This window comes from Paraburkholderia dinghuensis, from assembly GCF_003837865.1.
In the GTDB taxonomy this organism is placed as follows: Bacteria; Pseudomonadota; Gammaproteobacteria; order Burkholderiales; family Burkholderiaceae; genus Paraburkholderia; species Paraburkholderia dinghuensis.
Genome location: NZ_RQIS01000002.1, coordinates 230,687 through 288,357, shown reverse-complemented (window position 1 = coordinate 288,357; position 57,671 = coordinate 230,687). Strand labels below are relative to the sequence as shown.

Here is a 57,671-nt window from a genome sequence, read left to right as displayed (position 1 = left end):
CATCCTGAGCATAGACTTGAAGCGACGCAGCCACCAGCATCGTGCCGGCGGCCAGTTTAAATGCCTGAATTGCCTTCATGCGGTTTCTCCTGTTGTCACGAGTCGTCACGATCTTCTTGCCTTGATGGCCCACAAAGGACCGCCGCGCACCACACTCGCCACTGCCGGAAGATCGCGCGTACGGCTGGTACACCCCGCTAACAGGCCAGTCGGACGCGAACGGCGTAAGGGAAGCTACGGCTTTACCTGCGTTTTCGGATCGCCATTACTGCATGGCGGATTAACAATACTCCAATTATCTGAACGGCGATGTCAAACGTGCCACATCAACTTTTACTCGCCCGGCACACCGCTCATTTCGCGAGATGGTTCAGGAAACATAAAACGTTGGCAGCATTCGGGGCGATTGAACGAGATTCGCCTGGACGGGCATGTGCCGCCGCTCGAATCCCGAATTAGTCAGATGTATGCAATTACGCTGCCTGTCGCCCTGCTGATACGACGTTGGTAATTCGTGCAAGCGAACGAGTCTTGTCCATCCAGACGCCATTTAAAACCACCGGCCGTAGCCATAACGTACTTGAAGTGCAACATTGAATTACCTGATGAGCCTCCCTCTTTGGCACATGCCGGTCGACTAATCGTTCTTTTCCCGGCCATTCAAACACTATTCAACGGCAATATTTCCATGCAACGGATAGCGCTCAGAACACGTTGACACTGACGACACAGGTCTTACCCGAATAAGTTTCGGCCATGCCCCATAGCCACAGAACCTGGTCAGTTCGAGAGTTGCGACTTGACCCACCGATAGAACTGCAGAATCGCCGCCTCGCGTGGGTGGCCCGCGCGCCAGGTGAAATAGTAGTCGAGCGATGCGGGAATACGCACGTGCCCCAGTTGCACCAGTTCACCCCGCTCGATAAAGCCACGCGCAAGCTGCAGCCGGGCTGTCGCCGCGCCCTGTCCCGCGACCGTAGCCTGCAGCAGCAAGCCAGCATCGTCGAATACGGGGCCGCGCTCGGGCTCGTCGGCCAACACGCCCGCCGCTTCGAAAAAGTCGCGCCACGAACGGCGCGAAAAGCGCAACAATGGCATCTTCGCGAGATCCTCGACGCGAAAACCCGGATAGCGTGCGAGCAGCACCGGGCTGCACACCGCTACGACCTGATCGTCGAGCAGTTTCCGGATCTGGAATCCCGGCTCATCCACTCGGCGATGCCAGATACCGATGTCGAACGGATACGGATCGGGCGGCGTTACATCGGCGTGCATGCGCAGCGATAAATCGACATTGGGATGCTGGTCATAAAAGTCACCCAGCCGGGGAATCAGCCACACCGATGCAAAATCGGACATCACGCTCAGTTCGAGACGCGTGACGCCGCTTACACCCGGGCGCGTGGCATCGAGTGCGTCACGCAGTTCGTCGAGGCTGCGCCGCACGCGTTCGGCGAGTTGCGCGCCAGCAGCCGTGGGGATCATGCGGCTGCCCGCACGGCGAAACAACTCGACGCCCAGCTCCGTTTCGAGCGCGCGCAAATGGTGACTTACAGCGCTGTGCGTCAAATGCAATTCTTCCGCCGCGCGGCTGAAACTGCGCCGCCGCGCCGCGGCCTCTAATGCGCGCAGGGCCTGGAGAGGTGGAAGCGTTCGGGACATGACGTCAAATTCTACTCACAATCCCGTTTGAAATCTCTCGCTGGCTTATGCTCCGGCGATCGCCAATAATCGTCACCCATGCATTCAATCCGCGTTCGGGTCTTACCCGCATCATGACTTCACTCAGATTGCGCGTTTTCGCCGTTTTTGCGCTCGGTTACTTCGTCTCCTATCTCTTTCGCGGCGTGAATCTCGGCTTTGCACCGTTTCTGTCGCATCAAATGGGCTTGACCGCCACCGATCTCGGCACCCTTACGAGCCTGTATTTCCTCGGTTTCGCCGGTGCGCAAATTCCGGGCGGCGTGTTGCTCGACCATTTCGGGCCTCGCCGCGTGACGTCGTGCATGATGCTGATCGCAGCCGCGGGCGCACTGATCTTCGGTCTCTCTCACAGCATCGGCATGATGATGCTGGGGCGGCTCTTGATTGGCGTCGGTGTCTCCGTCTGCCTCGGCGGAGCATTCAAGGCCACTGCCCAGCATTTCCCCGTAGCGCACCTCACGCTCGTCAACGGACTCGTGATGGCCGTGGGAGGGCTCGGCGGCGTCGCCGTGGGTACGCCGCTCTCGTGGCTGCTTTCGGTCGCGCCGTGGCGTGCGGTGAGCGTCGGCCTCGCCATGCTCACCGTCGCCGTGGCGTTTATCATCTGGATTGGCGGACCGCGCACGCGTAACACGCATCATCAGGCCAGCGTCCTCGAACAGTTCAAAGGCACCGCCCATATCCTCCGAAGCCACATCTTCTGGAAGACCGCGACGTTCTCTGCACTGACCCAGACCGTCTTCTACGCGATGCAGTCGCTCTGGGTCGGCGCCTTCCTGCGTGACGTCATCCCGGCCGGCACCACGGACGCGACTGCACGCGCTGCGTCGCTCGTATCGGTGCTGGGCGGCGCGTTCATTGTGGGCAACATTGGCTTCGGCGCGCTCGCGCGCGCATTTGAGCGGCGCGGCGTCAGCGTGCAATTGTTCTCGGGCGTGACGATGACATTGTTCGTGCTCGTTCAGGCACTGCTCGCCGGGCGCGTGTCGCTCCCCGCGCCGATGCTGTGGGCGGCGTACGGCGCACTCGGCAGCACCGGCATTCTCACCTATGCTGTTCTCGCGGAATACTTTCCGCCACGCATGATCGGCCGGGTGAACACGACTTTCACACTCGTCATCTTCGTCGGTATCTTCGTTACGCAGATCGCGATTGGCGCCGCGCTCGCACACTGGCCCGCGCTCGACGGCCACTATCCGGCCATTGCGCATCAAACGGTGTGGGCGGGGCTGATCGCGCTGCAACTGCCAGGTGGCGTTTGGTACTTCATGCCTGCCCGGCGCGCGAGCACCGAACCGCGTACAGTCGAACCCTGACTTGCACGTGCAGTAGCGGTGCAATCGACGCGATGGCGCAGCCCTAGAAGCCGCTACGCTAAATTCGCTCGCGGCGAGCGACGAACGTGCACCGACGAAAGCAAGAAGCGGCGCTTCCGCAATGTCCGCCAGCGCATACTGCCAATGGTCCATCTGCGCCATTGACGAATTCAATCATTCGTAATACTGATTAATATGCCGACAAGCATGTCTGAGCGACCGGCGCTGCTGGCGAAGGTGGACCGTTCGTGGCGCGATGGCGCGCGCCGAGGCTGCATGCTACACGGCGCAATTCATCGCCTTGATCGTCCTCCCCTCGCGGCGCGTCTCGTCGCGATACCTCGCGGTCAAACAGATCAGCGGTCAATACCAGTGACTGCTGCAATCTGCTACGAGGAAGACATCTCCATCGGATTGAAGCGGCGAATCGCCACGCCAACGCGCGCGCACCAAAGCACGAGTTCCATCGACTGACTGACCGGCTGGTCGGTCCTCTGGCATGGCGCTCCGCCGCGATGCACGTACTCACCGCAAACTTCACGCACGTGTAGATCGCAACTCGCCGGCGACGTGAGAAAATGCGCCCCCGAGCGCAACCGTCAAAGTCTGCGGAAGGGATTCCATGATGTTCGACCTTCAGTTCGTCGGAATCGACTATCCCGCCGGGGACCGGAAGTGACGATCGGAAAACGGGAAAACGAACGTGCTACTGGGGTATTTCCAATCCGCAAACCGTCGTGGCAACCTAAACTTCCACTGTTGCGATTCGACTGTGTCGATTCATTTTCACGAGAGAAACATCCATGCCAGAAAACACCCACTCGCACGACGACCACTCCGAATCGTGCGGCTGCGATCTGCAGCACCTGCTCGATGGCGTGGACGAGTTCACTCATCACGTGTTTCCGGGCAACAAGGAACTCTTCCGCAGCCTCGCCCACAACCAGGCGCCGCACACGTTGTTCATCGCCTGCGCCGATTCACGCGTTTCACCGGAGCTGATCACGCAGACACGCCCGGGCGAGCTGTTCGTGTGCCGCAACATCGGCAATATCGTGCCGGCATACGGCGAAATGCTTGGCGGTGTCTCCGCCGTGGTGGAATTCGCCGTGCTCGCGCTTAACGTGCGCCAGATTGTCCTGTGCGGCCATACCGACTGTGGCGCGATGAAGGGCCTGGCCTCCGGCGCCGAGGCCACCGCAGACATGCCCACTGTGCAGGCATGGCTGCGCAATGCCGAGGCTGCGCGCAGTGTCGTGCAGACGCTCGAGTTGAATGAGGATCAGGTCGTGCAGGCGCTTGTCGAGGAAAACGTGCGTCTGCAGCTGACGCATCTGCGCACTCACCCGGCGGTAGCCGCGCGAGTCGCGCAGGGCCGCCTGGCGTTGCAGGGCTGGGTGTACGACATCGGTCACGGCAAAGTTTCGGTCTTCGACGACGCACAAGGACATTTCCAGACACTCGGCGAGGCGCGCGCCCGCCTGCGCAAACGCGCGGCTGGTTAAGGCCGCGTTGAGGCATTGCGCCGCGGCGTCCTGCGTGACGCCGCGCGCTCTTTCTCCCAAGCCAGCGGTACGTCCGCGTTACCGCGCCGCTCCACGGCGATCACGCCTCTTGATGCAACATTTTGCAGCAATGCGTCGCGGGGTAGGTATTTACCCTAGGACCGTTCACGGCTATACTTCGCTCCGTGCTGAATTCGGTGCCCGATCGCAGCAGAAGAAAAACGGGCGCCGGCCCGTCGTACCTCTTGCCCTACCCGAGTTTCAAGCGCAATACCGTTGCAGTAATGCGCGCGAGCACGTAAAACGCGTTCGCGGCACTTGAGGCCCGTCGTCGCCTTCATGCTGGCGATGCCAGGCATAACAGGCCCACTCCACGTCTTAGCCGTTTTCGAAGCCGCAGACAACACCGCGGCGAACGGCCCGCGCCTTACTGTGCGCCGGCGACCGGTAATGGGCACCGCCCCACGAGGGCAATAAACCCAGTAACCGAGGACAACGCCTGTGGATTACCTGCCGAAGCCGCCAGCCAAGATCGAGGTCAAGCTGTTGCTGCACCCGAACGACCATCACCGTGCACTCGACATCGCCAAGGCAGCCAATCTCGCGGAACGCGACTTCTTCGCGCTCGCGATCCACCTCGGTGCAGAGCAGATCCTCCAGGCAGCGGATGCGAGCTGAGCGCGGCGGCGCACAACCAGGCAATCGGCGGCGCGCCGCGAGGCCCGCGCCGTATCACACCGGCGACGGATTGCGCTCGGTAAACCCCTCCTGATGCCAGTACGGATACGCGGGCCGCACCGCGCTCGCGGCGTCCAGCTTCGCGACCTGCGCGGGCGTGAGGTTCCAGCCCACGGCTCCCAGGTTCTGACGCAGTTGCGCTTCGTCGCGCGCCCCGATCAGGACGGTAGCGACACTCGGCCGCTGCAGCAGCCAGTTCAGTGCGATCTGCGGCACGGTCTTGCCGGTTTCCTGCGCAACTTCGTCGATGGCGTCGATCACGCGATACAGATACTCGTCGGGCACCGGCGGCCCCTGATCCGAAGTCTTGTGCAGACGGCTCGTTTCGGGCAGCGGTTGTCCGCGCCGGATCTTGCCGGTCAGGCGCCCCCAGCCTAGCGGACTCCACACAACCGCGCCAACGCCCTGGTCGAGTCCGAGCGGCATCAGCTCCCATTCGTAGTCGCGGCCGATCAGCGAGTAGTAGGTCTGGTTCGCGACGTAGCGCGGATAACCATAGCGGTCGGCGACATCGAGCGACTTCATCAGGTGCCAGCCCGAAAAATTCGACACGCCCGTGTAAAGGATTTTGCCCGCGCGCACGAGATCGTCCAGCGTGGAAAGAACTTCTTCGGCGGGCGTTTTCGCGTCGAAGCCGTGGAGTTGAAAGAGATCGATGTAGTCGGTTTGCAGGCGCTTGAGTGCGGCATCGACGGCACGTTTCAGATGAATGCGCGATGAACCGACGCCGTTCGGATCGTCGTTGAACCGGAAAGTCGCTTTCGTCGAAATGATCGCCTTGTCACGGCGACCCTTGAGCGCCTCGCCGAGCACCGACTCCGATGCTCCGCTCGAATAAATGTCGGCGCTGTCGAACATCGAAACGCCCACGTCGAGACAGATGTCGATCAGGCGGCGCGCCTCGGCGACGTCGGTCGCGCCCCAGGCTTCGAAAAACTCGCCCTTGCCGCCGAACGTGCCGGTACCGAAACTCAGCACAGGCACCTTGAAGCCGGATGCCCCCAGAAAGCGGTGTTCCATTACGTATCCTCCGCAGATCGGTGGTTAACGAACAGCGAATCGAGTCTACGCGCATCGCGACACCCTTGTCGGAAACGAGACCCTGCCAAACGCTGTATAGTTGCGTTTTCGTATTGGAAACTATTGCATTCTCCTGACCCGGCGTGCACAGCGCATTGCGGTCGGTGATTTTCCAGTCAGCAATCCACGCGCAATCCGACCATGCTTTGCCCCCTCGCCGCTTCCGGAACGTCTGCATCGCCCAGCTCCATGAAGTCCACTCCACACCGGGAGGCCCAATGAAAGGCAATCCGGCGCGCACCCCTACAGTAGGCTGGTTGCCCTACGTTGTGGCCGCAACCTTCTTCATGGAATACCTCGATACGACGGTCATCGCCACGGCGCTGCCGCAGATGGCACACTCATTCGGCATCGGCCCGAACAGCCTGAGCCTCGGCATGACCTCGTACATGCTCACACTCGCCATCTTCATCCCCGCGAGCGGCTGGGTCGCCGACCGGTGTGGCTCGCGCACCGTGTTCTTCAGCGCGGTCGTCACGTTCACGGTCGCCTCGGTAATGTGCGGACTATCCCAAAGCGTCGGCGAGTTCGTCGCCGCGCGTGTGCTGCAGGGTGTCGGCGGCGCGATGATGGTGCCGGTCGGGCGAATGATCGTCGTGCGCAGCACCGACAAAAGTCGGCTCATGAAGGCGATCTCCACGATCACCTGGCCCGCGATCGCGGCACCCGTCGTCGGTCCGCCCGTGGGCGGCTTCATCACCACCTACGCGTCGTGGCGCTGGATTTTTCTGCTTAACGTGCCGTTCGGCATCGCAGTACTCGCCGCCGTCGTCGCGCTGATGCCGAACCTGCGCGGGGAACAGCGCCGGCCGCTCGATGTCGTCGGCCTCGTGCTGAGCGGCGCTACGCTCACGGCGATTCTCTACGGCGCGGAACTCGCCAGCCAGCCCGGTGAGAATCCCTGGGTGGCTGGCGCGATCGTCGCCGCGGGCCTCGTGCTGGGCGCCCTTACGGTTGTGCACGCGAAGCGCCATCCGCATCCATTGATCGATGTTTCCACTTTGAAAATTCCGACGTTCTCGGTGACGGTCATCACCGGTTCGTTCACCCGCATCGGTATCGAGGCCGTGCCGTATCTAATGCCACTGCTGTTCCAGATCGGCTTCGGCCTCTCGGCATTTCGATCTGGCCTGCTGCTGCTCGCGAGCGCAATCGGCAATCTCGGCATGAAAGCATTCACTACGCGCGTCCTCGAGCGCTGGGGCTTCCGCCAGGTTTCCATCGTGAACGCCGCAATCGTGAGCGGCTCCATGATCGTGTGCGGAATGCTCACGCCCGAGATCCCGCGCGCCGTCGTGCTGACCGTCGCTTTTGTCTATGGCGTCACGCGTTCAATGCAGTTCACGACGCTCGCAACCCTCGCCTACGCCGATGTTCCGCAGCCGCAAACGAGCGCGGCCAGCACACTCTGGAGTGCCGCACAACAGATGACGATAGGTCTTGGCATTGCGTTCGGCGCGGTCGCGCTGCGCACGGCAGCCACCTTCAACGGCGAGACGACTGGTCACGTATTCACGCTCGACGACTTCCGGATCGCGTTTCTTCTCGCAGGCATCGTGACGATGCTTTCGATTTGGGGATACGCGCGTCTCGCGCACGACGCGGGACAAAACATGGGTGGCGGCTCGCGACGTCAGCGTGCCTGACACCCACTGCGCGGGACCGCCCCAACGGGCGCCGCGCTACTTCGACGGGTCTGCGCACACTCCGATTGCCTCATCGGCGCCCGCCTCGGGCGTTTCACCGCCGCGCGCACGCGTGCCGTAAAAGTCCGCTGACAACGGTTCGACCGGATAGCCGCTGCGCACCCAGGCATCGAGACCGCCCTTGAGCGCCTGTACTTTATAAATGCGCTTGCTGCGCAGCTGGTCGACGACATGCTTTGCGCTCGCCTCATTCGGGCAGACGCAATACACGACGATCGGCCGGGCGAGCGGTTCAGGTGCGAGCGCCTCACGCGAATCGAGGTTTAGCGCTCGCGCGCCGGGAACACGATACGCCTCCCTTTCGCGCACGTCCTGGGGCCGCACGTCCAGCACAAGCGGCGGCGCGGACGATCTCATCATCTCGTCGAGCTGGCCGGGCGTGATGCGATGGTCTGCCAGCCAGCGCCGGAACTGGACCCGGCAAATCCATCGGTACGCGATAAACAGCAGGCCCATCGTGGCGAGCACGTCGAAAATCGTGCCGCCATTGGTGTGCACGAACAGCAAGAAGCGCGCGATCTCCGCGTTGAGGGCTGCTCCGCCGAGGAGCCACGTGCCAGCCCATAACGCCGCCCCTACTGCATCCCACAGCAGAAAAACGCGCACATCGATCGAGGTCGTACCGAACAATGGAGCGGAAATCAGCCCGAACCCGGGCAGGAATTTGGTCACGGACAGTATCGGCGCACCATGGCGCTCAAACACGTTGCGCGCGACACGAACGGACGTGTCGAGTGACAGCGAGAAGCGCACGAGCCGATTCAGAAGCCGTCGGCCGTGCATGCGGCCTGCTGCGAACCAGAGTGAGTCCGCGAGCAACGTGGCGATCACTGCCGCCATCAACAGATGCAGCCAGGACACCTCACCATCAGCCGCCATCGTCCCCGCCAGCGCGAGAACCGGCGCCGCCGGCACCGGCACGCCGAGTTGCGTCACGAGCACACTGAGAAAAACCACCCAAGCGCCGAAATCGGGCGGGATAGCGCTCGAAAAAGTCCACATTTCAGATGTTTCCTGCGTTTGACCGGACTGAGTAAGAAACGAAACGGCGCGCCTGTGCGCGCCGACATCGGAGATTAACCCAAACACATGAATGCCGTTGCGCCCGTGATTGTGCGAATGGTTTCCCACTCGCATCGGGGCCAAGCGTGGCTGTACACAATTTTCACGCACGCACCCTCGCTGTTTGCTCCCTGCAACCGCACATACGCGTAGGCGGCAAAGATGCTAACCTCACGACCGCAGCGTTCTTGCTGCGGCTTTCCGCTACGAAACATGCGTTACTGGCATCTCGACCGACCGAGGCAGACGGGTCAATTCGACCTTTCACGCATCACAAGCCTCGTCTCGGCCATCGGCCGCGACGACGCCAACGCACTTGCCACCGAAGTGCTGAACCTGCTCGGACCCGCGACGGCAGTGTCGCAATGCACGGTCTTCGCCTACGAGTTCGGCAACCGGCCACGGACGGTATCGGTGGCGGATCATCGCGGCGGACGCTTCCTGCGAGACGTGGCCGACACTTACGCGCGCCTCTTCTACGCACTCGACGGCAACCAGGAGATCGTCGGCAGCAATGCCGCCGGGAATCCCGAGTCGTCGCTCGTCCTGCACCTGCAATCGAGCGACGACATTGCACACGAGGCCTATCGTACAGTCTGCTACGCGAACCCCAACGTGTCCGACCGACTCTCGTTGCTGTTGCAACCTTCCGCCGACATCTGGCTCTCCGTGAATCTCTATCGGGAACGTGACGCGGGTAATTTCAGCGCGGCCGGGGTCGAACTCGTCGAATCCCTAGCGCCGCTGATCGGTGAAGCGACCCGACATCACTACGCGTTGCGCGGCCAGAGCCAGATGGGCATTCCGCAGATGATGTTTGCGCGGTTGCGCAGCCTTTGTCCTGCGCTGTCCAAACGCGAACTCGATGTGTTGCACGGTGTGCTCGAAGGCCATAGCGCCGTCGAGATCGCTGAACGCATGGGCATCAAAGCCACCAGCGTCGTGACTTATCAGAAACGCGCGTACCAGCGGCTGGGGATTTCTAGTCAGAGGCAGTTATTTGCGCTGTGCATGAAGCGCTGAAAGCCTTGTCTGACAACGAATCGCGTGCGTTTGGCGATCTTGATTCCGGTGTCATCGCGTCGGATGATCTGGACTGCTCCAAAGACTATCCGAACATCGAGCACTCAAAGCGTGCTTCGCAACGTCTAACGCCAAAAGAGCGTTTCGGGAGTTGCCCATACGGAACACCGTGTCCGCTTAGATTTACAGGTAACGTCAGCCGCGTGACCACCGTGCACCTGAAACCTGGTCCGCCGCAAACGCGATGGCAAACCCTGATGGAATCAGGTTGAGAACCGCTGTCCGGAAATGCCCTCGCAAAAATCTGCGACCCGTTCCGCAAAATCCGTCGACAGCGAAACCCGGCGAATCGTCCACAGACCTGGTCAGCGTTCATCAGAGGGTCACCGGTGAACTAATTGCGCTTGCTTTTCCGAAGTAAAGAGCGCACTCTCGTGGCATTCGGTGTGTTCATAGCCACCGCCTCTGCATCGCCGTAGTGCGAATCCTTCGGCCAACACGGCTCTCCAAAGAGCGCATTCTGACGATCCCGACCGCCGAATAGCGGCGGCAAATTTCGTTCGCCATATGATTGGCGTTCGCCCTGCACTAATCGGCTTGCCGGGGCGCTTGAGGCGTTTCTCCGCAAATTGCCCGAATCGGGACGAGTTCATTGAGTAGTCAGATCCGACGACACTCCGTGATCGGCAGGAGCACGAATTTGGGTTGCGCCGTGGCGACAGCCTGACATTCGTCGCACGTAACGAGTGCCCACGGTAAGTTCGCAATTGACGCTCTTTTTTAACTTTTAAGGAATCGGCATGGTCCCACGAACCAAAGCGTACTCAATTTCACCCATCACGCAGAGCGAATTCGCCAGCACGCGGAAGGCGCGCGCGGCTGCCCTGGAGACCGCGGAAAACGAGCGCGCCCAGAAGCGCCGCGATAATGACGCCCTCCTCAATGTCAACGCCAGCAAGTGGCGATACGTCTGTAACAGCAATTAGTAGTGACATGGCAGTTGCTTCCGTCACTGAAGGAATAACAATGGGAGAAATATGATGGCAAAGAGTCAACTGCGCGGCAACCGCGAGGCGAAAAAGCCCAAACAACCCAAAAAAATACTGTCTCCTGCTGGCGAAGGGGCATGGCCTACACCGGCGAAAACCAGTGTAAGCGGCAAGCCAGCAAAGAAGAAATAGCAGGTTCCCGATCTCGCTGATCGGGGCCTGCGTGTACTCATGGCAGAGACTGGCGGACCTCCATGATCTCAATGCCCGATGCGATCGCGAGCCACGACTCCAGACACAATCAGGTCGTCCGGATCATCCTGGTCGCTCGCAGGGAAGCGCATCGTGGCGCGTGATCTGTCGTGACTGGAGCACTCGAGCGGATTCCCAGATGGTGCGATCAGACCCGTCACCGTCAATCAATCTTTCGGCGTAGGTCACGGACGCGCGCCGCCGGCATTCACAGAAGGACGCTTGCCGGGCTTACGGAATTCGCGGCTCCGGGGGATGTCCATCATGGAATCTGGTTCGCTGATACGAATCGAAGAATCGCCCCCTCGCAATTGTGACCATATCCCGTCCAGGTCACGCGATGGGGATATACGAGCACGGAAATATCGAGACCTAGATAATGGCGAATGGTTGTCATCGGGTAATTCCTTCTGGCCACAATACGCAGCCGTTTATTTGATCGCCGTGCGAGTTTGGGCGAATGCGATATCCGAAACGCGCGACAAACCGCACCACCGAGGCGGTGCGGTTATCGGCAAGAAACCCAGTACACGCGCAAGACGGTGATTTGAGCGACGTTGCTCCGGCCCTGCCAGCGAGCGTCGTGTTTCGCGTTGGCAAACGCACGCTCAACCGGCATTCCGCTTACGTCTGCTGAATCGAACATCGCGCAGCCCTGAACTAACGAAGCGGATCACGGCCAGCCTCACCTTGCATTCACCACGTCATGAGGGACTGCATCCGTCACTGGCGCGACGAAGCCGGGATCCCGGATCCGCCTCATCGCGCGGCAAGCAGGCCTGGCTGTCGGCGAATGCTCTTGAAGAGGCGGCAACGTACAGGGGAGGAGGAACCAGGCTAATGGCCGTCGTTAGATCATCAGAAATAACCGATGGCAGCGCCGGCAGCGATCCCCTTTGCAGACCGTCTGATTCAAAATATGCGCGAGGGCACCTTCGGTCCATTCAATTCCGGTAACAGTCTCTGTGCCGCCCTGCGTTACTCGTTCCAGTGTATAGTGAGTCGTCCCCTGTGGAGTGACCAACATGTCGACGCACCCGCTTCTTCTCTACAAGGGGTACGAACTTCATCCCCTCGTCTTCGCCCGCATGTTCAGTCGCTTTGACGGACATTCCCGCTACGCCGAAGGGTATGACATTGCTGTACGAATATGTCGCCCGGGCGCGATCGTAACCTCCGCCGCAAGCCGTGTTTTCAGGCTAAATCAGCCGGAGGCATTCTCCGACTTCGGTACGGCAAGGCGTGCCGCCCAGCAGCAGGGCAAGGACATCGTCGACGGAAAGATAAGCGGATTTTCGGTGATCGACATGTGAAGAGGCTGCTGGCGTGTGGTATCAACTGAGTGTCTCGATCTGCGAGACGCTGTCTCCTTGACGGTCGATTTAGCCGTCGTTGTTTCAGAAAACAACCACTGGTGGAAAGCATTCTTCGGCGCATTGCTTTGTTCGATCAAAAGCAGCGATCGGCAGCACGACGCGAGAAGCTGAACGCACGCATTCTTCCGCACTGGTATCGCCTCCATGCAAAGTGATCGCATTGTGGTTCCGTACTACCTCGTTTTACGCACGGGCTGTCCGCCGTATGTTCTGAACGCTGACCGCCATGTCCTGCGCCGCGAGGCAAGCCTTCTCCTGCGAGCATTCGCGAGGGCACGCGGCATGTCGACCTCAATCGCTGACGACTCGTGGAACGACTTTTCCGGCTCGGAATCCATTTCGCACCTTGAGCGCGCGGAGGTGCGGGCCTACGCACTGATTCATGGGGCTGAAAGTGAACATCAACTCAGGTTGCTAGCCACCCTTTGACCTCGCCGACGTGCGCAGTCTTTTGGGGTCGGCGATAGATTGCGGTGCATCACCGCAGTCGAAGGACATGCGGGAGTTTCCGGATGGAAAAATGATGCGAGAATTGCCTTGACCGTGCCCCGCGCGGCGCCTACCGTAAATTCTATTAGCAAGGCTTTGGATTACCACCAGTCCGTCCGGCACTATTACCGCAGCATTGGGCGACTTCATAGCTCGATACTTTTTCCCGAACCGAAAATATTCAGTACCGTCACGGAATCGCTATAGATTACTTCGCGATCCTTTATTATTACAGCGACGATGATTTTCGCTTCTCATCGTATTTACGATACTGCGATTCATTGTGAGCACACAACGACAGAAATTTCGTCATCGGCTGCGCGACGCCTATATATGCGGGCAAGGCACAGCGTGGTTAACGGCGAAGTCGAACGAAGGATAGGGATGCAGTCCGGCGATCCAATCGGAGGACGAGGCTCCTGTCGATCACTGGATTTCCGTTGCGCCACACCGAGTGCGCACCGTTATTCACAGTGAAGCTCCGGCACGCGTCGAGCACGAGGCTGATCTGTTCCGGATGCTGAAACGAGATGAACCGCCACGGTCACGATGTGTTCGACGTCAGTCACCTCATCCGTCTCAATCTTTAGCGCATAGATGATCGGCAGTCGATTGTTCGGGCAGCGGCACACGAACTGATGGCGCTAGATGTTGCTCATGTCCGTCTGCGTGAGTGGTGGGTCAAAACAGAGCGCAATCGCACTTGCGAGTTGCTACGCGATAGCCCAGCAGTGTCGCCTTGTGTGTCGTGGCTGACGCCCGTACGGGCCAGCCATTATCGTGCAGATCGGTGAAAAAGATTTTGGTCGGGCTGAACGCCGCGTTCTCTCGTTACTTCCTGAAGGATGCAACGCCTGCAATCGCAGAATGCTGCTTCGAACGCAGCGTCAATGCTCTCAAACGGCCCACACGTGTGATCCAACATGTCGGGCTGCCTCAACGATCTGTATGGCGGCGTGTAGTAACCGTAGGGGAGCGCTATGTAGGCCCGATTCAGCCCCGAGTCGTCTACGTTCACTTCGACGCACGCCGTCATTACGCGACCGTGGAAAGCCTCTGCACGCCATCGCATAGTCATACCTCCTGGTCCATGCCCATCGGACTACTGCTCGTGACCAATGAGTACGTCAATGGCCGCTTGCCCCGCAATCTCAGCAACGAGGTATGCCCAGCGGTAGGTGAAGGGGCCATGGCGCACTGGAATAACAGCCCCATCCACGCTGAGGCGCCCGACATTGTGCCCCTTGATCTGAAACGTCACACTGTACATGTCCTGATCGACCTGAATCAGCTCGACATGGATTTCGAAGTCGCGATACGCAATCAATCGACGCATCATTTCGCGGCCACAACAACGTCAGTAGAAATCTCGACGGGCGCGCAAGTTGATCACCCTTCCGATGGCCTGCCGGCAGCTCTTGAAGGCGGCGTTGAACGCAGCGTCAGAGCTATCAAATGGACCACCCTTTCCGCGAGCCTCCGCTTCGGTCCGCTGAGTGTTTCTGGAGTATTCGCTGTACGTAATGGGCTCGACGATGTAGTACTTTGCTTCACCCTTCGAGGTAAGCCTGCTTTCGACTGCCGCCCTCATTTGCCAACCATTAAAAGTGTCGAGGCGAGTTTCCATAGATCCTCCCATCGGGAGCCGGGAAGACCATCGCGAGATCGAAAGTACGATTCCCTAACCCATAGTGCGCCGATTCCTGTGCGCTCACAAGGCATATATAAAAGCGCGATAGCAGACGTACCGCCCTGCCAATGAGGACGCCACCGGTGGCACGCGTAGTCGCGGCGTCCGTAACTTCAGCGTGCCTGCCGGTCACGGCTGCAGGCGTTAGAAGCGCGTCTATCAACGGCTCGGTATCTCGAGCCAGCGCCAGCTTTTCGCCCTTCGCCTCGTCGCGGACAAACCCTTACTTTCCCCGCGCCCACCCGGGTTTCCGATAAGCCCAGGCTGTACCCAAATTGAGGACAGCGCGGCGCCTGCTGCACCCGATACTGCCGCCATAGCCGCGGATACCGTTCAATCACGCTTCGCGACGGTACGCATCACAATAATTTCGTATCGGAGACGCATCGCCCATGCCCCTCCTCGCCTTTTCTTCTGACGACGGCGCGCGTGCCCTCTTCAACAGGAGCACACGATGAGCATTGAATTCAAACCGTACCCATTCGAGGCCAGGAAATACACTGCCCGGATACCCGAACTCGACAACGGCTGCGACACGCAGCGCCACACTGTCACGATCGTCGGCGGCGGCCCTGTGGGCCTCGCGGTCGCGCTCGGCCTCGCCCGCCACGGCGTGCGATCGGTGCTGATCGAAGCCGACGAGTCGGTCTGCTACGGCAGCCGCGCTATCTGCATTTCTCGCCGCAGCCTCGAGATTTTCGAGCGTCTGGGCGCACTCGACGGATTCCTGGCAAAAGGCCTGCCGTGGACTGGCGGCCGCAGCTTTTACCGTAACGACGAAGTGCTGCACTTCAGCATGCCGCAGGACGAAAAGCAGAAGCTGCCGCCGATGGTCAACCTCGCGCAGTATCACATCGAACAGTTCCTGCTAGATGCCGCCGAGTCTCACGCAAATCTCATCGATATCCGCTGGTGCACCAAGGTGACGGCCTTGCAGGAGGACGAGCACGGCGCGACGCTCAGGCTCTCGACGCCCGAAGGCGACTACGAAGCACAGACCGACTGGCTCGTCGCCGCGGATGGCGGGCGCAGTACGATCCGCGAGGCACTTGGCCTGAAGCTCGTCGGCACGAGTTACGAAGGACGTTATGTGATCGTCGATATCCTGCTCGATAGCGCGCGGCCGACCGAACGCCTCGCGTATTTTGATCCGGCTTCGAATCCCGGCTCGACGGTGCTCGTACACAAGCAGCCCGACAACGTATGGCGAATCGACTACCAACTGCGCGACGGCGAGGACGCCGACGAGGCCATCAAGCCAGCAAGCGTGATGCCACGCGTGCAGAGTCTGCTTGAGATGATGGGTGAAACCGCGCCGTGGTCTCCCATCTGGATCACGATCTACAAGGCCAACGCGCTGACGCTCGAACGCTATCGCCACCGTCGCGTGCTATTCGCTGGCGACGCGGCGCATCTCGTGCCAATCTTCGGCGTGCGTGGTGCGAATTCCGGCATTGACGACGCCGACAATCTCGCGTGGAAACTCGCCTTCGTAGCGAAGGGACTCGCAGCACCAACGCTGCTAGACACGTACTCCGACGAGCGCGTGTACGCCGCGCACGAGAACCTGAGCTACGGCACCAAGAGTACGGAATTCATGGCGCCACCGTCGTTCGCGTTCAATCTGATGCGTACGGCCGTGCTCGGCCTCGCAGTCAAACATCCGGGCTTGCGTTCACTGATCAACCCGCGGCAAACCTCGGCGATCGCCTATACCGCTTCGCCACTGAACGCCGCATCGTCGGACGCGTTCGCGGACGGTCCCGCGCCAGGCACCGTTCTGCCCGAGTGTCCGCTGACGCTTGTGAGACCTGGCGCCTCGTGCGCAGGCCACCTCACCGATCTCGTCGAACCGCGCTTCACGGCATTCTGGTTTAGCGTCGACGGCAAGCTCCCGAGCGCACTGACCGCCCTGGAGGCGACGCTCGCCAGCCGCGCAGTGCCATTTGCACTCGTGCCGCTCTCGGCGCAACAACCCGCAGACGTCACGTGCCCCGGCGGCTGGGACCACACGGGCTGCCTGTTTCCGATGTACGGCGCGGCGCAGCCGGCGCTCTATCTCGTCCGGCCGGACGGCCACGTTCTGGGCCGTTGGCACGGCGACGCCGACGCTATCGCAGCCAACGCCCTCGCTGCACTCGAACTCACATTGCACACGCCTGCCCGGAGAATCCTATGACCGACAGCGAACTCGACACCGTCTACACGCGTTTTTGCAGAACCATGACTGAACTGGGTGAGCCCGACACGCCGCTGTTTCTGGCGCGCTTCGCGCTGCTCGCGATCGAGCGCATCGGAAACGCGCAGACCGCGCTCAGTCTGATCGACGCCGCGTGTGAAGACCTGGCCGCACGCACATCGCACTAAACGAAACTTTGCCTCTCATACGAAACGGGACGCGATGCGAAAGCACCGCGTCCCGTTTTCCTGTGGCTTAGGGGATTTTTCTGGTCACTGGACCATACGCGTCACACCACGTCCGCGCGGATCGGAAACCGGCTCCGGCGTGTCACCGTCGATCCGGATCGCCTGAATATCGCCGTTGAAGTCCTGCCCCTTCAGTACGTAGCCCTTCGCCTCGAGCTGCTTCGCGAGCTCGCCGTCAATCGGCAGATACGGTTCCCAGAAAATCGTGTTCGGCGGCAACAACTGGTGATGAAAACGCATCGCGGCCACCGCATCCTTCAACGGCATCTGGAAGTTGTAAATATTGGTGATGACCTGGAAGATCGACGTGAAGATGCGCGAGCCACCCGGTGTGCCGATCACAAGCGCCACCTTGCCGTCCTTCGTGAGAATGGTCGGCGTCATCGAGGAAAGCGGCCGCTTCTTCGGCGCAATCGCGTTGGCGTCACTGCCCACCACGCCGAACATGTTCGGCACGCCCGGCTTGGCCGAGAAGTCATCCATCTCGTCGTTCAGCAGGAAGCCTCCGCCCGGCACGACCACGCCCGAGCCGAAGTAACCGTTGATCGTGTACGTGTTCGACACTGCATTACCCCACTTGTCGACCACCGAGAAATGCGTCGTCTCCGCTTTCTCGGGCATCGACGTGCCGAGCCCCGGCTGCACGCTCTTCGTGTCGGAGGGACTCTCGGGGTTAACTTCGGCAGCACGCTTCGCGAGATACGCGTCGTCGATCAACCGCGCAACCGGCACGTTGTAGAAGTCCGGATCACCGAGGTATTGAGCACGATCTGCGAAGACGCGTTTCTGAATCTCCGCGATCAGATGAATGTATTGCGCCGAATTGTGCGACACGCCCTCGAACTTCGGCGCGAGCATCGCCTTCATCTTCAGCAGTTGCACGAGACCTACGCCGCCCGAACTCGGCGGCGGCGCGGTGATGATGTTGTAGCCGTTCCACTTCGCCTCGACGGGCTGACGCCACACCGCCTTGTACTCCTGCAGGTCGCGCATCGTGATGAGACCGTTGCCCGACTTCATCGCGGACGCGATCAGCGCGGCGGTCTTTCCGTCGTAGAAGTCTCTCGCGCCGTCCGTGGAAATGCGCGTGAGTACATTCGCGAGGTCGGGTTGCCTGAACGTCACGCCCACTTTCATATCGCCGAAGTAGTGGTCGAAATTGGTTCTGCCGCCGAATTCCTTCGACGCGTCGTCGCGACGCTTCGCGAGTTGCTCGTCGACCACGAAGCCATCGCGCGCATACTTGATCGCCGGTGCGAGCACCTGTTTCCACTTCAGCTTGCCGAAGCGGCGCTGCGCTTCCCACATGCCCTCGACGGTCCCCGGCACGCCCACGGCGTCAACGCCGTAAAGGCTCTTGCCTTCGATCACGTTGCCCTTGTCGTCAAGGTACATCGTGCGCGTGGCGGCAAGCGGCGCGCGCTCGCGATAGTCGAGGAAGTACGGCTTGCCGTGAACGTAGAGCGTCATGAATCCGCCGCCGCCGATGTTACCCGCTTCGGGATACGTCACCGCTAGCGAAAAGGCGATCGCCACGGCCGCATCGACGGCATTACCGCCCTCCTTGAAAATCTGCTCGGCGGCATCAGCCGCGTACTTGTCCGCAACCGCCACTGCCGAAGCGGTCAGTACGGCGGGTTGCTGCGTTGCTTTGGCAAAGGCGGGAGAACCTTCGAGGAAACTCGTCGAGAGTGTGCCCAGCGATACGAGTGCAAAAACAGCGGCGGATATTTTCGTTCTGTCTACCAGCGTCATTCGGTGTCTCCATGTTCCGGTTCATCAACCAACGACCTGCCATGGCCTTATAGCACGCCTGGCAAACGTTTGCGATCAAACGGATCCACCCTGCAGCGGTGCGCGGCGCTCAGGTCGTGCCACGTCGTCCACGCGCAATTTCCTCGCCCGCATTGGCGGGCAGGCGCATCGTCACGGGAATCGAAGCGATCGAGAACAGCCCCACGACGAGAAATGCGGGCCAGAAGTCCGACCAGACGATGCTGGGGTGGCCCTGCACTTTGTGCGAAATCTGCAGCACGATGCCCGCGATGGTCACGCCAAGCCCGAGCGACACCTGCTGGATCACGCTCGCTACGCTGGTTGCGCGGCCGATATCGCGTATCGGAATATCGGCGTAAGCGAGTGAATTGAGGCTCCCGAACTGCAGTGAAGGGAACACACCGCCGACCAGCACGATCAGCCAGATAAGCCAGTGAGGCATACCCGGAAAAAAGAGCCCGTACACAGCAATAGATGCACCTGCGAATGCGGCGTTGACGATCAGTGTGCGTCGAAATCCGAAGCGTCCAAGCACGCGCGAGATGATCGTCTTCATGAAGATCGAACCGAACGCGGAGGCGCAAGTAATCGACCCGGAAATAAATGCCGTCATTCCGAGGCCTTCCTGCAGCGCAAGCGGAAGTAGAAACGGCACAGCGCCGAGACCGATGCGAAAGAGCGAGCCGCCCGCGACGCTCGCGTTGAAGCTGGGAATGCGCAGGAAGCCCAGATCGAGCACGGGCCGCTCGACGCGCTGCGCGTAAAGCCAGTAGACCGCGAGCAGCACGGCGCCGACGACGCACATCGCCACCGTCTTTCCGAACGAGACGAGTCCGCTGCCGACGAGCGAAAGCCCGAGCATGAACAGCGACGCTCCGCCTGCGGAAAGAATGAAGCCAGGCCAGTCGAGGCGGCCGGGATGCTCTTCGTGCATGTTCGCGATGTGTCGTCTCGCAAGCCAGATGCCGAGCACGCCGATCGGGATGTTGACGAAGAAAATGAACCGCCAGTGCAGATACGTCGTGATGAAACCACCCAGCGGCGGACCGACGACCGGCCCAAGCAGCGCGGGCACAGTGAGGTAATTGACGGCGCGAATGAACTCCGACTTCGGCAGCGAACGGAAGATGATGATGCGCCCCACCGGCACCATCATTGCGCCGCCGATCCCCTGTATGAAACGCGCGGCGACGAACATCCCGAGCGACGTCGACGCGGCGCACAACAGCGAGCCCACCATGAAGATGCCGATGGCCGTGCTGAAGACCTTGCGCGAGCCAAAGCGGTCGGCCACCCAGCCACAGACCGGAATAAACACGCCGAGGCCGATCACATAGCTCGTGACGGCGAGCTTGAGGGTAATCGGACTGTGTCCGAGATCGCGGGCCATCGCGGGAAGCGATGTAACGATGACCGTCGAGTCTACGTTCTCCATGAACATCGCGCACGCGACGATGAGCGGAACGATGAAGGTGCCGAGAGCAAGAGGCATGGGCAGTAACGACAGTCAGCGAGGCTGGGTGCGACGATCCGTCATTATGGCACCGTGTTGCGAAACGTGGGTGACCCTGCAACAGATGAAGCCGCGCCCCAGAGCGGCCAGGCCGTGAAGTACCTTCGAATAACAGCGGCACTTCAAGGCCCAGGCTGCGCAAACAGTCAAGCAATCAGTCGGTCGTCTGCGTCGCGCGGCTCACGATCGGACGAAGTTGCGACAACACCGTTTCGGCTGCGCGCGTCACATCGTCGGGGAAGTCGATTTCGATCCACGGCGCGCCAGTCACGTCGGCGGTTTCGAACTCGTTGCCGCGCTCCAGCAGCAGGTCGCGAAGCGCTTCTTCGTGAGGAAGATTCGCGCGGCCCGTGTCGACATAGCCTTCGACAATCTGCGCGAACCGGCGGGCCGTGTCGTCCTTGAGACGGAAGAAGCCCTCTGATTCGCCGATGGTGTCGTATTGCAGGCCCACCGCGAGCTGCTTGCGCAGTTCGATCGGCACGCCGTCGCGCAGGCACAGTTTCACCGGCTCATCGCCGGCCTCGAAATCGCGGTCGATCAAAAGGCGGTTCGCGCTTGCGTTGCCGGCAACCAGCGGATCGAACACACGCTCCTCGTGGAGGACATCGGCGTCCATCAACAACACGTCGCCACCACGCGTGAGCGCGTCGGCCGTGCAATGAACGGTCAGCACGCTGCCCAGATTGAAACGTGGATTCAGGACGATCTCGATGCGATGCGGTCAGCCGATATGCGCAAGTTCGGCCTGTGCGCCGCGTAGTCGAGCCGGCACGACGATTCGTCGATCACGCCGAACAGCACCGTGTAGCGGCGTCCGTCGTAGTACGAGGTGTCATAGTGCCAGCCGATGTGGTCGCCCGCGCGCGTGTAGTAATAGAGCGCATACGCGTGCGGATCGTCTTCGTGCGACAGCAGCAGACGGTCGCCCGTGATCTTTTCGAGCCACGCGATCAACTGCGGCGAGCAATAAAGCTCGGCGATATAAGGTGCGAGTTCATCGATCGTATGGCGGCTCACGCTGCCGCCAGCCTTGTGGCCCGGCAAGTAGTTGCGGTTGACCTCGGGAACCAGCGCTTTGGCGGCGTCGATGAGCCGCGGCGTCGCGTCGGCTGGCAGAAAGTCCGAAAGATAAAGGAACGAGCCCTGCTGGACGTATTCGTCACGCCGCAGGGACGTGTCGATCGGGTGCAGCGCGCGGCCGATCGCATCGTCCGCCGAGCCGGGCAACGCGGTCCGAGATCCCGAAGACAGACCGGCGCCACAAGCCACTCGCCCGCCGCTGCCTCGGCCCCGGAGCCGAGACCAAAGCCCATACCAAGGAACAGCAGGATCGTGACGATGGCGTCGGCGGCGAGATCATAGAAATGGCCGATCCGGCTGGCCTTGCCGCTGATTCGCGCCAGTTCGCCATCGGTATGATCAACAAAATTCGACAAAACAATCAGGAGGCGAAGCGTGGCCAGATGGTTCGGTGTGACGCGGGTCCGGATGAGCGGCGTCACGAGACGGCGCGCGGCGCGTGCGTCCCATGTGCGCGGCAGGGGCACCCGTTTCGCGGATTATTTGGTTCCACTCATGGGGGCGAAATATAGCTTCCGTTCAAAAAACCTGCAGGTTCTCCGGAAGGCGAACGGGGCTCGCAGAGCCTCGTAAAGCCATAACGGGCAGCGATGGCGAGAGAATCTGGTCGGATCGGAAACGGGGACGAATGCGGCGGTGCCGCGAGCGGGATTACACGAACACGCGTACAGTTCAACCCTTTGCATCGCGACGCACGTTCTGTACCGGCACAGGCCACTCGCCGGAATTACAATGAAAAACTCGTTCCTTTTTGCCCTTTTACTCGCGGTTTTGCCGCTTGCAGGCCACGCGGCCGCCCTTGACGAATCGCTGACCTGCAAAGAGTCCGCGCACGACTTCGTCTCTGGCCTGATCGACCAGAAGCTGATCGGACCGGAGCCTTCCAGGGTCGAGCCCAATTCGATCAACGTTTTCTGGCCGGAGCACGGCCAGCACATGACGGCTTACGGCTTCAGCGTGTTCGCGATCGTCGCCTTCCAGCAGGACGATCCGCTGTTTCAGAGGAGCGGCGGCAAGCCGATTGCACGATCGGCCTACGGCGCGGTCGTGATCGGGAGCCAGGCCAAGGTTCAGGCGGCGCTTAACGAAGCCGGCAATACCGCGATCGTCCATCACGCAGGTCCAATGCTGACGGCAATCTTCTGCCAGCAGGACTGACGCCGCAGCGCTAGTCGATCCGGCCGAAACCACCCTCGGCCCACGCGGTCGCGCACGCCTTCGTCAGTTTGAACGTCGGCGCGACGCGCTGCTGGCCCACTTGCTCACCAAAGACGTCGAGCGCGGTCAGAACGGCATACGGTTCGTATTCGTCGGGGACGATTTCGAGGGTCACGTCGATGTCGCCCGCCGCGACGGACACACTCACTCGCTTGTGCAACATCGCGTGCAGTTGCTGTTCGTGACGGCGCAACACCTCTGTCGCGGTCTTCACGAGGGTGTTGAACGCGCCCGTGTCGAGCGGCTTGGGATTTTTCTTGTCGCGGCCCATCGTCCAGGGGCCGACGAGCGCCGGCTCCGGCTCGCCGTCCTTAATCATCTCGACGGCCCAGCCATCATCGTCCTCGTTCTTGATGACGCGCGCCGTCCAGCCGTCTTTGCGCCACAGGCGCGCGTCCTGGAGCACTTCGGCTTCAACGGTCGCGGATTCGGGGGATGTTGCGGGCAAAGAATCGGTCATGGCGGGTTCGGTCTGGTTCTGCAGGACCTGCCGTTCGAGGGCAGGCGCAGGATTTTACCCGCAAGCGCGCGCGAGCGCGGACGCCCGGCTGGTCACGCAAACCCGGTTAATGGGTTTTTAATATAGCGTGAATGCAATCGCGACAATCCGGCGCATTCCGGATTTCGAGATGAAGAATTCGAGGCCGAAATAGAACTAAAAATCCCCAATATCAAAATAAAAAAACGCGGCCCGAGGGCCGCGCAAAACAGATGAAAAAGATCACCTCTCGCTTAGAGGTGCATGAATTGTAGCGTCACGACCTCCGCTCACTGAGCATGCAATCTGGAACAGTATCTTCCAGAAAACGGAGCAAATCGGCGGGTAATATCGAGATGCCGTCATCCGAAGCCTGTCTGATGGGGCTCTTCAGATCCGTAGCACCCGCGCAACAGAATAGCGATTGGCATACCGCCTCGCATATCTCATTAAGATAAAAACCTCTTTATATGCAACACCTTAGGGAAGCATGCATATTTATTTCGATTTTTATCAAATATTGTTACACCGTAGGGCGCAAAATTTTCGGGTTACCAGATTACACTCCGCCTCGAATCGCCAGACCACGGACCTATTAATCAGATAGACATCCGTGAGATTCACAGATTCTATCCGGAGTTATAAAGCATGAAAAAAACCCTTATCCTCGCTGGCGTTCTCGGCACATTCGCCATGAGCGCACATGCGCAAAGCAGCGTCACCCTGTACGGCTCGCTCGACGCAGGTCTCGCCTACGTCAATAACGCGGGTGGCCACAGCCTGTGGGCACAAGGTAGCGGTCTGTTGTCGAACACGTACTTCGGCCTGAAGGGCGCAGAAGATCTCGGCGGCGGCACGAAGGCTATCTTCAAGCTCGAGTCCGGTTTCAACCTGAACAACGGTTCGTTTAGTCCGGGCTATTTCACCGGCAACTCGTCGGGCATGTTTACCCGTCAGGCTTTCGTTGGCCTGCAAAACAACCAGTTCGGCACACTGACGCTGGGCCGACAATTTGACTCGGTCGCGGATTACCTCACGCCGCTGGCACTAGCAGGCCAGGCAGGCGGTATCAACGTCGCGGCCCACCCGTTCAACAACGACAACATCGGCGCGCAGTTCGCGACCTCGAACGCGATCAAGTACGAAAGCGTGAATTACGCGGGCTTCCACTTTGGCGGTCAGTACGGCTTCAGCAATTCAACGCAATTTGCGAGCGGTCGCCAGTGGAGTGTCGGCGCGGGTTACGAGAACGGTCCGTTCAAGGTTGCCGCGGCTTATGACCAGATGAACAACGTAGGCACGGGTGCCAATGCGACAGCGAATTCGGGCGCCGGACTCGAGGGCCAGTCGTTCGCGTTCGGAAGCGCGGATGTACAGAGAACGGTCGGTGTAGGCGCGAATTACGCCTATGGTCCTGGCACGGTCGGCCTGCTCTGGACGCACTCGCGTCTTCAGGGTATCAGCGCTCTCACTGGAAATTTGAACGCGCGGTTCGACAATATCGAGCTGAACGGTACCTATGCGCTGACGCCCGCACTTGCTCTCGTGGGTGAGTACACCTACACGTGGAGCCGGATGACAGAGGACGGCAACAGCACGAGCCCGAAGTGGCACTCGGTCACGGTGGGCGCCGATTACGGGCTCAGCAAGCGTACCGATGTGTATCTCGCGGGTGTCTATCAGCACTCGTCGTCGGTTGACAGCAACGGCGTTTCTATCCCCAGCACTTCGATTGGCGGCATCCTGCCGTCGTCGTCGACGCAAAACCAGGTGGCTGTGACGACGGGTATCCGCCACCGCTTCTAAGCCAGGCCAGGCTGGCCTTTCCGGATCCAGCCTGATATGCGCCGCCCCTGTCCGGGGCGGCGTTTTTTTTTGCCGCCCAACGTCATTCCCCACGCCCCCTGCGCGATCAAGCCGTTGCGGTTCAGTTGGCACACCCGCATGTGCGCTTTTTTTCGCGTGTTTCCTTTCAGGCGCATTTATTTCCTTCTCGCGCTGACACGTCGCCGCGTTGCCCTGTTGCATCTTTTTACGTCCGCCGCTCCGCGAGCATGCGTATACTCATCGGCACTCACCCGCATTCACCGCTTGTGTCTTGACGACTCGCCGACCATGAATACACTCGCTCGACGCCTCCTCACCGCATCTCCTCTCGTCCTCGTTGCAGCCTGCTCATCTGCGCCTCCACCTCAAGCCGCTGCGAACGGCGAACCGATGATCTATGTGTCCTCGGCACGTTCACCTTCATCGATCGCGAATTGCCTCGAAGACCGGCTCCCGCGCGTCCATGAGTCGAAGGCGGGTAGCGCGACGGAGTTGAGCATCGGCTCGGGTTCGGACGCTTCATACTTCGTCACGCTGACGCCTTCGGGTAATGGATCGGTGATTCGCGTGACACACGGGGCGTCGCGCTCCGACGATCCGCCGGAACCGGAACTGCGATTCGACGTGGCGCGCTGCACTACCTGACGTTCGCGTGTGCATTGCCTGGAGCACCGGGTTTCGGATCGCGTGGCCGGGCGCCATGTAAAGTTCGTTGCCGCGGGAATCGTCGATTCTCCCCTGTCGCTGCGACGTTACATCTGCGAAGATTGCGGCCTTTCGATTTCTCACTCCCCGCCTCATGGCATCAGGCACCGCACATCACGCGACGGGTTGGGCCGCCGGCGTCATCGCCGCGGCAATCGTCACGCATCTGCATGTGGACGGCTTATGGCATCTCCACGTCGCCCTCGCGTTTTTCGGGGGCGCGGCAGGCGGATCGGCGCCCGACTGGCTAGAAGTTGCGTGGTGGCGCAAAAAGCGACAGCTATGGATCACCCATCGCACCTTGACGCATTGGGGCATCGGCTGGATGGCGCTGCTCGTCTGGTCGTATCACCGGCTTGGCCATCTGCCCTTCGCGGCACCGGCATTCGGCTTTGCCTGTGGCGGGGTGATTCATCTGCTCGCGGACTGGCCGAATCCGCTTGGCGTACCGTGGGTCATCCAGCGGCATTCGTTGAACTGGTGGAAAAGCGGACGCTGCGACCTCATCGTGGTGGGCGCGTCGTGGGTCGCCGCCTGGTTCTTCGCCGTACATGGCGTACCGCATGGCCTGCCGTTCACGCCCTTGCGACGACTGGTCTCATAAGGGGTTGCGAGACGAATTCGGGCCTGGCACGTGCAGAGCACCGAGTCTGGAACGCCCTTCCGGCTGTTGGCGTCAACATGCCAGTACGCGAGGACGATTCGTCAGTCATACCAGGTAATCTGTAAATGCGCGCTGACCTGACGGCACGAACATCGTGCAGGCGCAGACAAATCACTTCATCACCCGGTTCAGCTCGATGCCTGTCGCAGCTCGGGAAAAATGGTGAATTTGCGTCGGGATAGAACGCATCCCGATCGACACACCCACGGAGAGTCGGAACGGGGATCGTGCAAACGAGCACCCCCGGTTCCGCCAGGAAACCTGTTCAATCGAGCTTGAAGTCGATGCCCTGAGCAAGCGGCAACGCAGTCGAATAGTTGACGGTGTTCGTTGCGCGGCGCATGTACCCCTTCCACGCATCCGAGCCGGACTCACGGCCACCACCCGTTTCCTTTTCGCCTCCGAAGGCACCGCCGATTTCCGCGCCGCTCGGCCCGATGTTCACGTTCGCGATGCCGCAATCGCTGCCCGACGCGGAAACGAAACGCTCGGCTTCGCGCAGGTCGGTCGTGAACACACACGACGACAAGCCATGTGATGCCCCGTTGTTCGCGGCGATGGCCTCGTCGAAATCGCGATACTTCATGATGTAGAGGATCGGAGCGAACGTTTCCTTCAGGACGATCTCGCTCTGTCCGGGCATTTCGACCAGTGCGGGCTCCACGTAGTAGCCGTTCGGCTGGCCATCGACGCTGATCCGCTGACCGCCAGTTACCTTGCCGCCCTCAGCCTGAGCACGCTGCAGCGCCGCCTGCATGCGCTCGGACGCCTGAGCGTCGATTAGCGGGCCCATCAGCGTGCCCGCGTCGAGCGGGTTTCCGATCGGAACCTTGGCGTAAAGCTGTTTGAGACGGCTCACTGTGTCGTCGTAAACGCTCTCGTGCACGAAGAGTCGGCGCAGCGACGTGCAACGCTGTCCTGCCGTGCCCACGGCGGAAAACAGAATCGCCCGCAGCGCGAGTTCGCGATCGGCACTCGGCGTGACGATGCCGCCATTGTTGCCGCCGAGTTCGAGAATCGCGCGACCGAAACGCTGCGCGACGGCCACGCCGACCGCGCGACCCATCTCGGTGCTTCCTGTCGCGCTGACGATCGCCGTACGAGGATCGGCGACGAGCTTCGCCCCAACGTCACGGCCCCCGATGACGAGTGACACGAGTCCCTCAGGCGCATCCCCGAACGTTGCGAGCGCGTCGACCATGAGGCGCTGAACGGCGAGTGCAGTCAGCGGCGTCTTCTCCGAGGGTTTCCAGACGACAGAGTCTCCGCACACGAGGGCAAGTGCGGCATTCCAGGACCAAACGGCCACCGGAAAATTGAACGCGGAAATGATGGCGCAGACACCCATCGGATGCCAGCTTTCGGCCATGCGGTGACCGGGGCGCTCGGAGGCGATGGTGAGGCCATAAAGCTGCCTCGACAGACCGACCGCGAAGTCACAGATATCGATCATTTCCTGGACCTCGCCCAGACCCTCCTGGAGGATCTTGCCAGTCTCAAGCGATACGAGACTGCCGAGCGCCCGCTTATGCTCGCGCAACCGCTCGCCAAGCAGCCGAACGAGTTCCCCGCGGCGCGGCGCCGGAACGTCGCGCCACTTGAGAAACGCCGCGTGCGAATGGGCCAGTGCGGCGTCGACGTCGGAAGCCGCCTGGCTCGCTACGCGGCCAATCACCTCACCGGAAATCGGCGATCGAACCTCGACATCGCCCGCACCAGCCAGTTCGAGGATGCCGAGATCGGCAAAAATGCGTGAAGCGTCCATGGCGAGCCCCTAAATTTCCGATAAGAAACATGCTAAGGTTCGCCGACTATACACGCAGCCCCGCCAGGCTACAAGGCGGGAAAAGCCCAACCACCATAGTGGATACGAGGCACAGCATGCAAGTCACGTGCTGCCTTGACGGACGGATCACGGAGCACTGACCGCAGCCATATTTCCTTTCGGAAATTTTCGGGCGCTTTCGATTCCCCGGGCAACCGGGCCAGAATCGCCCGCCGCAGATCAACCTTGACCAGAGCGTATGCTGGCACACGGGGTTCGAAGAACGCGCTAACGACCGTAGCCGTGCTGCCCATCGGCATCATCGTGGCCCCGGCCCGAGTCCGCCTGCCGCCCCTGTCTGATGCTGCCCGCGCCCGGCGAACCTCCGCGACCGCCGCCACGCTCCTGCGCGTCTACGTGCGCCGAATGGCCACCGTCGCGCGGTGGCGGATCGGCGCGGCGGCGATCATAGCCATCACGATACCCACCGCCGGAGAATTCGACAGCGCCATACGGAGGCGCATAACCATAGGCCGGTACCGCGTCGTAGACCGGTGCACCATAGTATCCCTGCTCATACGCGCCATAGCCGGGAGCCACCACGCAGCCGGTCAAAGCCAGAACTACACCTACCACCAGCGATCGTTTCAACATGTCGATTCCGTGCTTTACCTGCGCCGGGTCTACAGTGATCTGTTGACCCGGGGCCCGCATCGTAACAGCAGGCTTCGCCACAGACGAACAATGCAAAGAACTGGTTAACAAAATCCAGTGTCGATGCTGGATGAAAACGCGGCGCGAGCAGACGACGTTCCACTCGAAAATCGTCGCCCAGCAATCCGCTCAAAACGTTAGCCAAACGGACGATGTTTCTGAAAGTCAGCGGTTTGATATGATCGGAAACACTGATCCCGTCTTGCGTTTCCGATGCTCTCATCATGGACACCCTGCTAAACCAACCGGCCGGATCGTCGACTGCCGACCTTGGGCGCCGCGTTCGCGCTGCGCGTGTCGCGCACGACCTGACTCTCGATACCGCGAGTCAACTATGCGGTGTGTCGCGCTCCACGCTTTCGAAGATCGAGAATGGCATCATGTCGCCGACGTTCGACGTTCTCCAGAAGATCGTCGTCGGCCTGAAGATCGATCTGGGCGAATTGTTCGGATCGGCGCCGAAGCAAAATGCAGGGGGCCGGCGGGCGCTCACACGCCGTGGCGCCGGTCAGCGGCACGCTTATCGCGGATACGAGATGGAATTGCTCGCCACCGACCTGGCTCACAAGGCAATGCTGCCGTTTCGCATCCGCATCACCGCCCATTCGCTCGACGCATTCGACGACTGGGGACGACATGAAGGCGAAGAGTTTCTCTACGTGATTAGCGGCAGCGTGTGCCTTTACTCGGAGCTTTACGCACCTACCGAGCTCGAAGCTGGCGACAGCCTCTACTTCGATAGCCGCACTGGCCACGCAGCCATCTCCACGAGCAAGGAGGACGCCGAAGTGCTGTGGATGTCCACGAGTGCGGCCACACGCGGTGTGGTGCAGCAAGCGCAGCCGGCAACGAAGCCCGCTCGCACGAAATCGAAACCGGCCGCGAAGTAGGCAATCAGCGCAACGTCGGCCGGCTAGCGCTTGCGGCCGCGCGGCCGCTTCGGTGCCGTCGGGCCTTCGCGCCGCGAGTCCGCTGCGGCAGCGTCGGCAGCGTTCCGTGCCTCGCGTTCGAGTGCGGCACGTTTTACCGCATCGATTAACGCACGGCCTGCCGGAGATGGCTGCGTATCGGTCCGCAAAATCAGCCCGACTGGCTCCTCGCTGCCCGCGGGCGGCATCGGCAGGCGCACCAATGCGCCTTGCCGCAAATCGTATTCGACCGCCCCGGCCGGCACGAACCACACCGCGTCGTTCTCGAGTGCGAGCGAGCGGCCGACCGAAACCGACAGCATCTCAACGAAAACCGACAACGGCTGGGCGCCCCACGCGGCCAGCAGGCTGTCGGCGGCCTGGCGAATCAACGTGCCAAACGGCGGCAAGACGAGCGGAAATTGAGCCAGTTGTGCCGGCAGCCCGCCGCCCTGCTCAAGCGGATGCCCTGCCCGCACCACGACCGTGAGCGGCTCGTTGTAGAGCAGTTCGAAACTCAGGCCCACCATGCGCTCGGGGTCTGCGAGGCGGCCGATCGCAACGCTGATCGCCCCTGATTTCAGCCGCTCCAGCAACTCCGCATTGGCGGCCGTCAGAAGCCGCACGCTCACGCGTGGCCATTGCCCCGCAAAGCGACGCAGCGCCGCCGACAATACGTCGGTCGCGACGGTCGGCAACACGCCCACGTCGAGCGTTGCCGCCACGGCCCCTTCGCCGCGCGCGAGCAATTCGACGCCCTGGCGCAGCGCACTAACGCACGCACTCGCGTGCGGCATGAACAGGTGCCCCTCACGCGTCGGCACGGCGCCGTGCCGTCCGCGCTCGAAAAGCCTCACGCCAAGCACGGACTCGAGCTCGGCAATCGTCTTCGATACGGCCGGTTGTGTGATCGACAGACTTTCAGCGGCCTGCTGCACGCTGCCGAACTGGGCGACCGCCAGAAAGCACTGCAGATGGCGAAATTTGACGCGAGCGTCCGCGAGCCGATGTTGCATAACGATCCGTTATACGAAGCGCGAAAAAACGTCATTTTGCATAACTTTCCGGCCCAGATAAAGTCGCGTCATCAACTTGATGCGGCGGATCGCCGCGCCGAGGCCATCCTAACAAACCAGCCAGGAGACAACCCATGGACGAGTCTGTCCTGTCGCCGCGCGACTTCGATTCACATCCCGCCTACGTTCACCCGGCGTACCGCTCGTCGGTCACGCGCGGACCCACACGTCCGCTGATTCCACTAAAGGAAAAATTGTGCAATCAGCGCGTGCCCGTGTACGGCGCAGAAGATCTCGGCCCGCTCGACCACGATCTCACCCGCAACGCGGCGCGCAACGGCGAGCCGCTCGGCGAACGCATCATCGTCGCGGGCCGCGTGCTCGATGTCGGCGGCAAGCCGGTGCGCAACACGCTCGTCGAGATCTGGCAAGCAAACGCCGCTGGCCGCTACGTTCACAAGACGGACCAGCACGACGCCCCGCTCGACCCGAACTTCCTCGGCGCGGGACGCTGCCTGACCGACAATGAAGGCCGCTATCGCTTCCTCACGATCAAGCCGGGCGCGTACCCCTGGGGCAATCACGCCAACGCGTGGAGGCCGAATCACATTCACTTCTCGCTGTTTGGCGAGTACTTCGGCTCGCGCCTCGTTACGCAGATGTATTTCCCGGGCGACCCGCTGCTCGCACTCGACCCGATCTTCCAGGGCACGCCCGAACATGCGCGCGATCGTCTGATCTCGCGTTTCTCGATCGACACCACCGAAGACAGCTACGCGCTCGGCTACGAATTCGACATCGTGCTGCGCGGTCCGAACCAGACCCCCACGGAGCGTTGAATCATGGCACTCAAGGAAACGCCCTCGCAAACCGTCGGCCCGTATTTCGCCTATGGACTCTGCCCGCAGCAATACGGTTTCGATCTGAAGAGCCTCTTTACGCCAGATGTCGTAGCTCCGGAAACACCCGGCGAGCACATCACGTTGATCGGCAACGTATACGACGGCGCAGGCCACGCCGTTTCGGATGCGATGCTGGAATTCACGCAGGTCGATGCGAACGGCCAGTATCCCGCCTCAAGCGAGCAAATCGCGGCGAGCGGGTTTCGCGGTATGGCACGGGTCGGCACCGGCACGGATCCGCAGCAGCGCTTCGTCATCCGGACGGTCAAACCCGGACGCGCTCAAGCTGACGAAGCACCCCATCTAAACGTAACCGTCACGATGCGCGGACTGCTCACGCATGCCTTCACGCGAATCTATTTTGATGACGAGGCAGCAGCCAACGTATCGGATCCCGTACTCGCGTCGGTACCCGAATCGCGTCGTGCCACGTTAATCGCCAGACGCAGCGAGCAGGCCGGAAGCGTGATCTATCGCTTCGACATTCACATGCAAGGCGAAATGGAGACTGTGTTTTTCGACGTCTGAGGCTTGCAAGGCGTTCCACTAGCCTTTCCCATCCGGAAGTGGAACCCGTAGTCGTGCACGGCGAGGCCTGCTAAAAGCAGGCTTCTCTTTTACCCGGCGCAGTTTGCTGCCAGGCCACGCGTCAGGCCAGCGGACGTATACCGATCAGGAATCCGTGCAGCCAGAATGCAAATACGGCCCAGCCCACCAGCCCGATCACGACGACCAATGCGTCACGCGAAGCAGTCGCCTCCGGATAAACCACGCCGGCCTCGCGATCGCGACGGCGTTCGCTTCGGGTATCGAGCAGCGACCACACGAGAAATACGCCGAACAATACGATGGCATTAAGCGTCCCATTCGCGAGCAGGTGCGCGAACGCCCATAGCGCCACGCCGCAAAGAAACGGGTGGCCGAGGACACGCTTGAAATGATTGCCGCGAACATAAGGCGCGGTGAGAAAAATGAAAGCAACCGCGGTGAGGAGCGCGGTGACATGGGCCATCCAGAAAGGCGGCGTCCACACCGCGACGGGGTCGCGGCGCGCGAGTCCATAACCATACACAGTCAGCACGATACCCACGAGGGAAAGCGTCGCATAAACGGCACGCCAGCCCTGCATGCCGAAGCGCTCGATCTGCGCCGCACGCCATGGCGCGGCAACCATGCGAATGGAATGCACGCCGATGAAGAGAATCAACCCCAATACGAGAATCGCCATTTCAGGCTCCTTGTGTCAGGAAGGACTGGATTGGCTGGCATTGTCGCGCAACTAAATAGCGCGGCCAATCGAAATGGTCAAAGGCCGCTCATATGTAATGCTTAATTGGTATAAACGCGTACAGCAGATTTGTGCAGCGCACAGTTAATCCGCATTTATCGTGGGTTAAGAAACTTTTAAATCATTGCTGAAAAAATACGGAATACCCGAAAGGCGCAGTCCGCCGTTCAGGCACATAACCCACATACGATTGACGCGCGGCCGCGGCCTGCCCGGCGTGCTGATTAGCAGCGAAAATGCTCGATATCCTGTCCTGCGTGAATGTAACGCAGGAGCCATGGCGGCATTTCGCCTTCGCCATTCCACGTATTCCCGTAGGCATCGCGATATTTCGGTTGCCGTTCACTTTCGGCAATCGCCGTTTCAAGATCTTCTAGCGTAATGCCGTACTCTTCCATGCGGCGTCTAATCCACACGATGAGCCGTTCGCGCGCCTCTCCATCGAGGTCGAACATTGGATAGTTCCTCTCACTTCGCCAAGGATGCGAAGTCGGTTCAAATCGAAACGTCTGCACTGAAAAGGTAAAGGCTTCGCGCCACACGGCGAAGCCTTGCTGCACTGATGAGGTGGCCGGGAAAGCGAATAAGCGAATCCGTGACCAGATCGGAGGGGAACTGCATATCCACTGCTCCGCTCGCCAGAACTGGCCACCGCAGATGAGCGGCCTCTTGCTGCAAGCGGAGCCCATCATACCGTGCGCTTGCCGCACAGATCAAGCGGTTTCATGGCGGCGAGCCCCGTGGCGCGGGGCCGCGCCGCCATTTAACGCGAAGTCACAGATTACCGAGCCGAATACCGCGCCGCGTGCCGGTTCGGCGGCCGGGTCTCCTCGCGCGGGCCGGCCGCTTCGTTCACCACGCGCGAGAGCACCGGAGCAAGCGCGACCCCCGTATGGCTCGCCGTCACCTTCACGAGCCCTTCAGGATCGGCCGCGGCCACGATGGTTCCGCCGCCTGTACCGCCCTCGGGGCCGAGGTCGATGATCCAGTCGGCCTCGGCAATCACGTCGAGGTCGTGTTCGATCACGACCACGCTATGGCCAGCATCCGCGAGCCTGTGCAGCACACTGATCAGCCGCGCCACGTCGGCCATGTGAAGGCCGACGGTCGGTTCGTCGAGAACGTATAACGTATGAGGTGCCTTCTGGCCACGCCGCGTGATGTCATCGCGCACCTTGCTCAGCTCCGTCACGAGCTTGATACGCTGCGCCTCGCCGCCTGAAAGCGTCGGCGACGGCTGGCCCAGCGTCAGGTAGCCAAGCCCCACGTCTTTCATCAATTGAAGTGGATGCGCGATATTCGTCATAGCCGCGAAAAACTCGACCGCTTCGTCGATCTCCATCGTCAGCACTTCGCCGATATTGCGGCCGCGCCACGTGACGGCCAGCGTCTCCGGATTGAAGCGCTGTCCGTGGCAGACATCGCACGGCACCTTCACATCCGGAAGAAAACTCATGCCGATCGTGCGCACGCCCTGTCCCTCGCATGCCGGACAACGCCCATCGCCCGTATTGAACGAGAAGCGCGATGCACTATAGCCGCGTGCGCGCGCTTCGAGCGTGTCGGCAAAGAGCCGGCGAATCGCGTCCCAGACGCCGATATAGGTCGCCGGACACGAGCGCGGCGTCTTGCCGATCGGCGTCTGGTCGACTTCGAGCACGCGGTCGATGCTCTCCCAACCGGTGATCGAATCGCACCCGAGCCACACGTGCGCGACTTCGAGCTTCGGCTTCACCGCGCTGCGCGCGAGCACGCTGGCACGCTTTGCGGCGGCAGAGGGCGCGTCCTTTTGCGTGGCCTTGCGCGCGCGCCGCTCCGCCGGCGACGAGAGCACCGAACGCCCCACGGCGTCGAGCAGATTCGAGAGCAGCACGTCGCGCGCGAGTGTCGACTTGCCCGAGCCGCTCACGCCAGTAATCGCCACGAGCCGCCCGATTGGAATCTGCGCCGTGACGTCACGCAGGTTGTGCAGCTTTGCGCCGTGTACCGTGAGCCATTGTGCGGGCACCGCCTCGGCGCCAGCGCGTGCCGGTCTCACTTCGCGACGCGCCTGCAATGGATGCACGATCGGCTGCGCGAGATAGCGGCCGGTCAGCGAATCGGGCTGCGCCGCGAGATCGGCGACACTGCCCTGCGCGACCACGCGTCCGCCTCGCTTGCCCGCGCCGGGCCCGATATCGATGATGTGGTCGGCACGGCGAATTGTGTCCTCGTCGTGCTCGACCACGACAAGCGTATTGCCCTTTTCACCGAGACTGCGCAACGCATTGAGGAGGATCTGATTGTCGCGAGGATGCAGACCGATGGTCGGTTCGTCGAGCACGTAACACACGCCCTGCAGATTGCTGCCGAGCTGCGCAGCGAGCCGTATGCGCTGCGCTTCTCCACCGGAAAGACTCGGTGCGGCACGGTCGAGACTCAGATAGCCGAGACCCACTTCCTCGAGGAACTGCAGGCGGCTGCGAATTTCGCTCACCACGTCGCGCGCAATCTGCGCGTCGCGTCCGCTGAGCTTCAGCGCATCGATCCAGCGGCGCGTGTCGGCCACGGTCCACTGCGCCACGTCGACGATCGGATGCGCATCGAACGTTACGGCGCGCGCCGCCGGATTCAGACGCGTGCCGCAGCAGTCCGGGCACGGCGCATCGCCAACTCCTTCGGGCTCCTGCTCATCCGAGGGCAGCGTTTGCTCGCGGCCGCGTCCATCTTCAGCGACGATCGTGTCGTCATATGCCGCACGCTGCTCGCGCGTCAGTGCGAGACCCGTCCCCACACACGTCGTACACCAGCCATGCTTGCTGTTGTACGAGAACATACGTGGATCGAGCTCGGGATAGCTCGTGCCGCAGACTGGACACGCACGCCGCGTCGAAAGTACCTTGACTGTTCCGACGCGCGCCGTCGAGCCGCCATTGCCAAGCGTCCGCTCAAGCCCGTCAAGCGGTGCAAGCAGATGGACGATGCCCTTACCGGCCTCCAGCGTCGCATCGAGCAACTGACGCAATTGCGCCTCGTTTTGCGGCTCGATCATGAGATCGCCGACGGGCAGTTCGATGGTGTGCTCACGAAAGCGGTCCAGCTTCGGCCAGGGCGCAACCGGCACGAACTCTCCGTCCACACGTAGATGCGTGTTGCCGCGCGCCTTCGCCCATTTCGCGAGATCGGTATAGACGCCCTTCCGGTTCACGACGAGCGGCGCTAGCAGACCGACATGCTGTCCGCGATGTTCGCGCAGCAATTGCGCGACGATGGCATCGACGCTCTGCGACGTGACCGGCGTGCCGTCGTGAATGCAGTGCTGCACGCCGAGCTTCACGTAGAGCAGCCGCAGGAAGTGCCACACTTCGGACGTCGTCGCAACCGTGCTCTTGCGTCCACCGCGCGAGAGGCGCTGCTCGATCGCGACGGTCGGCGGAATGCCATACACGGCGTCAACTTCGGGTCGCCCCGCCGGCTGAACGATCGACCGCGCGTAGGCATTCAGCGATTCGAGGTAGCGGCGCTGGCCCTCGTGAAAAAGGATGTCGAACGCGAGCGTGGACTTGCCCGAGCCGGATACGCCCGTGATCACGTTGAAGCGTCCGTGCGGAATATCGACGTCGAGCGCCTTGAGGTTGTGCTCGCGCGCGTTGACGATGCGCACCACGTCCTCGCCCTGCACTTCCCTGCGCGCCTTCGCTGCGCGCAGGGCCGTCTGCAACGCGACACCCTCTTCTTCCGCGATGAGCGGAGCCCCAGCCGTGCCGAGCGCCGTCTCGTAGCGCTCCAGCGCGGCACCCGTGTGCGAGCGGGGACAGGCGATCACATCTTCAGGCGTGCCCACGCAAACGACTTCGCCGCCCGCGTCGCCGCCTTCCGGCCCGAGATCGATCAGCCAGTCGGCGGCGCGGATCACATCGAGATTGTGCTCGATGACGAGCACCGAATGACCGCTGGCGAGCAGCTTCCCGAACGCGCGCATCAGCTTCGCGATGTCGTCGAAGTGCAGCCCCGTGGTCGGCTCGTCGAACATGAAGAGGCGTCCACCTGCGGTCGCATCCTTACCGCGCGACTGTGAGGTTTCGGCGAGATAGCCCGCCAGCTTGAGACGCTGTGCCTCGCCGCCCGAGAGCGTCGGCACTGGCTGCCCGAGTTTCACGTACTCCAGCCCAACATCGACGATCGGCTGCAGAACACGCAATACTTCGGCTTCCTCACTGAAACACTGCGTCGCTTCGCTGACGGTGAGATCCAGCACGTCCGCAATCGAAAGCGCCCGGCCCGCGCGTTCGATCTTCACTTCCAGCACTTCCGCGCGATAGCGGCTGCCGTCGCAGTCGGGGCAACGCAGATACACGTCACTCAGGAACTGCATTTCGATGTGTTCGAAGCCCGAGCCACCGCACGTCGGGCAACGGCCCTCGCCCGAGTTGAAACTGAACATTCCTGCGGTATAGCCGCGCTCTTTTGCGAGCGGCGCCTTGGCAAACAGCTTGCGGATCTCGTCGAATGCGCCGACGTAGCTCGCCGGATTCGAGCGGGCCGTCTTGCCGATCGGCGACTGGTCGACGAACACGGCGTCGCTGATCTGCTCCGCTCCGCGCAAATCGCGATAGAGACCCGGTGATTCGGTGGCCTTGCCGAGATGCCGCGCCAGCGCCGGATAGAGGACATCCTGCACGAGCGTCGATTTACCCGAGCCCGATACGCCCGTCACTACAACGAGACGTTGCAGCGGAATCTGCACCGTCACGTCTCGCAGGTTGTGCTCGCTGGCCCCTTCGAGCAGCAGGCCCGGTGTAGAGGTATCGACGGCGCGCCGCGCCCAGTGCGAGGCGTCGGCGACAGCGCGATGGCCGCCCAGATACGCGCCGGTCAGCGTGCCGGACGAACGGATGTCGTCGGGTGTGCCGTCGTAGACGATCGTGCCGCCGCGCTCGCCCGGCCCCGGGCCCATGTCGATCAGGCGGTCGGCGGCCAGCATCACCGAGGGATCGTGTTCGACGACGACGAGCGTGTTACCGGCATCGCGCAGCCGCTGCATCGCCTCGACGATACGGTTCAGGTCGCGCGGATGCAGGCCGATGCTCGGTTCGTCGAGCACGAACAGCGTCTTCGTGAGTGAGGTGCCGAGCGCAGTGGTCAGGTTGATACGCTGCACTTCGCCGCCAGAAAGTGTGCGGCTCTGCCGGTCCAGCGTCAGGTAGCCGAGCCCCACGTCGCAAAGATACGCAAGACGCGTGCGAACTTCGGCAAGCAGCAGTTTCAGTGCATCGTCAAGCAGTGCAGATGAAAGTGAGAGGTTGTCGAAGAAGCGACGTATCCGCTCGATCGGCAGCAGCATCACGTCGTGCAGCGTGAGGCCGGGCGCTGCTTCGAGCTGCGCGCGCGTCCACTCGACGCCACGCGGCATGAAGCGCGCAGCGCTCGCGAGGACTTCATCTGCGTTTTCTTTGGTGCCGAGGCGCCACAACAGCGCCTCCGTTTTCAGACGCGCGCCGCCACAGGTTTCGCACGGTGTGTAGCTGCGGTACTTCGAAAGCAGCACGCGGATGTGCATCTTGTACGCCTTCGACTCCAGATACTGGAAGAAGCGTTTGACGCCATACCATTGCGTCTGCCAGTTGCCGCGCCAGTCCGGCGTGCCGTTGATTACCCAGTCGCGCTGCGCCTGGGTCAGTTCCGACCACGGCGTATCGCGCGGAACATCGGCCTTGGCCGCATAGCGCATCAGGTCGTCCTGGCACTCCTTCCACGCGGGCGTCTGCAGCGGCTTGATCGCGCCGCCACGCAGCGTCTTGCGCGCATCGGGAATCACGAGCCCCCAGTCCACGCCGATCACGCGGCCAAAGCCGCGGCATGCGTCGCACGCGCCATAAGCCGAATTGAACGAGAACAGCGCGGGCTGCGGATCGGCATAGCGCAGATCGCTGTCCGGACAATGCAGGCCAGTCGAAAAACGCCAGATCGCCGGTTCGGGGTTCGCCTCACCATCCGCGGTCGGCAACACATAGACGTTCACGCGCCCGCCGCCGCGCTTTAGCGATGCTTCGATCGCCTCGACGACGCGGCTCTTCTCCGTGTTTCGCAAGCGAAACCGGTCGGCGACCACATCGAGCACCTTGCGCGAACCCTCGGCCGTCTTCACTTCGCGCTGTGCCTGCACGCGCGTGTAACCGCTCGCGGAAAGCCACTGCGTGACCTCTTCGTCGGTGGTCGTATCAGGCAGTTCGACGGGGAACGTCACCACCAGACGAGGATCGTCCGCCGCAGCACGCACGCGCAGTTCCGCGTAGATCGTTTCGGGCGTGTCGTGACGCACCGGCTGGGCCGTGACGCGGTCGAACAGATTCGCAGCGCGCGCGTACAGCAGCTTCAGGTGGTCGTTCAGTTCGGTCATCGTTCCGACCGTCGAACGCGAACTGCGCACCGGGTTGGTCTGATCGATGGCGATGGCAGGCGGCACGCCGTCGACGCGATCGACCTGCGGCCGGTCCATGCGATCGAGAAATTGGCGCGCGTAAGCGCTGAACGTCTCGACATAGCGGCGCTGCCCCTCCGCGTAGAGGGTATCGAAGACGAGGCTCGACTTGCCTGACCCGGAAGGACCCGTCACAACCGTCATTTCGCCGGTATGCAGATCGAGGTCGAGGTTCTTCAGGTTGTGCTGGCGGGCACCACGGATGCGGATGGTTCGGTTTTCGCTCACTTGCGCTGGCTTTCCGGCTGATCACACGGCGGGGACCGGGCGGCGCGGCCCGGCAACTCTTAGTGCGGCCTAGCCGGACGTCGCCCGGACTGCACCACACTGACGGGTTCAGATTCTACTGTATATTTATACAGCACGTCGGGCGCGCGCCTCGAACCCCTTAACCAACGCGGAACAGGAAGTTCGCAAGGCGGCCGAACAGGTTGCCTGTCCGGCCAGGGGACGCGGGTTTGTGTCGTAGGCACAGGTGTTCTGTGACGCGTCCGTCGTTATAAGCCGCATCGACGCCGCGCGCAAAAGTACACCAACAGCACGGCCTTTCGTCACCGCAGATCGCTCCCTCCGGGCGTGCATTCCCATCCACCGGTTCGCGACGCGCCGCTGATCGTTCGAGCGTGCGTTTACCGATATGTCGAGATCTTTGACCAACGCCTGTTGGCGTCGCTGGACGTGAGCACGGTCGGCGCACTCAAAACGGCTTTCCTACAGAATCAAATGTTCCGGCAGACGCGCGCCTGACCGGATGCGCCTCGCGTCCGGACGCACGCCGCCACACAGGAGCCCGACCATGAGCCAGACGATGCAAGCCGCAGTCGTACGCGCCTTCCGGCAACCTCTCGTCCTCGAGGAGGTCGCCGTCCCGACACCGGGGCCAGGCGAGCTGCTTGTGAAGATCGAAGCGTGTGGCGTCTGCCACACCGATTTGCATGCGGCCAACGGGGACTGGCCCGTCAAGCCGCAACCGCCTTTCATCCCGGGGCACGAGGGCGTTGGCTACGTCGTGGGCGTCGGCAGCGGTGTTACGCGCGTCAAGGAAGGTGACCGTGTCGGTATCCCGTGGCTCTATTCAGCGTGCGGTCATTGCGAGCATTGTCTCGGTGGCTGGGAAACGCTGTGCGAACAGCAGCAGAACACCGGCTATTCGGTCAACGGGAGCTTCGCCCAGTATGTGAAGGCCGACGCGAACTATGTAGGGCTATTGCCGAAGAACGTTGACTTCATCGAGGTGGCGCCGGTGCTCTGCGCGGGCGTCACGGTTTACAAGGGGCTGAAGATGACCGATACGCGACCGGGCAACTGGGTCGTGATTTCGGGGGTGGGCGGCCTCGGGCATATGGCAGTTCAATATGCCCGCGCGATGGGACTTAACGTCGCCGCGGTGGACGTTGACGATGCGAAACTCGAGCTCGCGAAGCGTCTGGGCGCCACCGTGACGGTCAACGCAAAAACGACGGATCCTGCAGCCTGGCTGAAAAAGGAAATCGGCGGCGCGCACGGCGTGCTCGTTACCGCCGTTTCGACGGTCGCGTTCTCTCAGGCGCTCGGCATGGTACGCCGTGGCGGGACCGTATCGCTGACGGGGCTGCCACCCGGCGACTTTCCGCTGCCGATCTTCGACATGGTGCTCGGCGGCGTGACGGTTCGCGGCTCGATTGTCGGCACGCGGCTGGATCTGGAGGAGTCGCTGATGTTCGCGCAAGAAGGCAAAGTGAAGGCGACCGTCAGCGCCGACAAGCTCGGCAATATCAATGACATTTTCGCCCGCATGGAGCGCGGCGAAATCGAGGGCCGCGTCGTGCTCGACATGGCGGGCGGCTGAACGGCCTGCGTTTTTTTCCGAATGGAAAACCGGGCGGGGCCGCTTCGCGGTGCCCGCCCGGTTCCGTTTTTCGGATCGGCAAAGATCAGCCGACCCTGTAACGCTCGAGCCAGTGCGCGTACGGCGCGGGCAAGGTCCACGACGGGCGCTCAACGCCCAGTTCACGCGCCGCGTAATACGGCCAATGCGGATTCGCAAGATGCGCGCGGCCCACCATCACCAGGTCGAGCTGCTCCGAAGCCACCGACCGTTCGGCGAGCGCGGGCGTGTCGATACCCCACGCGGAAGCGACGGGCAGACCGACGGCTCGGCGCACTTTCTGCGCAATCGGCGCAAGGAACGCGGGGGCCCACGGGATCTGCGCGGACGGCGTCGAAAAGCCCACACTCACGCTCAGCATGTCGAGCCCCTCGCGCTTGAACCCCTTCGCCAGTTCGATCGATTCAGCGAGCGTTTGCTCATCGCGTCCGTCGTACTCGATCACACCGAATCGTGCAGTCAGCGGCAGATGCTCCGGCCAGACTTTTCGCACCGCGACCAGCGTTTCCAGCAGGAACCGACTGCGGTTTTCGAGGCTACCGCCATAGGCGTCGTCGCGTTGATTCGAGTGTGGCGAGAAAAAACTCTGTCCGAGATAGCCATGGGCAAAGTGCAGTTCGAGCCACTCGAAGCCCACCGCCAGTGCGCGCTTCGCCGCCGCAACGAAATCGTCGCGCACACGGGCGATATCGTCGAGCGTCATCGCCTTCGGCACCTTCGGCAGATGCGCGCCGAACGCGATCGCCGACGGAGCAATCGTCTGCCAGCCGCGCGGGTCCCCTTCGGAAATATGGTCGTCGCCCTCCCAGGGACGGTTCGCGCTCGCCTTGCGGCCCGCATGTGCGATCTGGATACCCGGCACCGCGCCCGCTGCCTTGATTGCTGCCACGGTCGGCGCGAATGCCTGCACCTGCGCGTCATTCCACAAACCGGCACACCGCGGCGTGATGCGGCCTTCGGGCGACACCGCAGTAGCCTCGACAATCACGAGGCCGGCGCCACCGCGCGCGATCTGCGCGAGGTGCACATGGTGCCAGTCGTTGATGACGCCATCGACGGCCATGTACTGGCACATCGGCGGCACCGCGATACGGTTGCGCAGGGATACGTCTTTGAGCTTGAACGGTTCGAACAATGCGGACATCAACTGCCCTCCTGGTGGACGCAGACCGCGGCAAACGCGATGCCCGCGCCAGGTTGAAAAAAACGGTATTTCCATTCGGCAACGCGAAGCCGCTGTGCCGCTTCACGAGCGGAGCGACAGGTTGCCCATCGGAATAAGGAATAACGGGCGAGGTAGTGCGCGCCCGGCGCATTCGATCTCGCCCTTCGATTCGTTCGACTGTAGCGCGCGCAGAATGCTTCAATCCGCGGCCTTGTACCGCGCCTTGAAGCACCCGTCCGCTTGAATGCGCGAACGCGCAGCCGGACCGGAGCGCACGATCATGCGCCGCGCAGTGCCGCGAGCAGCGCCTCGGCCACGGGCTCCGAGGATCCGAATCTTGATCGGCGTTCCCTCATGAATGGCGTTCAGGCACTAGTGCCCCATCGGCGAAACCGGTTGGCAATGTGGAGTCCACCATCGGCTGGCAAGCCTGCCATCCAGCCCGCAGCCATAACGCTGCGCACATGGTGTGGCATGCTGGAAAGCGACTGGACCAGTCGCCGGATAATCGCATAAAGTCGGAAGTCACATTCCCGCGTCTGGCAGCGCCTGTCATGCGCCATCAGGATCGCGGATCGGCAAGTCAACTCATTAGCAAGCGAGGAACTCATGGCGTCCCGCACCCTGCTCTGTTACGGCGATTCCAACACACACGGCACCAAACCTCTCACGCAGCCCGGCGTATTCGAGCGTTTCGGCCCCGCAGACCGCTGGCCCGGCGTGCTTCAGGCAGTGCTCGGCGATGACTGGAGCGTCATCGAAGAAGGACTGCCCGGGCGCACCACCGTCCACGACGACCCGATCCAGGGCCAACACAAGAATGGGCTCAACTACCTGCGCGCGTGCCTCGAAAGTCAGTTGCCCGTCGACATCGTCGTGCTGATGCTCGGCACCAACGATCTCAAGACTCGCTTCTCCGTCACGCCAGCCGATATCGCAGCCTCGGTTTCGCTGCTGCTCGAAACGCTGGTCGCCTGCCACGCAGGTCCTGGCGGCACCACGCCGCACGTCCTGTTGGTGGCGCCTTCGCCGATCGACGAAGTGGGTTTCCTCGGCGAAATCTTCACCGGCGGCGCAGCGAAATCGCGGCTGCTCGCGCCGCTCTACGAGCGCGTCGCGGTGAAGTTCGGTTCCGCATTTCTCGACGCTGGCGAGATCGCCGCAGTGAGCCCAACCGACGGCGTCCACTACGAAGCCGAACAACACCACCGCCTTGGCATTGTCATTGCCGAACTCCTGCGCCAGCGCTTCGGCGCCTGAAACTTTTCCCCTTTTCCGAAGCGAAACGACACACTGGAATGAAAAACGCCGCCGGGGCACAAGCCCGGGCGGCGTTTCCGTTCGTGCACTACGCGAATGCGAAGCGCACGATCCGAAACAATGACGCTTAACGCGACATCATTTGCATGGTGACATTGTGCATGACCCACAGCGTACCGACGATGACGATCAGCACCGTCAACACCGTGAAGCCAAATGCGGTCACGTTCCAGCGCTGCGTCGACGACGTGTTCATATGCAGGAAGAACACGAGGTGGACCACGATCTGCACCGCAGCCAGCACGGCGAGACCGAGCAGTGCGGTTTCGCGCGGAAAGCCACCATGCAGCACAAGCCAGAACGAAGCGGCCGTGAGCACCACCGCCAGGACGAAACCCGCCAGATAGCTGCCGAGGCTGCCGTGGCTATCTTCTTCGTGGATGGAATGAGCACTCATTTAGATCACGCTCGCAAGATAAACAAAAGAGAACACGCAGATCCAGACGATGTCCAGGAAGTGCCAGAAGAGGCTCAGGCACGTCAGGCGGCGCAGTTCGCGTTCGCCCAGCGACGGCGCCTTCACGATCTGCACCATCAGGACGATCATCCACAGCATGCCGAACGTCACGTGGATACCGTGCGTCGCGACCAGCGTGAAGAACGCCGACAGGAACGCGCTACGGCCCGGGCCAGCACCGTCTGCGATCAGATGCGCGAATTCATGCAGTTCGAAGTACAGGAACGTCGCGCCGCACAGGAACGTGACGGCCAGCCAGAACAGCACCTGACCGGTGCGCTGCTTGTGCGCGCCGATCATCGCGAAGCCGTACGTGATGCTCGAAATCAGCAGCACTGCGGTTTCCAGCGCAACGCCGGGAATATCGAACAGGTCCTTGCCCGTCGGGCCGCCCGCAAACTGGTTCTGCATCACGGCGAACACTGCGAACAGCGTGCCGAAGATGATGCAGTCCGTCATCAGGTACAGCCAGAAGCCGAAGACCGAATGCGACGGCGGGTGATCGTGGTGATCGTGCTCCGCCAGCGCGGCCGCACTTGTTTTCTGCAACATCAGTTGGCCTCCAGTGCTTCTTCGTCAACCATGCCACTGCGCTGCTTGCCCGCGAACGCCTTGACGAGTGCGCGGTTGCGCAGTTCTTCATCCGCCCGGACCTTGGCGGCCGGGATGTAAAAGCCTTCGTTCTTCTGGAAGCTGTAAGCGATTGCGGTGCCGATGATGCCGGCAAAACCGAGGATAGCCAGCCACCAGATATGCCAGATGCCCGCGAAGCTCAGCACGAGGCTGAACGCACCGATCAGGACACCGGCGCTCGTGTTCGACGGCATGTGAATGTCGAAGTACTTCGTATTCGCCACATCCGGCGTTTCACGGCCCGTTTCCTTCATGTGCGCGAATTCGTCGAGTTCGCTCACGTGCGGGATCACCGGGAAGTTATACGACGGCGGCGGCGACGAGATCGACCACTCCAGCGTGCGGCCACCCCACGGATCGCCCGTCAGGTCGCGGTTTTCCGGCAGGTTGCGATCGCGAATCGAAACGTACAGTTGCAGGAGCTGGTGAGCGATGCCGATCAGCACGAGCACAGCGCCGAACCAGGCGATGACCATCCACGGATGCCATGCAGCGTTGTCGTAGTGGTTCAGACGGCGGGTTGCGCCCATGAAGCCGAGCACATACAGCGGCGTGAACGCGACATAGAAGCCCGAGAGCCAGAACCAGAACGCGCGCTTGCCGAGCTTTTCGTTGAGCTTGAAGCCGAATACCTTCGGGAACCAGAAGTTCATGCCGGCCAGGTAGCCGAACACCACGCCGCCGATGATCACGTTGTGGAAGTGTGCGATCAGGAACAGCGAGTTGTGCAGCACGAAGTCCGCGCCCGGGATCGCCAGCATCACACCGGTCATACCGCCGATCGTGAACGTGACCATGAAGCCGATCGTCCACAGGATGGGCGTCGAGAACTCCAGACGGCCGCGGTAGATCGTGAACAGCCAGTTGAAGATCTTCACGCCCGTCGGGATCGCGATGATCATCGTCATGATGCCGAAGAACGCATTGACGTTGGCGCCCGAACCCATCGTGAAGAAGTGGTGCAGCCACACGAGGAACGCGAGCACCATGATGGCGCAGGTCGCCCACACCATCGTCTTGTAGCCGAACAGCGGCTTCTTGGCGAAGGTCGAAACGACTTCCGAGAAGATACCGAACGCCGGCAGGACGAGGATGTACACCTCAGGGTGACCCCATGCCCAGATCAGGTTCAGGTACATCATCTGGTTGCCGCCGGCATCGTTCGTGAAGAAGTGCATGCCGAGGTAACGATCGAGGCCGAGCAGCGCGAGCGCCACGGTCAGGATCGGGAACGAGGCCATGATCAGCACGTTCGTGCAAAGCGCCGTCCACGTGAACACCGGCATCTTCATCATCGTCATGCCGGGAGCGCGCATCTTGATGATCGTGACGAAGAAGTTCACGCCGGTCAGCAGCGTGCCCACGCCCGAAATCTGCAGTGCCCAGATGTAATAGTCGACCCCAACGCCTGGACTGTACGCCAGCTCCGAAAGCGGCGGATACGCGAGCCAGCCCACCTGCGCGAATTCACCGATGACGAGCGAGATCATCATCAGCACCGCGCCGACGGCCGTCATCCAGAACGAAAGGTTGTTGAGGAACGGAAACGCCACGTCGCGTGCGCCGATCTGCAGCGGCACGATGATGTTCATCAGGCCGACCATGAACGCCATCGCGAAGAAGAAGATCATGATGACGCCGTGCGCCGTGAAGATCTGGTCGTAATGGTGCGGCGGCAGGTAGCCCGGCGCGTTATACGCGAGCGCGAGCTGCGTACGCATCATGATCGCGTCCGCGAAACCGCGGACCAGCATGACGATCGCGAGGACGATGTACATCACGCCCAGACGCTTGTGGTCGACGCTCGTCAGCCACTCCGTCCAGAGATATTTCCACTTGCCGAAGTAAGTGATCAGGCCGAGCAATCCTGCCCCGCCGAGCGCCATCGCGATCGCCGTCACCACGATGATTGGCTCGTGGTACGGAATCGCATCCAGTGTTAGTTTGCCGAACATGCTTGCTTTACCCCTTCGTACCGCACGACGCGTCGTCGAAATCGGTGACGTGGCCGTTGTTGTACTTCGCGATGATGTTGGTGAAGAGCTTCGGATCGACCGTCGAGAAGTACTGAACCGGTGCCTTCTCGCTCGGTTGCGCGACCGTCGAGTATTGATCCATCGAGAGCTGCGTCGACGACGCCTTCACCTTCTTGACCCACGCGTCGAAATCCTGCTGGTTCGTCGCGAGCGTGTTGAACTTCATGTCCGAGAAGCCCTTGCCGCTGAAGTTCGCCGACAGGCCCTGGTACGTGCCCGCCTCGTCCGCGATCAGGTGCAGGCGCGTCTGCATGCCCGCCATCGCGTAGACCTGCGTGCCGAGTTGCGGGATGAAGAACGAGTTCATCACCGAATCCGACGTGATGCGGAAATTCACGGGCGTACCGACCGGCACGGCCAGCTGGTTCACCGACGCGATGCCGAGGTCCGGATAGATGAAGAGCCACTTCCAGTCGAGCGCGACGACTTCCACGTTAATCGGCTTCACGTTCGATTCGAGCGGCTTGTACGGATCGAGCTCGTGCGTGCTCCTCCAGGTGAGGATGCCGAGGAAGAGGATGATGAGCGCGGGAATGGTCCAGACCACGATTTCGATGGCCGTGGAGTGCGCCCATTTCGGTGCGTACGTGGCGTTGCGGTTCGACGCGCGATAGCGGTAAGCGAACCACAGCGTCAGCAGGATCACGGGGACCACCACGATCAGCATCACGAAGGTGGAAGTTGCGATCAGTTGTTTCTCGGCCACCCCGATGCTGCCTTTGGGATCGAGAATTTCCATGTTGCACCCCGAAAGGCACGCGGCCAGTCCGGCTGCGACGGGAAGCAATAACCTTTTCAAGGTCGTTCTTTTCATCACGTTTGCCTGAATTTCAATCATTGAGTAGTCTCGGGCACATTCCCTGACGTCACGCAAAGAAAGCGCGCCCGAATCATACAGCCGCTTTGATAAAAAACAATCAACGAATACGTAAATTGATCCTTGCCAAAACGACGCTGAGACACTATGTCGCACAGAACGGCCGCGGGTCGCCGCATCTGGCGAGCCCTTGCACACCGGGTCCTGCGTCCGTTCGCCGCAGATTCAGCGCAACGCTTTTTAGGGGGTTGCGGTCGCAACCTTTTTATGGCCACGCACGCGCTCTACCACATCGTGAGATGTGGCAGCGCGCATGCGCAGTCAAACCCGGGTGATTACGTCGGCGAGTGCTGTGCGTGGATATCCGCGCCAGCGCGCACTGCATCGGCCGGTACGCCATCGTCCGACGGCTGCTTCGAGCGTCCCGCCTCCGTGACGAGATTCGCCGCCGACACTTCGATCGCATCGGTGAAGGGCTTCGGATAGACACCCATCGCCAGCACCAGCGCTGCAAGCGAAACGAAGATCAGCGATTCGCGGGCGCCGATGTCGGTCAGCTTCGCCACGGTCTTGTTCGCCACCGCGCCGAAGATCGCACGCTTGTACATCCACAGGGTGTATGCCGCGCTCAGAATGACGGTCGTCGCGGCCACCGCGCCGATCCAGAAGTTCACGCGGATCGCGCCCATGATGACCATGAACTCGCCCACGAAGCCCGACGTGCCAGGCAGGCCGAGGTTGGCCATCGCGAACAGCATCAGGAACGCGGCGTAGCGCGGCATCGTGTTGACGACGCCACCGTAGTCCGCGATCGAGCGCGTTTTCGTGCGGTCGAACAGCACGCCGATCGACAGCAGCATCGCACCCGACACGAAGCCGTACGAGATCATCTGCACGATCGCGCCTTCGGTGCCGATCTGGTTGAAGAGGAAGAGACCGAGCGTGACGAGGCCCATGTGCGCGACAGTCGAGTACGCGAGCAGCTTGGTCATGTCGGTTTGCGCCAGCGCGAGCAGGCTCGCGTAGATCACCGCGACGAGCGACAGCGCGATGATGGCCGGCGAGAAGAAGTGCGCGGCATCCGGTGTGATCGGCAGCGTAAAGCGCAGGAAACCGTAGCCGCCCAGCTTGAGCATCGCGAGCATCACGGTGGCGCCGGTCGGCGCTTCGAGGTGAACGTCGGGCAGCCACGTGTGGAACGGCCACATCGGCACCTTCACTGCGAAGGCCGCGAAAAAGCCGATGAAAACGAAAATCTGCGGCAGGAAGCCGAGTTGCAGTTCGTGCCACGCGGACATGTCGAACGTGTGCGACTGGCCGTAGAGATACAGCATCGACACGAGCATCAGCAGCGAGCCGGCCAACGAGAAAAAGAAGAACTTCACCGCGGCATACGTGCGGCGCTCGTTGCCCCACGTGCCGATCAGCAGGTACAGCGGGATCAGCGTGGCCTCGAAGAAGACGAAGAACAGCATGCCGTCGGTCGCCGCGAAGGTGCCGACCATCAGCCCCGAGAGAATCAGGAACGCGCCGAAATACTGGGCGACGCGCACGGTGATCGACTTCCACGACGCAATCACGATCACGAGCGTCGTGAATGCGGTCAGCACGACGAGCCACAGCGAAATGCCGTCGATCCCGAGACGCATCGCCACGCCGAACGCCGGCAGCCAGTCGCGGTACTCGACGAACTGCATGGCCGCGACATGGTTGTCGAAGCCGGTGATCAGCGGCAGGGTCAGCAGCAGACCGACGACGGCGCCGGCGAGCGCCAGCCAGCGCGCGCGCTGCGGGTGACGATCGGACCCCAGGCGCAGCACGGCCACGCCGAACAGGATGGGAATCCAGATCGCCAGACTCAGTAACGGGACGGAATGCATTTCACAAGACCTTACAAATGCTCAGGGAATAGTGCGTCTTCGCTCCGAAAGGAACGAAAGAAAAATGAAAGGGGTTCGCGGGATGAAACTCGGGCCAGACAGACTGAAATGAATTTGTCAGCCTTGCGGCAAAGAACCACACACGCTCAAGGGTTAACGAGAGTAAACGGAATGAGGAAGTTTTGCAGCGCAACAATACAAGCCAGATCAGGCGTTGACTCAAATCATTGTTTTTACTTGACTTCTCATGTTAGTGAAATACGACATCTGCGCGCTTGCGCGGCAATTTGTACCAGCAGACGGGCTGTCCAGGTGTCCCAACTTGCTCGCGCGAGGCACCCGTGGCCGCGGAGCGGGCCGAATAATACCTTACTTGTTGCTTTCTGTTAAATAACTTGCAAAGTCAACTGCTATTCCACCTCCCGTTGCCGCGGTGGGCGAAAAAAAAGCCCCGGCCATCATCTGGCCGGGGCTGAACTCTCACTATGCGTCAGGGGTTGCAGTACGCAAGTAATTTGGACTCTACCCCCTTCTCAAACGGGGATTAACCCGCGCACCAGGAAGGGTCCCTTCTGCAGATTGGTAAATTTGACTTCGCGCAACGCTCGCCGCCAGTCTATCGCTGGAATCGCCGGTCGCCGCTTGCCACGGTCATATGCAATTTATTGGCATTCGGTCTCGAATTGGCGCGTCGCGAGGCCCATGCCGAAGCACCCGACGCTGAATGGCGTTCGAGCGGCCCGCATTCGACACGGTGCTCACCCGGGTTTCGGTGCGCCCGCTCCTTTCAACTGCGACGCCACGCTGCTCGAAGACTCGTTCGTATGCGAAGTATTCGGACGTTGCAGCGCGGATCGTCTCGGCGCACTGGGTAACGGCGGATCTGCCCTGCAATCGCTGGCGAATTCACTGGTCACTTCGGCTCGCCAATGCCGCGCACGGACTAGCGTCCGGTACGCTCGCGCAGGAACTGCCGCGCGGCGCGCGCGATCTTCGGATAGTGTTCGCCGCGCACGGCAAACAATACGAGGGCACATACAGCGAGCAAGCCGCAGAACAGGAATGTGCCGCGATAGCCGAACGCCTGCACGAGCATCCCCGAAAGCACACCCGATAGTATCGACCCGAGCCGCGCCGCATTGAAAAACAACGCCGTCGCACGTCCCGGCGTCGCGGGCATGAGGTCCTGCACGTAGGTCATGCCAAGGCACGAAGTCACGGCCACCACGAACGCGTTCAGTATCTGCATCGGAATCAGCGCATTGACGCCCGGCGCCGCGGACATCGCAACGAAGTAAACCCCATGCACAATCGCGCACGCGGCGAGCCAGCGCGGCTTGTTCAGCACGGAGGCGCGCGCGCCCAGCGCGAGCATCATGGGAATCTCCATGAACGCGCCGAGGCCCAGCATGATCGAAACGTCAAGCCGCGTGCCATTCAGCCCGTGAACGATGTAGAGCGGCAACACGATCATCGTTGCATTTGCCGCGAGGCCAATCAGCGTCAGCGCGACGACCGCACGCATGATCCCGTCCGACGACACCTCCTCGGGCACGCGCTCACGTTGTCCCCGCGCGGCGCGTGCATGCCCCGGCGAGTTGACCGGCTGCACTTCGGCCTGCGTGAGCTGCTGGCCCGCGTGTTGCGCCATGTCGGCTGTGTCCAGTTCAACCGACCGGGCCGTGGGACGCGGCATCAGGTGCTGGGAAGCATGCTCGTCGACGCGCGGCTCGCGCATACGCCACACAATCGCGCCGCACGCAGCAAAACTCGCGGCGGCGAACAGGAACAGGCCGTAAAACCCGGCGGCCGCGAGAACGAGCGCACCGACCGCCGGGCCAAACACCCACGCCGCAGAGAGAATCGTGCGCAATGTTGCGCTAGCGAACGTGCGCTCCGCATCGTCCGCAGCGGGCAGCGCGGCGCGGCTGAAGGAGAAAACCAGCGATAGCGCGCAGCCGCCCGCACCGATAAACGCGATGCCAACCGCGAGCAGCAACCGGTAGTCGCGCACGACGCACAGACTCAGATAGCCAAGCGTCGCCGCACCGAGCGACACGAGCAGCAGCACGCGATGCTTGCCGGTCGCGTCGCTGAAACGGCCGGCTGCCGTGCTGGCTATGACGCCGCTCGTCGCGATCGCGGTCATGAATATGCCCAGCCTGAACGGCGTCATGCCCGCGCGCTCGATGCCGAACAGAGACAGATAAGGCGCCGTGAAGGACATCGCCACGCCTAACATGAGGGTCGCGCCAGCAAGCGGAAGGAAACCCGGGATACGGAGTAGACCGGCAAAGCGCGAATTGTTGAGCACGGCGCGGCGGAGAGTGGCGGGAAAGTGAGTGGTCGGCCCGCACCGTGTCGCATGAAGGCCATATCGACCGCGATTATCGAGTGGGATCGCGAAGTCGTGCAAGGAAGCGCAACGATACGCCAGTATCTGGAGCGCGTGCGCGTTGCGCGGCGGTGCTTTGCGAAGTGCGGAAGCGTGTTCGCGTCGTCCGCGACAATCGCTAGCCTGGCGGACCAGGTTATGCACAGTTTCTCTGGACAGCCCTGTGGGTAACACCTGGATAGCGAAGCCAACTCCCTGATCGGAAACGAACTTCTCCCGAATGCGCTGCGACAGGCACTGACCGGGTCGACCCGGTTTGTCCACAGATTCCGTGCACAAGCCTGTTGATAACCGCACCGCCATCGCGGCAACTCCTTGATCGGACTGGCACTTTACCCTCTGCACCGTCCGCGGCGATCCACACGTTTCCTATGCGCAACCATGGCTGCCATGCCGAACAGTCGCGGCGCGCAGGCCGGATTCAGCACGCCCGCGATATCGCCCGACGGCGTCTGTCTACGCAACGCGAGCGCTCTGGCAACGCTGGCACGGCGCATGCGGGCTCTATGCGTGATACGTCTGGGAAGCACGCTTTATGGTCGAAAGTGGCACGACGAGCCGGAACGTCCTGCGATCGATGGCGCGGCAAACGTGCCAGGTCCTGCTGCTTGCGCTGGCCGCCTGCACAGCAACCGATCCGCCGATGCATACGCCTGTTGATGTCGTCGAAACCGGTCAGGCTCACACATCCGTCGCGGTCGTTCAGCGCGACTGGCACACCGATGTGTGTTTGCGCGTACAGGACGTTGACGCGTGGGTCATGACGCTCGCACGCGGGTTCGTTGGTGCGAGCGTGTTGTGCTTCGGATTCGGCGAGAGACAGTACGTGGTCGAACGTCAGCACGATCCGCTTACCATGGTCGCGGCGCTATTTCCGAGCCGCGCCGCCCTCCTGATGACAGTGCTGCGCGCCACACCGGAGGAAGCGTTCGGCGCAGAGAACGTAATCGAAGCGCCGGTCGGGGACGCCGGTCTCGACGGTGTCCAGCGCTTCCTGCGCGAATCGTTCGAAACCGACGCCGCGGGAAATCCGCAACGTCTTGCAGACGGCCCCTACCCCGGCAGCCTGTTTTTCGCGGCGTCCGGCACTTACGACGCCTTTCACACCTGCAACACGTGGACGGCGCGCGCACTGCGCTCAGCAGGACTAATCAATGTGAAAGACACCCAGTTTTCAGGGAGTCTGATGCGCGAGGCGCGTGCAGCTGTCGCGCGCACCGAAGCCGCATCACGCTAACGCGCATCACCCGTCTGGCACTGCGCCGCACGATCAACACGGCGAGACGCATACCGTCCCCGGCGGCACGGGACCGGGCTGGGGAACGACCACCGTGCGGGGCGGCGGCGGGTTCGGATCGCTGCTGCTGAACGAAAGACATCCCGCCAGCGTGAGCGGCAATACGAGAGCGATTAGGCTGAGCCTTTGCATGACTATCTCCCTGATTGGCTGGAACGCCGTCACGCGCGCATGACGGCGATATCAACGGGAGAGCAAGACAAATGCCGCTCACATCAGACCAATGCAGGTGGCCGGCAAGACGCGAAGTGCCGGGACTGCGCGGGGTCATCGCAACGGGACGGTGTCGCCCCGCGCATTCAGGCCAGTTCGCTCCTGCACACCCCACTTGCGGCGGCCCAGCAGAAAGTGAACCCAGCCGAGTGCCGCGCCGCTGTGGCGCATCAACTGGAACGAAAACGGCTCGAAAATGGCCGCCAGCAACGCCATGCCGAAGCTTGAACTCGCGTGATCGCCGCTCCAGCGCCGGTACAGGTGCACCGAATACAGATGAAACGAGAGATCGATGACGATCTTCCCGACGATCACACCGAGCACCGGCAACACGATCGTGAAGTGGCCGGCAAAGAGAAAACCGAGCAACAATGCAAAGGCCGTGAGTCCATAAATCGGCTGCATCGTATCGAACGCCTTGACCGGCAGCATCATGAGGCCGAGCTTGCCGTATCGCGGATTGCCGGTCATGTCGCGATACCAGTACTGCGTCTGCAGGAAGCCTGCGAACCACCGGCGCCGCTGGCGCAGGAAACTCACGAGCGTTCCAGGCGCGTCGGTTCGCGCGCGGGCCGCGCCTATCACGCGAACGTCCCAGCCGAGTCGCTCGCGCGTCGAATAGCGGCGCAGGCGATGAATCAGTTCGTAGTCCTCGACAAGACAATGCGGATCGAAACCGCCGACCGCCATCACGGCGTCGCGACGAAAACACGCAAACGCCCCCGACACCAGCAGCAGACTGTCCGCGCGCATCCACGCGAAGCGCGAGATGAAATTGCGGATGTACTCGTAGGTCTGGAACCACTGGAAAAAGCGGCCGCTCAGCGATTTGTTGCACACCGGCGCAAGCAGGCCCGCCGCCGCCACGAGTGCAGGATCACGCCCGAAAGCGTGGACCATCGCCGCGCAGGCATCGGGGTCGAGCAACGTATCCGCGTCGACTGTCATGAGCGTATCGGTGTCGACGGCGATCAACGCCGCGTTCAGCGCACGCGCCTTGCCGCTGTGCGGCAGTTTCAGCCAGCGCAGATTCGGATATCGCGAGGAAGGCGCGCCCAGTTGCCCTTCGCCCGGATCGGCGAGTCCATATCGCTCGACGAGCAGCGCCGCTGTACCGTCGGTCGAGCCGTCGTCGGCGATCACGATCTGTTGCGGCGCATGCGTCTGCGCGAACAGCGCGTCAAGCGTGATCGGCAGAACAGCGGCCTCGTTGTGCGCCGCGACTATCACGCCGAGCGTCGGCTGGCGGGACGCCTCAACAACCGCATCGGGTATGCCGTCCGGCGTCAGCAGCACACGAGCCTTCCACGCAACGAATACCAGCAGCACGGTATCGTAGATGACATAGGCAATTCCCGTTGACCACGCAACGACGCCCTGCAGAAAGAATGCGCGCGCGAAGAGCACGAGCCAGAGCACCACGACGCCGAGATGAATCACGATGCTCGCGAGCGGCACAGGTGGCGGCGTGATGCGCGGCGAAGTGCGCGCGAGGGCTGCTTCAAGCGTGTTATTCAAGACATACCCTTTGGTTGCTCACGGCATCATTCGGCGCAATACCGAATGACGATCAATCCATTGATGTTTGAGCGCACCGGCCACGTGCAGCGCCAGCACGCCGTAGAGCGCGTAGCTGCACGCCGTGTGCAACGCGCCGAACTGCGTGTGCAACTGCTCCTTCGTGGCCGCATCGAGTTGCATGATGAAGCCGATGCGCGGCCACGGCACCAGCCCGTAGAGATACATCGGATGCGTGGCCGCCGCGACCCACGCGGAATCGTGCAGCCAGCCGGTGAGCGGCAACGCGAAGATCAATACGTACAGCGCGACATGGGCAAGGTGCGCGGCCGCGCGTTCCCAGCCCGGAAAATGCGCGGGTAGCGGCGGCGGCCGATGCGTCATGCGCCACAGCACGCGCACGATCGCAAGACCCAGCACGGTGATGCCGATCGACTTGTGCGTGTCGATCACGAAGCGGATCCCCGTGTCGGAGAGCGTGCCGTCCGGCAGCAGCGCGGCGGTCAGGCCAAGCGTGACATTCGCGAGAATCAGTAGCGCGATCAGCCAGTGCAGCAGCATCGCCCCGCGCGTGTACTTTTGCGCGGCGGTCGATTCATCGTCGATGCTTACAGTGGAAGAGATATTTTTCACGTAGACGTACCGTAACGATTCAGCGAGGATAACGGGCGACACTGGCGCTTTATTCCCAGGTGTCCCGTAAAGGCCGCATTATGCGCCGTGGAGGCGGCCGCTGCAGAAGTCCTCCAGCCGCGTTTCACCCGCTGAAACGCGCGAGCAAAGCGAATGCAGTACCCCATCTGTGTGGCAATGAACAACGCCTCGCGGAGGGCATGTGCGCTAACGACCGCACGCGCAACGCATCACACACTACGCACGAAAACCACAAAAAAGAAGGAGACGTCATAGTGATTCACCGGCTGTTTGTAATCGGCGGCGCCGTCTGCACAACGCTTCTTTCCCCGCTCTGCGCCGCACAGGACACGGCTGTGCCTCAGCCAGTCAGCGGCGACTTCGTCGCGCACGACTTCCACTTCTCGAACGGCACTACGCTGCCCGAGGTCCGCATCCACTACACGACACTCGGCACGCTGCAGCGCGATGCGCAGGGACATGCCACGAATGCCGTCCTGCTGCTGCACGGTACGACCGGTACAGGCCGCGTCTATCTTGCGCCGGCCTTCCAGCGCGAACTGTTCGCTCCCGGCGCGCCACTCGACGCGAGCCGCTTTTTCATCGTGATGCCCGATGGCCTCGGGCGCGGTGGCTCGACCAAGCCGAGCGACGGTCAGCGCGCGCGCTTCCCGCACTACGGTTATGGCGACGTGATCGAGGCGAACCACCGCATGCTCGTCGAAGGGCTCGGTATCGACCATCTGCGACTCGTGCTGGGAACCTCGATGGGCGGCATGCAAACGTGGATGTGGGGCGAGCGCTACCCAGCGATGGCCGATGCGCTCATGCCCATCGCGAGCCAGCCGATTCCAATGGCCGGACGCAACTGGCTGTGGCGGCAGATGGTAGCGGGCGCGATCCGGAACGATCCGGGCTGGCACGACGGCGATTACACCGCGCAACCAACGCAATGGACCCGCGTGATGCCCGTATTCACGATCATGACAGGCAATGCCGCGCGCATGCAGACACAAGCGCCGGACCGTGCGGCCGCAACGAAGCTCTATGACACGCTCGTCGCCGACGCCTCGAAAAACGATGCCAACGACGTGCTCTACTGGTTCGAATCGTCGTGGGACTACGACCCGTCACCGCAGCTTGCGCAGATTCGCGCGCCACTCTTCGCCGTGAATTTCGCCGATGACCTCATCAACGCGACGGATCTCGGCGTGATGCAAAAGCTCGTCGCGCAAGTGCCGCACGCTCGCTACGTCGAAATGCCTGAGAGCGCGCAGTCGTACGGACACCAGACACTGGCCCATCCGGAAGTATGGAAACCGTATCTGGTCGAACTACTGAACAGCAGCGGCGCGGCGCGTTAGACACACAGGCGCGAATCGTCGCAGGCTGTCACTGCATAACGGCCGGCCACTACCTTCTTGACGGGTACCGTGCGCCGGTCGTGAATGAGCACGCGACTGGCGAGATCGCCGGTTTCCGTGAAGTCGTCCTCCGCGTGCAGCGTACAGGCGCTGCCGCGATCCGCGCCGCGTTGCGCGACGGTTTCCGCCCCCGTTTCCGATCCGAAACGGGTCGCAATGTGCGGCATATTTTCCATACAAATCAATCGACTGTGATATTGGTGCGACGCACAAATTTTTCTTGACAGGCAGTTTCATTGCGCTATCATGACCTCAGATTGCTGCAACGCACAAATCCGCGAACCGGTGATCGATACGAAAGTTTTCTCATTTTCCAAGCGGAACCGGGCACACCGGTTCGTC

At 61.7% G+C, this 57,671-nt stretch carries 44 protein-coding genes and 3 pseudogenes (1 of these 47 cut by a window edge); 21 read left to right on the top strand and 26 right to left on the bottom strand.

Features of this window, described 5'->3' with window-relative positions:
- Nucleotides 1–79, bottom strand: the start of a protein-coding gene (locus tag D1Y85_RS04155) for a BON domain-containing protein (protein WP_124149867.1). It extends 311 nt beyond the left edge of the window; only the first 79 of its 390 coding nucleotides appear in the window; its start codon is at nt 77–79; the stop codon falls past the left edge of the window.
- 701 nt (nt 80–780) lie between these two features.
- The gene (locus D1Y85_RS04150; RefSeq protein WP_124149764.1) at nt 781–1,662 is read right to left on the bottom strand and encodes a LysR substrate-binding domain-containing protein; all 882 of its coding nucleotides are present in this window, start codon (nt 1,660–1,662) and stop codon (nt 781–783) included.
- 113 nt (nt 1,663–1,775) lie between these two features.
- On the opposite strand from D1Y85_RS04150, the gene D1Y85_RS04145 reads away from it, so the two are divergent.
- From D1Y85_RS04145 to D1Y85_RS26945, 3 genes are all read left to right on the top strand, one after another.
- Nucleotides 1,776–3,020 (top strand): MFS transporter, encoded by a 1,245-nt coding sequence (locus D1Y85_RS04145; RefSeq protein ID WP_124149763.1) that lies wholly within the window; start codon nt 1,776–1,778, stop codon nt 3,018–3,020.
- A gap of 803 nt (nt 3,021–3,823) precedes the next feature.
- A complete protein-coding gene (locus D1Y85_RS04140; RefSeq protein WP_124149762.1) occupies nt 3,824–4,525 on the top strand; it encodes a carbonic anhydrase in 702 nt (233 codons plus the stop codon).
- A 501-nt stretch (nt 4,526–5,026) separates the two neighbouring features.
- Nucleotides 5,027–5,203, top strand: coding sequence for a hypothetical protein (locus D1Y85_RS26945; protein ID WP_185218896.1), 177 nt, complete (start codon nt 5,027–5,029; stop codon nt 5,201–5,203).
- A gap of 54 nt (nt 5,204–5,257) precedes the next feature.
- On the opposite strand, the gene D1Y85_RS04135 is transcribed toward D1Y85_RS26945, so the two are convergent.
- Nucleotides 5,258–6,283, bottom strand: coding sequence for an aldo/keto reductase (locus D1Y85_RS04135; protein WP_124149761.1), 1,026 nt, complete (start codon nt 6,281–6,283; stop codon nt 5,258–5,260).
- 278 nt (nt 6,284–6,561) lie between these two features.
- Between D1Y85_RS04135 and D1Y85_RS04130 the strand changes: the two genes are divergently transcribed.
- Entirely contained in the window at nt 6,562–7,989 is a 1,428-nt protein-coding gene (locus D1Y85_RS04130) for an MFS transporter (RefSeq protein WP_124149760.1), read from the top strand.
- Between the two features lie 36 nt (nt 7,990–8,025).
- On the opposite strand, the gene D1Y85_RS04125 is transcribed toward D1Y85_RS04130, so the two are convergent.
- On the bottom strand, nt 8,026–9,051 hold the full coding sequence (locus tag D1Y85_RS04125) for a VTT domain-containing protein (protein ID WP_124149759.1): 1,026 nt from the start codon (nt 9,049–9,051) through the stop codon (nt 8,026–8,028).
- Between the two features lie 273 nt (nt 9,052–9,324).
- Between D1Y85_RS04125 and D1Y85_RS04120 the strand changes: the two genes are divergently transcribed.
- The 6 genes from D1Y85_RS04120 (at nt 9,325) to D1Y85_RS04080 (ending at nt 17,297) form a co-directional block, all read left to right on the top strand.
- The gene (locus D1Y85_RS04120; RefSeq protein ID WP_124149758.1) at nt 9,325–10,134 is read left to right on the top strand and encodes a helix-turn-helix transcriptional regulator; all 810 of its coding nucleotides are present in this window, start codon (nt 9,325–9,327) and stop codon (nt 10,132–10,134) included.
- A 1,040-nt stretch (nt 10,135–11,174) separates the two neighbouring features.
- Nucleotides 11,175–11,315 (top strand): hypothetical protein, encoded by a 141-nt coding sequence (locus D1Y85_RS27285; protein WP_221410267.1) that lies wholly within the window; start codon nt 11,175–11,177, stop codon nt 11,313–11,315.
- Nucleotides 11,316–12,400: 1,085 nt separating this feature from the next.
- Complete coding sequence (locus D1Y85_RS04105) at nt 12,401–12,688, top strand: hypothetical protein (RefSeq protein ID WP_124149756.1); 288 nt, start codon at nt 12,401–12,403, stop codon at nt 12,686–12,688.
- Nucleotides 12,689–14,030: 1,342 nt separating this feature from the next.
- Nucleotides 14,031–15,002: a hypothetical protein gene (locus tag D1Y85_RS28000; protein ID WP_185218895.1), complete on the top strand. Its 972-nt coding sequence runs from the start codon at nt 14,031–14,033 to the stop codon at nt 15,000–15,002.
- A 382-nt stretch (nt 15,003–15,384) separates the two neighbouring features.
- A complete protein-coding gene (locus D1Y85_RS04085) occupies nt 15,385–17,109 on the top strand; it encodes an FAD-dependent oxidoreductase (RefSeq protein ID WP_124149753.1) in 1,725 nt (574 codons plus the stop codon).
- A complete protein-coding gene (locus D1Y85_RS04080; RefSeq protein ID WP_124149752.1) occupies nt 17,106–17,297 on the top strand; it encodes a hypothetical protein in 192 nt (63 codons plus the stop codon). The genes D1Y85_RS04085 and D1Y85_RS04080 overlap by 4 nt, the downstream gene beginning before the upstream one ends.
- Nucleotides 17,298–17,381: 84 nt before the next feature.
- Here D1Y85_RS04080 and ggt read toward each other — a convergent pair whose 3' ends face one another.
- The 5 genes and pseudogenes from ggt to D1Y85_RS04055 all read right to left on the bottom strand — a co-directional run.
- Nucleotides 17,382–19,112 (bottom strand): gamma-glutamyltransferase, encoded by a 1,731-nt coding sequence (ggt, locus tag D1Y85_RS04075; protein ID WP_124149751.1) that lies wholly within the window; start codon nt 19,110–19,112, stop codon nt 17,382–17,384.
- Nucleotides 19,113–19,221: 109 nt separating this feature from the next.
- Entirely contained in the window at nt 19,222–20,625 is a 1,404-nt protein-coding gene (locus D1Y85_RS04070) for an MFS transporter (RefSeq protein WP_124149750.1), read from the bottom strand.
- Between the two features lie 175 nt (nt 20,626–20,800).
- Nucleotides 20,801–21,370: pseudogene (locus tag D1Y85_RS04065) on the bottom strand (phosphocholine cytidylyltransferase family protein); the annotation flags it as partial.
- A 17-nt stretch (nt 21,371–21,387) separates the two neighbouring features.
- Nucleotides 21,388–21,852, bottom strand: a pseudogene (locus tag D1Y85_RS04060) (HalD/BesD family halogenase); the annotation flags it as partial.
- Between the two features lie 41 nt (nt 21,853–21,893).
- Nucleotides 21,894–22,196 (bottom strand): annotated as a pseudogene (locus tag D1Y85_RS04055) (CDP-alcohol phosphatidyltransferase family protein); the annotation flags it as partial.
- 265 nt (nt 22,197–22,461) lie between these two features.
- Between D1Y85_RS04055 and D1Y85_RS04050 the strand changes: the two are divergent.
- Nucleotides 22,462–22,887 carry a hypothetical protein gene (locus D1Y85_RS04050; protein ID WP_124149749.1) on the top strand — a complete coding sequence of 142 codons (426 nt, stop codon included), beginning with the start codon at nt 22,462–22,464 and terminating at the stop codon, nt 22,885–22,887.
- 10 nt (nt 22,888–22,897) lie between these two features.
- On the opposite strand, the gene D1Y85_RS04045 is transcribed toward D1Y85_RS04050, so the two are convergent.
- Entirely contained in the window at nt 22,898–23,407 is a 510-nt protein-coding gene (locus tag D1Y85_RS04045; protein WP_124149748.1) for a hypothetical protein, read from the bottom strand.
- Nucleotides 23,408–24,073: 666 nt separating this feature from the next.
- On the opposite strand from D1Y85_RS04045, the gene D1Y85_RS04040 reads away from it, so the two are divergent.
- The 3 genes from D1Y85_RS04040 (at nt 24,074) to D1Y85_RS04030 (ending at nt 26,561) form a co-directional block, all read left to right on the top strand.
- Nucleotides 24,074–25,231, top strand: coding sequence for a porin (locus D1Y85_RS04040; protein WP_124149747.1), 1,158 nt, complete (start codon nt 24,074–24,076; stop codon nt 25,229–25,231).
- Nucleotides 25,232–25,540: 309 nt separating this feature from the next.
- A complete protein-coding gene (locus D1Y85_RS04035) occupies nt 25,541–25,897 on the top strand; it encodes a sugar ABC transporter ATPase (RefSeq protein ID WP_124149746.1) in 357 nt (118 codons plus the stop codon).
- Nucleotides 25,898–26,051: 154 nt separating this feature from the next.
- Nucleotides 26,052–26,561, top strand: coding sequence for a metal-dependent hydrolase (locus tag D1Y85_RS04030; protein WP_124149745.1), 510 nt, complete (start codon nt 26,052–26,054; stop codon nt 26,559–26,561).
- 325 nt (nt 26,562–26,886) lie between these two features.
- Here the strand turns inward: D1Y85_RS04030 and amaB are convergent, their stop codons facing one another.
- Together amaB and D1Y85_RS04020 are read right to left on the bottom strand one after the other, a co-directional pair.
- Entirely contained in the window at nt 26,887–28,386 is a 1,500-nt protein-coding gene (gene amaB, locus D1Y85_RS04025; RefSeq protein ID WP_124149744.1) for an L-piperidine-6-carboxylate dehydrogenase, read from the bottom strand.
- A gap of 288 nt (nt 28,387–28,674) precedes the next feature.
- On the bottom strand, nt 28,675–29,040 hold the full coding sequence (locus D1Y85_RS04020; RefSeq protein ID WP_185218894.1) for a hypothetical protein: 366 nt from the start codon (nt 29,038–29,040) through the stop codon (nt 28,675–28,677).
- Between the two features lie 284 nt (nt 29,041–29,324).
- On the opposite strand from D1Y85_RS04020, the gene D1Y85_RS04015 reads away from it, so the two are divergent.
- Entirely contained in the window at nt 29,325–29,990 is a 666-nt protein-coding gene (locus D1Y85_RS04015; RefSeq protein ID WP_124149743.1) for a helix-turn-helix domain-containing protein, read from the top strand.
- 23 nt (nt 29,991–30,013) lie between these two features.
- Here D1Y85_RS04015 and pcaQ read toward each other — a convergent pair whose 3' ends face one another.
- On the bottom strand, nt 30,014–31,024 hold the full coding sequence (gene pcaQ / locus D1Y85_RS04010) for a pca operon transcription factor PcaQ (RefSeq protein WP_124149742.1): 1,011 nt from the start codon (nt 31,022–31,024) through the stop codon (nt 30,014–30,016).
- A 134-nt stretch (nt 31,025–31,158) separates the two neighbouring features.
- Here pcaQ and pcaH point away from each other — a divergent pair, with 134 nt between their 5' ends.
- Together pcaH and pcaG are read left to right on the top strand one after the other, a co-directional pair.
- A complete protein-coding gene (pcaH, locus tag D1Y85_RS04005; protein WP_124149741.1) occupies nt 31,159–31,863 on the top strand; it encodes a protocatechuate 3,4-dioxygenase subunit beta in 705 nt (234 codons plus the stop codon).
- Nucleotides 31,864–32,454, top strand: coding sequence for a protocatechuate 3,4-dioxygenase subunit alpha (pcaG, locus tag D1Y85_RS04000; RefSeq protein ID WP_124149740.1), 591 nt, complete (start codon nt 31,864–31,866; stop codon nt 32,452–32,454).
- A 121-nt stretch (nt 32,455–32,575) separates the two neighbouring features.
- Here the strand turns inward: pcaG and D1Y85_RS03995 are convergent, their stop codons facing one another.
- From D1Y85_RS03995 to uvrA, 3 genes are all read right to left on the bottom strand, one after another.
- On the bottom strand, nt 32,576–33,154 hold the full coding sequence (locus D1Y85_RS03995; RefSeq protein WP_124149739.1) for an NnrU family protein: 579 nt from the start codon (nt 33,152–33,154) through the stop codon (nt 32,576–32,578).
- 284 nt (nt 33,155–33,438) lie between these two features.
- Nucleotides 33,439–33,669, bottom strand: coding sequence for an H-NS histone family protein (locus D1Y85_RS03990; RefSeq protein ID WP_124149738.1), 231 nt, complete (start codon nt 33,667–33,669; stop codon nt 33,439–33,441).
- 326 nt (nt 33,670–33,995) lie between these two features.
- A complete protein-coding gene (uvrA, locus tag D1Y85_RS03985) occupies nt 33,996–39,902 on the bottom strand; it encodes an excinuclease ABC subunit UvrA (RefSeq protein WP_124149737.1) in 5,907 nt (1,968 codons plus the stop codon).
- 568 nt (nt 39,903–40,470) lie between these two features.
- Between uvrA and adhP the strand changes: the two genes are divergently transcribed.
- Nucleotides 40,471–41,502, top strand: coding sequence for an alcohol dehydrogenase AdhP (adhP, locus tag D1Y85_RS03980; protein ID WP_124149736.1), 1,032 nt, complete (start codon nt 40,471–40,473; stop codon nt 41,500–41,502).
- 85 nt (nt 41,503–41,587) lie between these two features.
- On the opposite strand, the gene D1Y85_RS03975 is transcribed toward adhP, so the two are convergent.
- Nucleotides 41,588–42,685 (bottom strand): NADH:flavin oxidoreductase/NADH oxidase, encoded by a 1,098-nt coding sequence (locus D1Y85_RS03975; RefSeq protein ID WP_124149735.1) that lies wholly within the window; start codon nt 42,683–42,685, stop codon nt 41,588–41,590.
- Nucleotides 42,686–43,315: 630 nt separating this feature from the next.
- Between D1Y85_RS03975 and D1Y85_RS03970 the strand changes: the two genes are divergently transcribed.
- Nucleotides 43,316–43,966, top strand: coding sequence for an SGNH/GDSL hydrolase family protein (locus D1Y85_RS03970; protein WP_124149734.1), 651 nt, complete (start codon nt 43,316–43,318; stop codon nt 43,964–43,966).
- A gap of 127 nt (nt 43,967–44,093) precedes the next feature.
- On the opposite strand, the gene cyoD is transcribed toward D1Y85_RS03970, so the two are convergent.
- From cyoD to D1Y85_RS03940, 6 genes are all read right to left on the bottom strand, one after another.
- Nucleotides 44,094–44,423 (bottom strand): cytochrome o ubiquinol oxidase subunit IV, encoded by a 330-nt coding sequence (cyoD, locus tag D1Y85_RS03965; RefSeq protein WP_124149733.1) that lies wholly within the window; start codon nt 44,421–44,423, stop codon nt 44,094–44,096.
- Nucleotides 44,424–45,035, bottom strand: a complete 612-nt coding sequence (gene cyoC / locus D1Y85_RS03960) for a cytochrome o ubiquinol oxidase subunit III (protein WP_124149732.1) — start codon at nt 45,033–45,035, stop codon at nt 44,424–44,426.
- Nucleotides 45,035–47,071, bottom strand: a complete 2,037-nt coding sequence (cyoB, locus tag D1Y85_RS03955) for a cytochrome o ubiquinol oxidase subunit I (RefSeq protein ID WP_124149731.1) — start codon at nt 47,069–47,071, stop codon at nt 45,035–45,037. Before cyoB ends, cyoC begins: the two co-directional genes overlap by 1 nt.
- A gap of 7 nt (nt 47,072–47,078) precedes the next feature.
- A complete protein-coding gene (gene cyoA / locus D1Y85_RS03950; RefSeq protein WP_124149730.1) occupies nt 47,079–47,966 on the bottom strand; it encodes a ubiquinol oxidase subunit II in 888 nt (295 codons plus the stop codon).
- Between the two features lie 338 nt (nt 47,967–48,304).
- Nucleotides 48,305–49,849 carry an NADH-quinone oxidoreductase subunit M gene (locus D1Y85_RS03945; RefSeq protein WP_124149729.1) on the bottom strand — a complete coding sequence of 515 codons (1,545 nt, stop codon included), beginning with the start codon at nt 49,847–49,849 and terminating at the stop codon, nt 48,305–48,307.
- Between the two features lie 943 nt (nt 49,850–50,792).
- Entirely contained in the window at nt 50,793–52,163 is a 1,371-nt protein-coding gene (locus D1Y85_RS03940; RefSeq protein ID WP_124149728.1) for a sugar efflux transporter, read from the bottom strand.
- Between the two features lie 724 nt (nt 52,164–52,887).
- Here D1Y85_RS03940 and D1Y85_RS03935 point away from each other — a divergent pair.
- A complete protein-coding gene (locus D1Y85_RS03935) occupies nt 52,888–53,481 on the top strand; it encodes a DUF2459 domain-containing protein (RefSeq protein WP_185218893.1) in 594 nt (197 codons plus the stop codon).
- A 327-nt stretch (nt 53,482–53,808) separates the two neighbouring features.
- Here D1Y85_RS03935 and D1Y85_RS03930 read toward each other — a convergent pair whose 3' ends face one another.
- A complete protein-coding gene (locus D1Y85_RS03930; RefSeq protein WP_124149726.1) occupies nt 53,809–55,272 on the bottom strand; it encodes a glycosyltransferase family 2 protein in 1,464 nt (487 codons plus the stop codon).
- A gap of 18 nt (nt 55,273–55,290) precedes the next feature.
- Entirely contained in the window at nt 55,291–55,905 is a 615-nt protein-coding gene (locus tag D1Y85_RS03925) for a cytochrome b (RefSeq protein WP_124149725.1), read from the bottom strand.
- A 287-nt stretch (nt 55,906–56,192) separates the two neighbouring features.
- Between D1Y85_RS03925 and D1Y85_RS03920 the strand changes: the two genes are divergently transcribed.
- On the top strand, nt 56,193–57,269 hold the full coding sequence (locus tag D1Y85_RS03920; RefSeq protein ID WP_425466879.1) for an alpha/beta fold hydrolase: 1,077 nt from the start codon (nt 56,193–56,195) through the stop codon (nt 57,267–57,269).
- Here the strand turns inward: D1Y85_RS03920 and D1Y85_RS03915 are convergent.
- A complete protein-coding gene (locus D1Y85_RS03915) occupies nt 57,266–57,505 on the bottom strand; it encodes a hypothetical protein (RefSeq protein WP_124149723.1) in 240 nt (79 codons plus the stop codon). The genes D1Y85_RS03920 and D1Y85_RS03915 overlap by 4 nt on opposite strands.
- Nucleotides 57,506–57,671 lie beyond the last annotated feature (166 nt).

Bases quoted from the DNA above. Each gene is read 5' to 3' on its own strand.
- D1Y85_RS03995 (WP_124149739.1), bottom strand. From the start codon at position 33,154: ATGGCGATTCTCGTATTGGGGTTGATTCTCTTCATCGGCGTGCATTCC.
- D1Y85_RS03990 (WP_124149738.1), bottom strand. From the start codon at position 33,669: ATGTTCGACCTCGATGGAGAGGCGCGCGAACGGCTCATCGTGTGGATT.
- pcaQ (WP_124149742.1), bottom strand. From the start codon at position 31,024: ATGCAACATCGGCTCGCGGACGCTCGCGTCAAATTTCGCCATCTGCAG.
- D1Y85_RS04040 (WP_124149747.1), top strand. From the start codon at position 24,074: ATGAAAAAAACCCTTATCCTCGCTGGCGTTCTCGGCACATTCGCCATG.
- D1Y85_RS04085 (WP_124149753.1), top strand. From the start codon at position 15,385: ATGAGCATTGAATTCAAACCGTACCCATTCGAGGCCAGGAAATACACT.
- D1Y85_RS03915 (WP_124149723.1), bottom strand. From the start codon at position 57,505: ATGGAAAATATGCCGCACATTGCGACCCGTTTCGGATCGGAAACGGGG.
- D1Y85_RS04045 (WP_124149748.1), bottom strand. From the start codon at position 23,407: ATGACCGATTCTTTGCCCGCAACATCCCCCGAATCCGCGACCGTTGAA.
- pcaH (WP_124149741.1), top strand. From the start codon at position 31,159: ATGGACGAGTCTGTCCTGTCGCCGCGCGACTTCGATTCACATCCCGCC.
- D1Y85_RS03945 (WP_124149729.1), bottom strand. From the start codon at position 49,849: ATGCATTCCGTCCCGTTACTGAGTCTGGCGATCTGGATTCCCATCCTG.
- D1Y85_RS03935 (WP_185218893.1), top strand. From the start codon at position 52,888: ATGCATACGCCTGTTGATGTCGTCGAAACCGGTCAGGCTCACACATCC.
- D1Y85_RS04015 (WP_124149743.1), top strand. From the start codon at position 29,325: ATGGACACCCTGCTAAACCAACCGGCCGGATCGTCGACTGCCGACCTT.
- D1Y85_RS04050 (WP_124149749.1), top strand. From the start codon at position 22,462: ATGAAAAACTCGTTCCTTTTTGCCCTTTTACTCGCGGTTTTGCCGCTT.
- D1Y85_RS04135 (WP_124149761.1), bottom strand. From the start codon at position 6,283: ATGGAACACCGCTTTCTGGGGGCATCCGGCTTCAAGGTGCCTGTGCTG.
- amaB (WP_124149744.1), bottom strand. From the start codon at position 28,386: ATGGACGCTTCACGCATTTTTGCCGATCTCGGCATCCTCGAACTGGCT.
- D1Y85_RS04070 (WP_124149750.1), bottom strand. From the start codon at position 20,625: ATGCCTCTTGCTCTCGGCACCTTCATCGTTCCGCTCATCGTCGCGTGC.
- cyoA (WP_124149730.1), bottom strand. From the start codon at position 47,966: ATGAAAAGAACGACCTTGAAAAGGTTATTGCTTCCCGTCGCAGCCGGA.
- D1Y85_RS04020 (WP_185218894.1), bottom strand. From the start codon at position 29,040: ATGTTGAAACGATCGCTGGTGGTAGGTGTAGTTCTGGCTTTGACCGGC.
- ggt (WP_124149751.1), bottom strand. From the start codon at position 19,112: ATGACGCTGGTAGACAGAACGAAAATATCCGCCGCTGTTTTTGCACTC.
- D1Y85_RS04030 (WP_124149745.1), top strand. From the start codon at position 26,052: ATGGCATCAGGCACCGCACATCACGCGACGGGTTGGGCCGCCGGCGTC.
- D1Y85_RS03970 (WP_124149734.1), top strand. From the start codon at position 43,316: ATGGCGTCCCGCACCCTGCTCTGTTACGGCGATTCCAACACACACGGC.
- D1Y85_RS04140 (WP_124149762.1), top strand. From the start codon at position 3,824: ATGCCAGAAAACACCCACTCGCACGACGACCACTCCGAATCGTGCGGC.
- adhP (WP_124149736.1), top strand. From the start codon at position 40,471: ATGAGCCAGACGATGCAAGCCGCAGTCGTACGCGCCTTCCGGCAACCT.
- D1Y85_RS04150 (WP_124149764.1), bottom strand. From the start codon at position 1,662: ATGTCCCGAACGCTTCCACCTCTCCAGGCCCTGCGCGCATTAGAGGCC.
- D1Y85_RS04035 (WP_124149746.1), top strand. From the start codon at position 25,541: ATGAATACACTCGCTCGACGCCTCCTCACCGCATCTCCTCTCGTCCTC.
- cyoB (WP_124149731.1), bottom strand. From the start codon at position 47,071: ATGTTCGGCAAACTAACACTGGATGCGATTCCGTACCACGAGCCAATC.
- D1Y85_RS04125 (WP_124149759.1), bottom strand. From the start codon at position 9,051: ATGTGGACTTTTTCGAGCGCTATCCCGCCCGATTTCGGCGCTTGGGTG.
- D1Y85_RS03975 (WP_124149735.1), bottom strand. From the start codon at position 42,685: ATGTCCGCATTGTTCGAACCGTTCAAGCTCAAAGACGTATCCCTGCGC.
- D1Y85_RS04145 (WP_124149763.1), top strand. From the start codon at position 1,776: ATGACTTCACTCAGATTGCGCGTTTTCGCCGTTTTTGCGCTCGGTTAC.
- D1Y85_RS04080 (WP_124149752.1), top strand. From the start codon at position 17,106: ATGACCGACAGCGAACTCGACACCGTCTACACGCGTTTTTGCAGAACC.
- cyoC (WP_124149732.1), bottom strand. From the start codon at position 45,035: ATGTTGCAGAAAACAAGTGCGGCCGCGCTGGCGGAGCACGATCACCAC.
- D1Y85_RS04105 (WP_124149756.1), top strand. From the start codon at position 12,401: ATGTCGACGCACCCGCTTCTTCTCTACAAGGGGTACGAACTTCATCCC.
- D1Y85_RS04130 (WP_124149760.1), top strand. From the start codon at position 6,562: ATGAAAGGCAATCCGGCGCGCACCCCTACAGTAGGCTGGTTGCCCTAC.
- D1Y85_RS27285 (WP_221410267.1), top strand. From the start codon at position 11,175: ATGGCAAAGAGTCAACTGCGCGGCAACCGCGAGGCGAAAAAGCCCAAA.
- cyoD (WP_124149733.1), bottom strand. From the start codon at position 44,423: ATGAGTGCTCATTCCATCCACGAAGAAGATAGCCACGGCAGCCTCGGC.
- D1Y85_RS04120 (WP_124149758.1), top strand. From the start codon at position 9,325: ATGCGTTACTGGCATCTCGACCGACCGAGGCAGACGGGTCAATTCGAC.